61 protein-coding genes (2 of these 61 cut by a window edge) are annotated in these 57,671 nt (G+C 51.1%); all 61 read right to left on the reverse strand.

Going from position 1 to position 57,671, the window contains the following annotated elements:
- Positions 1–537, reverse strand: partial view of a polyribonucleotide nucleotidyltransferase gene (gene pnp, locus E1757_RS11815; RefSeq protein WP_133228022.1) — the 5' portion only. 1,563 nt of this gene lie to the left of the window's left edge; 537 of the gene's 2,100 nt are visible here — the first part of the coding sequence; its start codon is at positions 535–537; its stop codon lies off the left edge, out of view.
- Between the two features lie 339 nt (positions 538–876).
- Positions 877–1,146, reverse strand: coding sequence for a 30S ribosomal protein S15 (gene rpsO / locus E1757_RS11820; protein WP_133228024.1), 270 nt, complete (start codon positions 1,144–1,146; stop codon positions 877–879).
- Positions 1,147–1,301: 155 nt separating this feature from the next.
- Positions 1,302–2,252 (reverse strand): bifunctional riboflavin kinase/FAD synthetase, encoded by a 951-nt coding sequence (locus E1757_RS11825; protein ID WP_133228026.1) that lies wholly within the window; start codon positions 2,250–2,252, stop codon positions 1,302–1,304.
- Between the two features lie 40 nt (positions 2,253–2,292).
- Positions 2,293–3,216, reverse strand: a complete 924-nt coding sequence (truB, locus tag E1757_RS11830; protein WP_133228028.1) for a tRNA pseudouridine(55) synthase TruB — start codon at positions 3,214–3,216, stop codon at positions 2,293–2,295.
- Entirely contained in the window at positions 3,213–4,217 is a 1,005-nt protein-coding gene (locus E1757_RS11835) for a DHH family phosphoesterase (RefSeq protein ID WP_133228030.1), read from the reverse strand. Before E1757_RS11835 ends, truB begins: the two co-directional genes overlap by 4 nt.
- The gene (rbfA, locus tag E1757_RS11840; RefSeq protein ID WP_133228032.1) at positions 4,214–4,570 is read right to left on the reverse strand and encodes a 30S ribosome-binding factor RbfA; all 357 of its coding nucleotides are present in this window, start codon (positions 4,568–4,570) and stop codon (positions 4,214–4,216) included. The genes E1757_RS11835 and rbfA overlap by 4 nt, the downstream gene beginning before the upstream one ends.
- A 5-nt stretch (positions 4,571–4,575) precedes the next feature.
- On the reverse strand, positions 4,576–7,362 hold the full coding sequence (gene infB, locus E1757_RS11845; RefSeq protein WP_133228034.1) for a translation initiation factor IF-2: 2,787 nt from the start codon (positions 7,360–7,362) through the stop codon (positions 4,576–4,578).
- A complete protein-coding gene (locus E1757_RS11850; protein ID WP_133228036.1) occupies positions 7,355–7,684 on the reverse strand; it encodes a YlxQ family RNA-binding protein in 330 nt (109 codons plus the stop codon). The genes infB and E1757_RS11850 overlap by 8 nt, the downstream gene beginning before the upstream one ends.
- The gene (rnpM, locus tag E1757_RS11855; RefSeq protein ID WP_133228038.1) at positions 7,671–7,985 is read right to left on the reverse strand and encodes an RNase P modulator RnpM; all 315 of its coding nucleotides are present in this window, start codon (positions 7,983–7,985) and stop codon (positions 7,671–7,673) included. The genes E1757_RS11850 and rnpM overlap by 14 nt, the downstream gene beginning before the upstream one ends.
- A 75-nt stretch (positions 7,986–8,060) precedes the next feature.
- Positions 8,061–9,158 (reverse strand): transcription termination factor NusA, encoded by a 1,098-nt coding sequence (nusA, locus tag E1757_RS11860; RefSeq protein WP_133228040.1) that lies wholly within the window; start codon positions 9,156–9,158, stop codon positions 8,061–8,063.
- Between the two features lie 48 nt (positions 9,159–9,206).
- Positions 9,207–9,665, reverse strand: a complete 459-nt coding sequence (gene rimP / locus E1757_RS11865; RefSeq protein WP_133228042.1) for a ribosome maturation factor RimP — start codon at positions 9,663–9,665, stop codon at positions 9,207–9,209.
- A gap of 169 nt (positions 9,666–9,834) precedes the next feature.
- Complete coding sequence (locus tag E1757_RS11870) at positions 9,835–14,142, reverse strand: PolC-type DNA polymerase III (protein WP_133228044.1); 4,308 nt, start codon at positions 14,140–14,142, stop codon at positions 9,835–9,837.
- Positions 14,143–14,456: 314 nt separating this feature from the next.
- Positions 14,457–15,905 (reverse strand): proline--tRNA ligase, encoded by a 1,449-nt coding sequence (proS, locus tag E1757_RS11875; protein ID WP_133228046.1) that lies wholly within the window; start codon positions 15,903–15,905, stop codon positions 14,457–14,459.
- Between the two features lie 92 nt (positions 15,906–15,997).
- Positions 15,998–17,251 carry an RIP metalloprotease RseP gene (rseP, locus tag E1757_RS11880; protein ID WP_133228048.1) on the reverse strand — a complete coding sequence of 418 codons (1,254 nt, stop codon included), beginning with the start codon at positions 17,249–17,251 and terminating at the stop codon, positions 15,998–16,000.
- A 325-nt stretch (positions 17,252–17,576) separates the two neighbouring features.
- Complete coding sequence (locus E1757_RS11885; protein WP_133228050.1) at positions 17,577–18,719, reverse strand: 1-deoxy-D-xylulose-5-phosphate reductoisomerase; 1,143 nt, start codon at positions 18,717–18,719, stop codon at positions 17,577–17,579.
- 17 nt (positions 18,720–18,736) lie between these two features.
- Positions 18,737–19,537 carry a phosphatidate cytidylyltransferase gene (locus tag E1757_RS11890; protein WP_133228052.1) on the reverse strand — a complete coding sequence of 267 codons (801 nt, stop codon included), beginning with the start codon at positions 19,535–19,537 and terminating at the stop codon, positions 18,737–18,739.
- A 23-nt stretch (positions 19,538–19,560) separates the two neighbouring features.
- Complete coding sequence (locus E1757_RS11895; RefSeq protein ID WP_133228054.1) at positions 19,561–20,328, reverse strand: undecaprenyl pyrophosphate synthase; 768 nt, start codon at positions 20,326–20,328, stop codon at positions 19,561–19,563.
- Between the two features lie 56 nt (positions 20,329–20,384).
- Positions 20,385–20,939 carry a ribosome recycling factor gene (frr, locus tag E1757_RS11900; RefSeq protein ID WP_133228056.1) on the reverse strand — a complete coding sequence of 185 codons (555 nt, stop codon included), beginning with the start codon at positions 20,937–20,939 and terminating at the stop codon, positions 20,385–20,387.
- Between the two features lie 4 nt (positions 20,940–20,943).
- A complete protein-coding gene (pyrH, locus tag E1757_RS11905) occupies positions 20,944–21,669 on the reverse strand; it encodes a UMP kinase (protein ID WP_133228058.1) in 726 nt (241 codons plus the stop codon).
- Positions 21,670–21,761: 92 nt separating this feature from the next.
- Positions 21,762–22,412, reverse strand: coding sequence for a translation elongation factor Ts (gene tsf / locus E1757_RS11910; RefSeq protein WP_133228060.1), 651 nt, complete (start codon positions 22,410–22,412; stop codon positions 21,762–21,764).
- Positions 22,413–22,505: 93 nt separating this feature from the next.
- A complete protein-coding gene (rpsB, locus tag E1757_RS11915; protein ID WP_133228062.1) occupies positions 22,506–23,204 on the reverse strand; it encodes a 30S ribosomal protein S2 in 699 nt (232 codons plus the stop codon).
- 205 nt (positions 23,205–23,409) lie between these two features.
- Positions 23,410–23,928 (reverse strand): hypothetical protein, encoded by a 519-nt coding sequence (locus E1757_RS11920; protein WP_133228064.1) that lies wholly within the window; start codon positions 23,926–23,928, stop codon positions 23,410–23,412.
- A complete protein-coding gene (locus E1757_RS11925; protein WP_246079156.1) occupies positions 23,918–24,454 on the reverse strand; it encodes a DUF6115 domain-containing protein in 537 nt (178 codons plus the stop codon). The genes E1757_RS11920 and E1757_RS11925 overlap by 11 nt, the downstream gene beginning before the upstream one ends.
- Positions 24,455–24,617: 163 nt before the next feature.
- The gene (locus E1757_RS11930; RefSeq protein ID WP_133228066.1) at positions 24,618–24,944 is read right to left on the reverse strand and encodes a hypothetical protein; all 327 of its coding nucleotides are present in this window, start codon (positions 24,942–24,944) and stop codon (positions 24,618–24,620) included.
- Between the two features lie 32 nt (positions 24,945–24,976).
- A complete protein-coding gene (locus E1757_RS11935) occupies positions 24,977–26,380 on the reverse strand; it encodes a flagellar assembly protein A (RefSeq protein WP_133228068.1) in 1,404 nt (467 codons plus the stop codon).
- A 21-nt stretch (positions 26,381–26,401) separates the two neighbouring features.
- The gene (locus E1757_RS11940; RefSeq protein WP_133228070.1) at positions 26,402–27,184 is read right to left on the reverse strand and encodes a FliA/WhiG family RNA polymerase sigma factor; all 783 of its coding nucleotides are present in this window, start codon (positions 27,182–27,184) and stop codon (positions 26,402–26,404) included.
- An 18-nt stretch (positions 27,185–27,202) separates the two neighbouring features.
- The gene (locus tag E1757_RS11945; RefSeq protein WP_133228072.1) at positions 27,203–27,628 is read right to left on the reverse strand and encodes a hypothetical protein; all 426 of its coding nucleotides are present in this window, start codon (positions 27,626–27,628) and stop codon (positions 27,203–27,205) included.
- A gap of 4 nt (positions 27,629–27,632) precedes the next feature.
- Complete coding sequence (locus E1757_RS11950; protein ID WP_133228074.1) at positions 27,633–28,127, reverse strand: chemotaxis protein CheD; 495 nt, start codon at positions 28,125–28,127, stop codon at positions 27,633–27,635.
- Positions 28,124–28,744, reverse strand: coding sequence for a chemotaxis protein CheC (locus E1757_RS11955; protein WP_133228076.1), 621 nt, complete (start codon positions 28,742–28,744; stop codon positions 28,124–28,126). Before E1757_RS11955 ends, E1757_RS11950 begins: the two co-directional genes overlap by 4 nt.
- A gap of 5 nt (positions 28,745–28,749) precedes the next feature.
- Positions 28,750–29,211, reverse strand: coding sequence for a chemotaxis protein CheW (locus E1757_RS11960; RefSeq protein WP_133228078.1), 462 nt, complete (start codon positions 29,209–29,211; stop codon positions 28,750–28,752).
- A gap of 54 nt (positions 29,212–29,265) precedes the next feature.
- A complete protein-coding gene (locus E1757_RS11965) occupies positions 29,266–31,323 on the reverse strand; it encodes a chemotaxis protein CheA (protein WP_133228080.1) in 2,058 nt (685 codons plus the stop codon).
- A gap of 54 nt (positions 31,324–31,377) precedes the next feature.
- Positions 31,378–32,475 carry a protein-glutamate methylesterase/protein-glutamine glutaminase gene (locus tag E1757_RS11970; protein ID WP_133228082.1) on the reverse strand — a complete coding sequence of 366 codons (1,098 nt, stop codon included), beginning with the start codon at positions 32,473–32,475 and terminating at the stop codon, positions 31,378–31,380.
- A 45-nt stretch (positions 32,476–32,520) separates the two neighbouring features.
- Positions 32,521–33,396: a MinD/ParA family protein gene (locus tag E1757_RS11975; RefSeq protein ID WP_133228084.1), complete on the reverse strand. Its 876-nt coding sequence runs from the start codon at positions 33,394–33,396 to the stop codon at positions 32,521–32,523.
- Positions 33,389–34,801 carry a flagellar biosynthesis GTPase FlhF gene (flhF, locus tag E1757_RS11980; protein WP_133228086.1) on the reverse strand — a complete coding sequence of 471 codons (1,413 nt, stop codon included), beginning with the start codon at positions 34,799–34,801 and terminating at the stop codon, positions 33,389–33,391. Before flhF ends, E1757_RS11975 begins: the two co-directional genes overlap by 8 nt.
- Complete coding sequence (flhA, locus tag E1757_RS11985) at positions 34,798–36,831, reverse strand: flagellar biosynthesis protein FlhA (RefSeq protein ID WP_133228088.1); 2,034 nt, start codon at positions 36,829–36,831, stop codon at positions 34,798–34,800. Before flhA ends, flhF begins: the two co-directional genes overlap by 4 nt.
- A 23-nt stretch (positions 36,832–36,854) precedes the next feature.
- Positions 36,855–37,913: a flagellar biosynthesis protein FlhB gene (gene flhB / locus E1757_RS11990; protein ID WP_181956637.1), complete on the reverse strand. Its 1,059-nt coding sequence runs from the start codon at positions 37,911–37,913 to the stop codon at positions 36,855–36,857.
- Between the two features lie 48 nt (positions 37,914–37,961).
- Positions 37,962–38,741, reverse strand: a complete 780-nt coding sequence (gene fliR, locus E1757_RS11995; protein WP_133228092.1) for a flagellar biosynthetic protein FliR — start codon at positions 38,739–38,741, stop codon at positions 37,962–37,964.
- A gap of 11 nt (positions 38,742–38,752) precedes the next feature.
- On the reverse strand, positions 38,753–39,022 hold the full coding sequence (fliQ, locus tag E1757_RS12000; RefSeq protein ID WP_133228094.1) for a flagellar biosynthesis protein FliQ: 270 nt from the start codon (positions 39,020–39,022) through the stop codon (positions 38,753–38,755).
- Positions 39,023–39,098: 76 nt separating this feature from the next.
- Complete coding sequence (fliP, locus tag E1757_RS12005) at positions 39,099–39,860, reverse strand: flagellar type III secretion system pore protein FliP (RefSeq protein WP_133228096.1); 762 nt, start codon at positions 39,858–39,860, stop codon at positions 39,099–39,101.
- Entirely contained in the window at positions 39,857–40,513 is a 657-nt protein-coding gene (locus tag E1757_RS12010) for a flagellar biosynthetic protein FliO (RefSeq protein ID WP_246079157.1), read from the reverse strand. The genes fliP and E1757_RS12010 overlap by 4 nt, the downstream gene beginning before the upstream one ends.
- Positions 40,514–40,559: 46 nt before the next feature.
- Positions 40,560–40,922 (reverse strand): response regulator, encoded by a 363-nt coding sequence (locus tag E1757_RS12015; RefSeq protein ID WP_133228098.1) that lies wholly within the window; start codon positions 40,920–40,922, stop codon positions 40,560–40,562.
- Between the two features lie 26 nt (positions 40,923–40,948).
- Complete coding sequence (gene fliY, locus E1757_RS12020; protein WP_133228100.1) at positions 40,949–42,202, reverse strand: flagellar motor switch phosphatase FliY; 1,254 nt, start codon at positions 42,200–42,202, stop codon at positions 40,949–40,951.
- Positions 42,192–43,190, reverse strand: a complete 999-nt coding sequence (gene fliM / locus E1757_RS12025; RefSeq protein ID WP_133228102.1) for a flagellar motor switch protein FliM — start codon at positions 43,188–43,190, stop codon at positions 42,192–42,194. The genes fliY and fliM overlap by 11 nt, the downstream gene beginning before the upstream one ends.
- 36 nt (positions 43,191–43,226) lie before the next feature.
- Entirely contained in the window at positions 43,227–43,703 is a 477-nt protein-coding gene (locus E1757_RS12030; protein ID WP_133228104.1) for a flagellar basal body-associated FliL family protein, read from the reverse strand.
- Positions 43,704–43,925, reverse strand: a complete 222-nt coding sequence (locus E1757_RS12035) for a flagellar FlbD family protein (protein WP_133228106.1) — start codon at positions 43,923–43,925, stop codon at positions 43,704–43,706.
- 58 nt (positions 43,926–43,983) lie between these two features.
- On the reverse strand, positions 43,984–44,820 hold the full coding sequence (locus E1757_RS12040) for a flagellar hook-basal body complex protein (protein WP_133228109.1): 837 nt from the start codon (positions 44,818–44,820) through the stop codon (positions 43,984–43,986).
- Between the two features lie 85 nt (positions 44,821–44,905).
- Complete coding sequence (locus tag E1757_RS12045) at positions 44,906–45,283, reverse strand: TIGR02530 family flagellar biosynthesis protein (protein WP_133228111.1); 378 nt, start codon at positions 45,281–45,283, stop codon at positions 44,906–44,908.
- A complete protein-coding gene (locus E1757_RS12050; protein ID WP_133228113.1) occupies positions 45,280–45,786 on the reverse strand; it encodes a flagellar hook capping FlgD N-terminal domain-containing protein in 507 nt (168 codons plus the stop codon). The genes E1757_RS12045 and E1757_RS12050 overlap by 4 nt, the downstream gene beginning before the upstream one ends.
- A gap of 49 nt (positions 45,787–45,835) precedes the next feature.
- Positions 45,836–47,419 (reverse strand): flagellar hook-length control protein FliK, encoded by a 1,584-nt coding sequence (locus E1757_RS12055; RefSeq protein WP_133228115.1) that lies wholly within the window; start codon positions 47,417–47,419, stop codon positions 45,836–45,838.
- Positions 47,420–47,442: 23 nt separating this feature from the next.
- The gene (locus E1757_RS12060; RefSeq protein WP_246079158.1) at positions 47,443–48,366 is read right to left on the reverse strand and encodes a MotE family protein; all 924 of its coding nucleotides are present in this window, start codon (positions 48,364–48,366) and stop codon (positions 47,443–47,445) included.
- Between the two features lie 28 nt (positions 48,367–48,394).
- Positions 48,395–48,835 carry a flagellar export protein FliJ gene (gene fliJ, locus E1757_RS12065; protein ID WP_133228117.1) on the reverse strand — a complete coding sequence of 147 codons (441 nt, stop codon included), beginning with the start codon at positions 48,833–48,835 and terminating at the stop codon, positions 48,395–48,397.
- 9 nt (positions 48,836–48,844) lie between these two features.
- On the reverse strand, positions 48,845–50,167 hold the full coding sequence (fliI, locus tag E1757_RS12070; protein WP_133228120.1) for a flagellar protein export ATPase FliI: 1,323 nt from the start codon (positions 50,165–50,167) through the stop codon (positions 48,845–48,847).
- The gene (locus E1757_RS12075; RefSeq protein WP_133228122.1) at positions 50,168–50,986 is read right to left on the reverse strand and encodes a FliH/SctL family protein; all 819 of its coding nucleotides are present in this window, start codon (positions 50,984–50,986) and stop codon (positions 50,168–50,170) included.
- The gene (gene fliG, locus E1757_RS12080) at positions 50,979–51,995 is read right to left on the reverse strand and encodes a flagellar motor switch protein FliG (RefSeq protein ID WP_133228125.1); all 1,017 of its coding nucleotides are present in this window, start codon (positions 51,993–51,995) and stop codon (positions 50,979–50,981) included. Before fliG ends, E1757_RS12075 begins: the two co-directional genes overlap by 8 nt.
- A 12-nt stretch (positions 51,996–52,007) precedes the next feature.
- Positions 52,008–53,603 (reverse strand): flagellar basal-body MS-ring/collar protein FliF, encoded by a 1,596-nt coding sequence (fliF, locus tag E1757_RS12085; protein WP_133228127.1) that lies wholly within the window; start codon positions 53,601–53,603, stop codon positions 52,008–52,010.
- A gap of 44 nt (positions 53,604–53,647) precedes the next feature.
- The gene (gene fliE / locus E1757_RS12090) at positions 53,648–53,947 is read right to left on the reverse strand and encodes a flagellar hook-basal body complex protein FliE (protein WP_133228129.1); all 300 of its coding nucleotides are present in this window, start codon (positions 53,945–53,947) and stop codon (positions 53,648–53,650) included.
- Positions 53,948–53,972: 25 nt separating this feature from the next.
- A complete protein-coding gene (gene flgC, locus E1757_RS12095) occupies positions 53,973–54,419 on the reverse strand; it encodes a flagellar basal body rod protein FlgC (RefSeq protein WP_133228132.1) in 447 nt (148 codons plus the stop codon).
- Between the two features lie 6 nt (positions 54,420–54,425).
- Positions 54,426–54,824 carry a flagellar basal body rod protein FlgB gene (gene flgB / locus E1757_RS12100; RefSeq protein WP_133228441.1) on the reverse strand — a complete coding sequence of 133 codons (399 nt, stop codon included), beginning with the start codon at positions 54,822–54,824 and terminating at the stop codon, positions 54,426–54,428.
- A 226-nt stretch (positions 54,825–55,050) separates the two neighbouring features.
- Positions 55,051–55,821, reverse strand: a complete 771-nt coding sequence (codY, locus tag E1757_RS12105) for a GTP-sensing pleiotropic transcriptional regulator CodY (RefSeq protein WP_133228134.1) — start codon at positions 55,819–55,821, stop codon at positions 55,051–55,053.
- An 81-nt stretch (positions 55,822–55,902) separates the two neighbouring features.
- Positions 55,903–57,288, reverse strand: a complete 1,386-nt coding sequence (gene hslU / locus E1757_RS12110) for an ATP-dependent protease ATPase subunit HslU (RefSeq protein WP_181956638.1) — start codon at positions 57,286–57,288, stop codon at positions 55,903–55,905.
- Between the two features lie 25 nt (positions 57,289–57,313).
- Positions 57,314–57,671, reverse strand: the 3' portion of a protein-coding gene (gene hslV / locus E1757_RS12115) for an ATP-dependent protease subunit HslV (protein ID WP_133228139.1). It continues 188 nt past the right edge of the window; only the last 358 of its 546 coding nucleotides appear in the window; the start codon falls outside the window, past its right edge; the stop codon is at positions 57,314–57,316.

Here is a 57,671-nt window from a genome sequence, read left to right on the forward strand (position 1 = left end):
CGTACCCGCCACAACAAGATGAATATCGCTCTTATCCGCCTGCTCCAGCGTCGGATTAACTACGAATTGACCGTCTACGCGGCCCACAATAACGCCTCCGACCGGTCCGTTGAACGGTACGTCCGAGATGCTCAGCGCTGCCGAAACTCCGATCATTGCGGCAATCTCCGGCGAGCATTCCTGATCTACGCTCATGACGATCGCGACGACCTGAACATCGTTGCGGAAGCCTTCCGGAAACAATGGGCGAATCGGGCGGTCGGTCAAACGGCTCGCCAAAATCGCTTTTTCGCTGGGACGCCCTTCGCGCTTAATAAAGCCTCCGGGAATTTTCCCTACCGAGTATAGACGCTCTTCATAATTAACGGTCAGCGGAAAGAAATCGAGGTCTTTCGGACCCGGTGATGCGGTTACGGTACATAGCACTACAGTATCGCCGTAGCGGGCAGTGACCGCTCCGTTCGCTTGCTTGGCCAAACGCCCTGTTTCAAGAATAAACGGGCGTCCGCCTAAATCCATCTGAACTCTGTTTTCCATAAAAACCTCCTGATTGTTATCTTTAAGGAACCCTTGTGCTAAGCATTCCTAAAATCAATGTAAGCGAGCAATGATCTACATATCAGTTCTGCATACTGCCTAGTATTTCCTTCTTTATAGGAAATAAATCTCTCGATTCCAGAAACGATGAAATTATACATACCAGGATATACAGGTCCGCCGTCCTTAGAGGACAGGCGCGTTTGTCAAGGTTGTGCGAAGCAAAGTATAGCAACTTATACTTTCTGTACAACCGAAAAAGCAACCGCGTTATGTGCCGTCGAGCCCAGCGGACCCGAACGACAGACAACCATGGTTGCTCTTTTGCAGCTAATCCTATTAACGACGCAGTCCCAGCTTGGCGATCAAGGCGCTGTAACGGCTGACGTCTTTGTTTTTCAAATAAGTTAACAGCTTGCGGCGTTGGCCTACCATTTTCAAAAGACCGCGGCGGGAATGATGATCCTTCTTGTGAGTCTTCAGATGGTCGGTCAGGTTCACGATGTTCTCGGTAAGAATCGCGACTTGCACTTCCGGTGATCCTGTATCGGATTCATGCGTTCTGTGCGTTTGGATCAGTTCTTGTTTACGTTCTTGTGTCAATGCCATTGTAAATCCCTCCATAATAATAAGTTATCCCCAAAAGCCCAGAGATCGTCGGAGCGTCGATTCCCCATGCTTTGGTTCGGATGCCGGCATTTCACCGACAACGTTGTTCAGTATACCATAGTCCGGTAAGAAAAGTAAAATCATAGTACGATAAATTATTTCTGCATTGCTTGCAAAATCGATCGGGCCTCGTCGGCATCGCGGTGAATTTGCGCAACGAGCTCCTGCACGCCGGAAAATTTGCGCTCGGCGCGAAGGTAGCGGATAAATTCCACCGATACGGTTTCGCCGTAAATCGTTTCGGAAAAATCGAACAGATGCGCTTCCAGCGTCGGCTGCTCCAATTCCGTTTCAAAGGTCGGTTTTTTCCCCACATTCATTACACCGTCGTACAGATGGCCCTGAACGGACACCCGTACCGCATACACCCCTATCGCAGGGATTAAGAACGGATCCTGTACATCGATGTTCGCCGTCGGAAATCCGATCGTCTTGCCTCTGCCGTCTCCGGTGACGACAATCCCGTTCAATGAATAAGGACGGCCCAGCAGGGCGTTCGCCTGTTCCAGCTCGCCGGACAGCAGATGATCGCGCACCCGCGTGCTGCTGACTTTGCTGCCGCTTTGGTGGAACGGCCGAATCACTTCGACGGCAAACCGCCCCTGCGCCAATTCGCATAACGTATCCGGGTCTCCCGCTCCGCGGTAGCCGAACCTGAAATCGAAGCCGACGATGACCGTGTTCACCTTCATCGGCACCAGCACGTTTTCGACGAACTCCGCCGGCGTCAGCATCATCAGCTGTTGATTGAATGAGACAATATACGTATTATTAACGCCCAATTCGGCCATCAGCCTTTTTTTCTGCTCGACCGGAGTCAGGAGCTTTATATATTTGCATTGTCCCAGCACTTCCCGCGGATGCGGGTTGAAGGTCATGATCGAAGCGGGGATACCAAGCTCCCCGGCTGTTTGAATTGCCCGCCGGATCACTTCCTGATGGCCCAGATGGACTCCGTCAAAATCCCCGATTGCGATCACTTGAGGCACCATGGCCGAAAGATTCGTTTGCCGGGCGATCGGGTATATTAGCTCTAGCGATTGCATGAATTCTATGTTCACCTACAATTCTTTGGACGACAGCCTGCTAAGAGAACACTTTGACCGGTTGAAGCTCCGAGCGGCTGGGCTCCCATTGAAAAATTCCGATAAATTGATTGCTTGGAGAATACGCAGTGCATAATTGATCATGAATCAGCCGCTTTTGTTCCTCCGATGGCGCAAACGGAAGCTTCTGACCCAGAAGTGCTCTGCGGGCCTGCTCCTCGTTCAAATCGATCGAAGGCAAGTGGGCCAGCGCTCGCTCGGGAGGAACCAGCTTGTCCGCTAACGTCCCCGCCAGCTGCGCTTCTTCAATCTGTTCGAGCGTCAAGCATTGCTCGGGACCGATGCTTCCGGTCGTAGTACGCACCAGCTCCGACATGACGGCGGGAACCCCCAACGATTTGCCGATATCGACGCATAGCGTACGGATATAAGTGCCCTTCGAGCACAGGACGCGGAAGCGGATTTCCGGAAAAGCCAGATCCAGCTCCATGCGGAGGATATCGATTCGGTGAATCGTCACCTTTCTCGCCTTCCGCTCGACCTCAATCCCCTGCCGCGCCAGCTCGTACAAACGTTTGCCTTCGACTTTAACGGCCGAATACATCGGCGGCACCTGCTCGATTTCGCCAACAAAGGAAGATATGGCTTTCTCTACCTGCTCAGGCGTTGGATGAATGTCGTTCACCCGCGCGATTATTTGTCCCCCCGCATCTTCGGTATCCGTGGCGATACCGAGCTGCAGCGTAGCCTCATAAGCTTTGGGGAGCTCCTGAATATATTCCACGAGGCGCGTAGCTCGTCCGAGACATAACGGCAGCACGCCCGTTACTTCCGGATCCAGCGTGCCGGTATGACCGATCCGTTTCATCCGAAGGATGCGCCGCACCTTGGCTACGACATCGTGGGATGTAAAGCCCTTAGGCTTCCAGACAGGGAGAATGCCTTCATACGAATGTTGTGTCATGCCAATGCTTTACCTACTTCCTCGACGACCTGTTGAATCGCCTGCTCCAGCGTGCCGCGCACTGCACAGCCGGCAGCGCGCACATGACCGCCTCCGCCAAAAGCTTGGGCGACTCGCGACACATCCACTTTTCCGGCGGAACGAAGACTGACCTTGACCAAGCCGGCTTCTCTTTGTTTAAACAACAGGCCCACCTCGACGCCTTCAACATTGCGCGGATAATTGACCAGTCCGTCCAAATCGTCGCTTGACGCGCCGCTGGCGGCTAAATCGTCCATCGACACCGACAGCCAGGCGACTTGATTGCGATGCGCAAAAGCGAGCGTGTTCAAGCTGAGCTTTATGATCGAAACCTGCGGATAAGACAGCTTTTCCAGTAAGCGCTCGGCCAGCTCGTGGCCTTTGACCCCGCGCTTCAACAGGTCTGCGGCGATATGCATCACCTTGGCGGATGTATTCGCATAGCGAAAGCCGCCTGTGTCGGTCAGCAAACCGGAGTAAATACAGACGTTCAACTCATGGGTAAAAGGAACGGCCATATGAACGGCCAGATCGTACAGCACTTCCACCGTTGCCGCCGCCTCCGCTACCACCAGATTAGCGTCGCCGAACCTGTCGTTGGTCGCATGATGGTCGATATTGAGCAGTCTGGCCTTTTCGGCAAACAGCTTGTTGACGGCTCCGATTCTGGAAAAATCCGCGCAATCCACACTGATAACGGTGCGGAAGGAAGGCAGGGAATCGGGCATATCCGTATAGTTCAATATAGTAAGCCGACCATCTGCCATATACATATACTTATCCGGCATAGGTCCTTCATTAATCAATGTAAACCGTTTGCCGAGAGCGTTTAGAATCCACGCGGCCGCAAATGTGGACCCGGCGGCGTCCCCATCCGGCTGGATGTGGGACACGACCAGGAAATCATCGTTGTTGCGGATAAACTGAGCCGCTTGCTCAAGCTCGACTGCATAAGCATCGGAATGAGCGGTGAACGTCATAGCTCGGCGTTCTCCCGGTTCACCTGATCCAGCAGGCGTTCGATTTTCGTACCATAGTCGATGGAGGCGTCGAAATGAAATAGCAGCTCCGGCACTTTGCGCAGCCGGATGCGTTTGCCCAACTCCGAGCGGATAAATCCGCTGCCGCGGCCGAGCGCTTTTAGCGTTTCTTCCTTCTGCTCGTCCGTTCCCATCACACTAAGGAAAATTTTCGCCTGCGACAGATCATTCGTAACGTCGACACCGGTAACGGTAATAAATCCGATTCGCGGGTCTTTCAGCTCCGACTGAATAATTTGGCTCAGTTCTTTCTTAATCTGCTCGCCCACTCTACCTACGCGAACTCGCGCCATTCAGATCACCTCTCAACAGTTTCCATAATGAAGGCTTCAATGATGTCGCCCTCTTTAATATCGTTGAATTTATCCAGAGATATACCGCACTCGTAGCCTTGCGCTACTTCCTTCGCGTCATCCTTGAACCGCTTCAGCGAGTCGATATTGCCCTCGAACACAACGATACCTTCGCGGATCAGGCGCATTTGGGCGTTCCGTGCGATTTTCCCGGAGGTAACCATGCATCCGGCGATAACCCCGATTTTGGAAACTTTGAAAATGTTCCGAACCTCCGCCTGACCGATGACTTTCTCTTTGTAAACCGGATCCAGCATCCCTTTCATCGCATGTTCGATTTCCTCGATCACTTTGTAAATGATGCTGTGCAGACGGATGTCCACTTTTTCCTGTTCTGCCGTATTTTTCGCTTGCGGCTCGGGACGGACGTTAAAGCCGATCACGATCGCGTTGGAAGCGGAAGCCAGGATAACGTCGGATTCCGTTATCGCTCCTACGCCGTGATGCAATATTTTAACGCGCACGCCTTCAATGTCAATTTTTTCCAAGGAACCGCGCAGTGCTTCTACCGAACCTTGAACGTCGCCTTTAATGATTACGTTCAAGTCTTTGATTTCCCCGTCTTTGATATGCTTATACAAATCGTCGAGCGTGACGCGCACGTTCGCGCCCATCTCCGATTCGCGCAATGTGACGGCGCGTTTTTCGGCAATCGCTCTGGCCTTGCGCTCATCCTCGAAGCAAATGAACGGATCTCCAGCCTGCGGCACCTCGGTCAAACCGGTAATTTCGACCGGAGTGGAAGGCCCCGCTTCCTTAAGCTTTTTGCCCTTGTCGTTCATCATTGCGCGCACGCGGCCGAAGCATACGCCCGCAACGAAGCTGTCGCCGACCTTCAGCGTACCGTGCTGAATCAGAATACGGGCAACCGGCCCTTTACCTTTGTCCAGCTCGGCCTCGATCACCGTACCTCTGGCGCGTTTATTCGGATTCGCCTTAAATTCCTGTACTTCCGCGACAAGCAGAATCATATCGAGCAGGTTTTCAAGCCCGATCCGCTGTTTGGCGGAAATGTTGCAGAATATCGTATCGCCGCCCCATTCCTCGGGAACCAATTCGTACTCGGTAAGTGCCTGTTTGATTCTGTCCGGATCGGCGCCTTCTTTATCGACCTTGTTCACGGCTACGATAATCGGCACCTTGGCAGCTTTCGCGTGATTGATCGCCTCGACGGTTTGCGGCATAACGCCGTCGTCCGCCGCCACCACGATAATCGTAATATCCGTTACCTGCGCGCCGCGGGCACGCATCGAAGTAAACGCTTCGTGGCCCGGCGTATCCAGGAACGTAATCTTTTTGTTATGCACTTCAACCTGATATGCGCCGATATGCTGGGTAATTCCCCCCGCTTCGCCTTCGGTTACGTTCGTTTTGCGGATTGCGTCCAACAGCGTCGTTTTACCGTGGTCAACGTGACCCATAATGGTAACGACCGGCGGACGTTCCAGCAAATCCTCATCTTCGTCCTTCTCTTCGAACTGCTCGAACTTGTCTTCCTCGACCGGAATTTTCAATTCGACCTCGACATTGTAATCGCCGGCCAACAGCTGGATCGCATCGAGATCGAGCTCCTGGTTGATCGTGGCCATAACACCGAGGAACAGCAGCTTCTTGATTACTTCGGAAGCGTCTTTATGCAGCGCCTTCGCCGTTTCGCCAACGGTCATCGTGCCGCGCACAATAATTTTTTTAGGCGTATTGTCGATTTTTTCTTTTTTAACCGGCTCCTGCTGGTATCGGCCTCTTTGATTGCCTCTGTTGTTGCCTCTGTTGTTGTTTCTATTGTTCTGCATCCCTCTGGATGAGCTGAACTTGTTGTCGTCGAACCGTTTTTCGTTCGGTTTCGTTTTCTTCGTCGTTTTGCCGCTGGCTGCAGCTGCGGTATCTTGATCGTTTTCTGCCGCCGCATTAGGTCTAGGATTCACGCCTACCGACTTATTAAACGTGTTGGAACCGCCGTTGTTTCGTTGCTCGAACGGCTTGCGCTCGAATGAGCCCTGACCTTGCGGACGGCCCGATCTTTGATCGCCGGGACGGCTTCCGCTTCCGCCTTGGCCGCCCCCGCGGTTGGCTTGACCTTGGTTATACCCGCCGGGACGATTTTGTCCGCCGCCCTGATAGCCGCCTTGGCCGCCCTGACCGCTGCGCTGTTGGCCGCCTTGACCTCCTTGGCCGCTGCGCGGCTGCCCGCCTTGGCCTCCTTGGCCGCCTTGACCGCTGCGCTGCTGGTACCCGCCTTGGCCGCCGCCCTGATAGCCGCTTCCGCTGCGCTGCTGCGTGCCTTGACCTTGCGGCCTGCGGAACTGATCCTGCTGCCCGCGGTTGCCTCCGCCTTGACCGCCATGCTGCCGGTCATGACCGGACCTTTGCTGGCCTTGACCGCCGCCGGATGCATGGCTCTGCTGCGAGCCTGCCGGTCTCGGCGCAGCCGCTTGCGCAGGCTTCTCCGCCTCCGGTTTCGCTTGCCCTGCGGCTTCCTTGGCCACCGTGCTTACCGCGCTGTTGGAGCTTCCGCTCTCACTGCCGCTGCGCTTGGCCGCCGCGTTGGCTTTAACATCTTTAAAAAATTTCTCTACACTATCCACCGTATCGTTCTCCATTACGCTCATATGATTGTTAACCGGGATGCCCAGCCTTTTTAATATCGTAATAATCTCTTTGCTGCTCATATTTAAGGACTTCGCGTATTCGTAGACTCTTAGTTTATCTTTACTGTTGTCTTGTTTACTCAATACTGTCCACCTCCGTACGATTTTCCAGACTTTTCTTCAGCATTTTCGCAAACCCCGAATCGGTGACCGCAATCACGACCCTCGATTCCTTGCCGATGCTTGCTCCCAACTGTTCACGGCTGCCGTACTGATGTAGGGGAACCTGATAAGTGCTGCATTTATCTCCTACTTTTTTGCTTGTATTCAACGCAGCGTCAGTCGCCACGATCACCAGCTTCGCCTCGCCTCTGCGCACGGCGTCGATAACGGACTCTTCGCCGGTAATCAGCTTGCCCGCCCGCATAGCCATGCCCAGGTTATTATAAAAATTATTTTTCATCATCCACCGCCGCTTCCTTGCCGGCAATAAATTCATCTTCCACTTTTATAAAATCTTGCTCCAAAGCGTCATAGATGTCCGGGCTTACCGGCTGCTTTAAGGCGCGGTCGAGCGCCTTGCTCTTTTTCGCCAGCCTGAAGCAGGACAGCTTGCCGCACAGATAAGCGCCGCGCCCCGCTTTTTTGCCGGTCAAATCGATCAGCATCTCGTCATTCGGCGTTTTGACGACACGGATCAATTCTCTTTTCGGCATCATTTGCTGGCATGCCACGCATTTACGAAGCGGGATTTTTCTTTGTTTCATCCGTGATCACCTCCGGTGCAACGCAATCGCACAGCGAATAGGTCGTCGCCCACTACCTGCTCAGGCTGCCCGAAGTCAATCGATACTGATCGAATCCTGATGCATTTCTTCGGTATATGTCCTGGGACGGCCGTATTCCTGCTCAGCCTGCGTCTCGCTTTTAATATCGATCTTCCAGCCGGTCAGCTTGGCGGCCAACCGGGCGTTCTGTCCCTTGATTCCAATCGCCAGGGAAAGCTGGTAATCGGGCACGATCACCCGCGCCATTTTCTCGGCTTCAAACACATTTACTTCCAGCACCTTGGAAGGGCTTAGCGCATTCGCCACGTATACGTCGACCTGATCGATCCAGCGCACAATATCGATTTTCTCGCCTTTCAGCTCGCCCACGATCGTTTGCACGCGCATCCCTTTCGGTCCTACGCATGAGCCGACCGGATCGACCTCGGGGTTGCGGGAATAGACGGCAATTTTGGAACGGAAGCCGGCTTCTCTGGCGACGGACCGGATTTCAACGACACCGTCGAAAATTTCCGGCACTTCCAGCTCAAACAGCCGCTTCAGCAAGCCCGGATGCGTACGCGACAAAATAATTTGCGGACCCTTGGTCGTATTTTCCACTTTCGTGATGTACGCCTTGACCCGGTCTCCTTGTTTAAATTTGTCCGTCGGCATCAGCTCGGTCAACGGCAGCGCCGCTTCGATCTTCCCTAAATCGATATAAATGTTGCGCACATCCTGACGCTGAACGATACCGGTCACGATATCTTCTTCCTTGTCGACGAATGCGTTGTAGATTAGTCCGCGCTCCGCTTCGCGAATGCGCTGTGTCACGACCTGCTTCGCCGTTTGCGCCGCGATCCGCCCGAAATCGCGAGGCGTCACTTCAATCTCGACGATATCGTTCAATTGGTAGTTGGCGTTGATTTCGCGCGAAGCGTCCAGCGAAATTTCAAGGCGCGGATCCAATACATCGTCCACCACCGTCTTGCGCGCATAAACCTTGATCAGTCCGGTGTGACGGTTAATGTCGACACGAACGTTCTGAGCCGTGTTGAAATTGCGCTTGTAGCTCGAAATCAGCGCGGCTTCAATCGCATCGATCAACACTTCTTTGGCGATCCCTTTCTCCCTTTCAATTTCCGACAGTGCTTCAATAAAATCCATATTCATTTGAACGGAGTTCCCCCTCTCATAAAATCCACTTTGGTCGTTTGTAAATTAAAAAACGATAGCCAGTCTTGCGCCGGCTACTTTGTTAAATGGAATGGCATGCTTCTTTTTGCCGATCTCGATCCCGACCGTTTCTTCGTCAAACGAAACAAGCCTGCCCTCAAATTCCTTCAGGCCGTCGACCGGCTCGTAGGTGGTGACAAATACGTGCTCGCCCACCGCCTTATAGTAATCCTGCACTTTTTTCAGAGGGCGCTCCGCACCTGGCGATGAAACCTCCAAAAAATAGGCGGTCGGAATCGGGTCCTTCTCATCCAGCCGCTCGCTTAAAAACTCGCTGATATGGCCGCAATCGTCAATATCGATGCCGCCCTCCTTGTCCACATACACACGCAAAAACCAGTTGCTGCCTTCTTTCACATACTCCACATCGACAAGCTCAAATCCGTTTTCATCCAAGTAAGGCTGAAGCAGTGACTCGACTACGGATTTTATTTGCGCACTCAACCCGATTTATCCTCCTATCTTCAATGAAAGCCAGTGCTTTCATGTCTATATACAAAATGTAAAGAGTGGGTTTCCCCACTCTCTAAGATCGGTACCTATTACATTGTTACCAATGAAGATTATACCATAAGACTTATGCGTATGCAATATGATGAGTGCGGACACCAGGCTAGAACAGCGATAATTGGTTCGTTTCCGGAAGCCCCCGGAAGCAGCCAATCGAGCCAAGCAGCTCGACAATCGTTTTGGACGCTTTGCTGCGCGTTTGAAAATCTTCGATGGAAAGAAACGGGCCGTCATTTTTGGCAGCCGCAATATTGACGGCGGCATTTCCCCCGATCCCTGCCATCGCGGAGAACGGCGGAATGAGCGAATCGCCGTCGATCAAAAACTTCGTCGCATCCGATGTATACAGATCGATCGGCTTGAAGGAAAATCCGCGCGCCGTCATCTCGAGCGCCATCTCCAAAATCGAAACCATGCTTTTTTCCTTCGGCGTCGCCTGGAAGCCTTTATCCTCAATTTCAATCAGCTTGCGCAAAATCGCATCGTAGCCTTGACACAGCAGCTCCAGATCGAAATCGTCGGCACGGACGGTAAAATAAGTGGCATAGTAAGCGATCGGATAATACAGCTTGAAGTAAGCCGTCCGGACTGCGGAAATAACGTAAGCGGCGGCGTGGGCTTTCGGGAACATGTATTCGATTCGTTCGCACGATTCGATATACCAGGCCGGCACCTTATGCTTCTTCATGTCTTCCTTCCATTCCGGCGTCAAGCCTTTACCTTTCCGCACGCTCTCGGTAATTTTGAAGGCGAGACCGGCGTCCATGCCCGCCTTGTAAATCAAGTACAGCATAATATCGTCGCGGCAGCCGATAACCGTCTTAATGTTGCAGGTCCCTTTCTTGATCAGCTCCTGCGCATTGCCGAGCCATACGCCCGTCCCGTGGGACAGCCCGGAAATTTGCAGCAGGTCGGCGAAAGAGGACGGCTGCGTCTCCTGCAGCATTTGCCGGACGAACTTGGTGCCCATCTCCGGCACGCCGTAGGTGGCGACCGGTGTGCGAATCTGCTCGGGAGTCACATTCAGCGCCTCCGTCGAATTGAAAATGCTCATCACCTTCGGATCGTTCATCGGAATAGTGGTCGGGTCGACGCCGGTCAAGTCCTGCAGCATCCGCATCATCGTCGGATCGTCGTGGCCGAGGATGTCGAGCTTCAGCAAGTTGGCATCGAATGCGTGATAATCAAAATGCGTCGTCTTCCATTCGGAGCTCGTATCGTCGGCCGGATACTGCACCGGCGTAATATCGTCGACGTCGATATAATCCGGCACGACGACAATGCCGCCCGGATGCTGGCCCGTACTCCGCTTAACGCCGGTGAAGCCTTGCGCCAGCCGGTTCACTTCGGCCCCGCGCCATTTTTTGCCCTGCTCCTCCTCGAACTTTTTCACGTAGCCGAACGCCGTCTTCTCGGCGATGGTGCCGATCGTGCCGGCCCGGAACACACTTTTCTCGCCAAACAACACTTTCGTATAATTATGCGCAACCGGCTGGTACTCGCCGGAGAAATTCAAGTCGATATCAGGCACTTTGTCGCCTTTAAAGCCGAGGAACGTCTCGAACGGAATGTCCTGCCCTTCGCCCTTCAGCTTGGCGCCGCAGTTCGGGCAATCTTTATCCGGCAGGTCGAAGCCGCTCGGAATGCTGCCGTCGAGAATCCAATCGCTGTGCCGGCAGGAGGCGCATATGTAATGTGGCGGCAGCGGGTTTACCTCCGAGATGCCCAAGAACGTCGCGACGACCGACGAACCGACAGAGCCCCGCGAGCCGACCAAATAACCGTCTTCGTTCGATTTTTTCACAAGCCTTTCGGAGATCAGGTAGTTCGCCGAGAAACCGTATTTAATAATCGGCACCAGCTCTTTCTCGAGCCGCGCCGTCACAACCTCCGGAATCGGCTCGCCGTACAGCCGTTTGGCTGTATCGTAGCAGGTGCTGCGGATTTCGTCGTCCGCCCCTTCGATAATCGGCGTAAACAGTTTGGTCGGGAACAGCTCCAGCTCCTCGATCCGGTCGGCCAGCTCGTTGGTGTTGGCAACAACGACTTCATATGCCGTATCTTTGCCCAGGTATTCGAACTCGGCCAGCATCTCCTTCGTTGTGCGGAAATGGACGTCCGGCTTGCGCATATCCTTTAGCGGACTGAAGCCGGTAATCCCGTTGATCGTTATATCGCGGCAAATTTTGTCGCGCGGATGCAGGTAATGTACGTTGCCTGTCGCGATCACCGGCTTGCCGAGCTTGCGCCCGATTTGCAGTACGCGGCGGTTGGCGTCCTCCAGCTGTTCTTTGCTGCCGACCAATCCTTTTTCCACCAAATGCATATTGACGCAGGTTGGCTGGATTTCCAATACATCGTAAAACTCGGCGACCTGCTCGGCTTCCTCCTCGGATTTGTTCAGGACGGTTTCGAAAAACTCGCCTTTTTCGCAGCCGGAGACGATGATCAAGCCTTCCCGCAGCTCGGTCAGCTTACTTTTCGGAATGCAGGCGACACGGTGAAAATATTCGGTATGCGACAGCGAAACGAGTGTGAACAAGTTTTTTTTGCCGACCGCGTTTTGGGCGTAGATGCAGCAATGAAACGGGCGCGTATTTTTCAAATCTTTCCCGACATTGTCGTTCAGCCTCGCCAAATCGGTCATCCCGCGCTCAGCCGATTCTTTAATGAGATTAAATAATATATGGCCCAGCGCGACGGAGTCGTCTACCGCGCGGTGATGGTTGTCCAAACTGATTTTGAATTTATCGGCCAATGTATTCAACCGGTGATTTTTCATCGACGGGAACAGCAGTCTCGCCAGTTCCAACGTATCCAGAGAAGGATTCGGCAGCTCCGGCATGCCGAGCTTCTTGCAGTTCGCCTGAATGAAGCCCATATCGAACCGCGCGTTATGAGCGACCAAAATGCTGCCGCCGACAAACTCGACAAACTTCGGCAGCACGTCGTCAAGCTCCGGCGCGTCGCGAACCATATCGTCGTTAATGTTGGTCAGCTGTTGAATGTTGTAAGGTATCCGTTCGTGCGGATTCACAAAGGAAGCAAAACGGTCGATTTCTTTCCCGTCCTTCATCCGCACCCCGGCGATTTCAATGATTTTATTGCTGACTACGGAAAGCCCTGTCGTCTCGATATCGAAAATGACGTATTCCGCTTCGCGCAAATCTTCCGACCGGGCATGCATGACAATCGGAACGCCGTCGTCGACCACGTTCGCTTCCAGCCCGTAAATCATTTTGATGCCGTGCTTTTGGGCGTATTTATTGGCGTCCGGGTAGCACTGAATCCCGCTGTGATCCGTTACAGCTATCGCCTTATGTCCCCATTTGGCCGCTGTCTTTATGTATTGGTCGATGGAAGTGATGCCGTCCATCGTGCTCATGGTCGTATGCAGATGAAATTCCACGCGCTTTTCCTCGGCATCGTCCTTGCGGTCGGGCGGCGCCGATACTTCGTTGATGTCATTAGGCATCATGACCAGCTCAGGCGTTTGCATGAACCGGTCGTATTCGACTTTGCCTCGCACCTTCAGCCATGTGCCGTTTTGGATCAAGCCGTATATTTTGACGTCTTCCTTCGTCTTCGCAAACGCCTTTACCATGATTGAATCTGTAAAGTCGGTCATATTGAACGTAAACAAAGTCATGCCGTTCTTGAGTTCCTTCGAATCGAGCCCGAACACGGCTCCCTGCACCGTTACTTTCTTTTCTTCGTCCTGCACCATTTGGATCGGGACCGGAGCGTCTTTAATATCGTAACCGACCATCAGCTTGATTTCCGCGTCGGCCAGCGCATCGGCTCCCTGCTCGGCTTCGATCGAGATCATCATCTCTTGGGTAACGACTTTGCCCTCTTCGGCTATTTGCTGGGCAAACTTCTCGTATTCCTCTTCGCGCGCCTCGTTCATCGCATAACGAACCTGCAGCTCTACTCCAAAAAAATCGGCAAAATACGTTTGAACCCATTGTCCGATATTTTTTTTCTTCGCCAGCTCCAGACCGATCGAATCGAGCATGATCAACGTCAGCTGATTCCCCTGAACGTCAATTTTCGCCTTGTTCATCCAGCCGTTAACCGACGTTGCCTCGCGCTGCACCCATTCCACGAACATGCTCCAATATTCTTGCGCCACCGTCTCCGGCGAAACGCCGTCCGTATATCTCAGCATGAAACGAATCGCCGCGATATGCGAAAATTTGTCACGGATCATTTTGCAAAACGAACGGTATACGTCGTGTGGAACGATGCTGTTTTTGACGATAAAAAAAGTCCACTCCCGGTTCATTCGGCTCGTTTCGACTTTGTCGATATATCCGTCCTGAAAAAAGGAGGTTACCACCTCATCAGGCACCCGTGCCTGCGCCATCAGCATTTCAAACCGTTCCCTTTTCACTGCTGTGCTGCTCATGCTCGCCCTCCCCTAAATCCCGAAAAAAATAAGGGCAAAAAGGATATGACGCTGTCCGTTTTTGCCCAATATGGTCCCCCTAAAGTGACGTGTAGCTCCGGAGTAAATTCCGAATACTTTTGGGGGAGCCCAACTATAAAGTCCCCCAACAGTAACGTGTAGCTCCGGAGCCGAATCCGAGTACTTTTGGGGGAGCACCCGATTATCCACAATAAATAGCTGCGCATCGATTCCTAAAGCGCATCACTTCGCCCACGCATCCGGCCTGCCGGCGAATCCCTCTTCGCAATCGGCAGTTCGGCATTCCCCCGAGCCTAGTAAGCTCTGCCGAATACGACGGTATGTTCGGCCGCTTCGCCGCATACGAGACAAGAAGACTTGCGCTCGCTTGGCTCAAACGGAATATTGCGGCTTGTTGCGCCTGTTTCTTCCTTGACCTGAGCCTCGCAAGCGTCCGATCCGCACCAGCCCGCCAGAGCGAAGCCGCGCTTTTGATCCAGAAACGCTTTAAATTCGTCCAGGCTGTCCACGGAAGTAAAATGGTCGTCACGGAACTGCTTAGCTCTATCATACATTTGTTGATGAATTTCCGCCAGCATGTTTTTTACTTCTTCGACAAAATTTTCCTGTTTGACGATTCGTTTTTCACCGGAAATTCGGGAAACAAGGACGACTTGTCCGTTTTCCATATCGCGCGGACCGAGCTCGACGCGGACCGGAATACCGCGCATTTCATACTCGTTGAACTTCCAGCCCGGACTTTGATCCGGACGGTCATCCACTTTAACGCGAATGCCCGCCTGCTTCAGCTCGCCGTACAGCTCGTCGACACGAGCGACGACCTGCTCCCTTGACTTCGGAGGGCCGATCGGAATCATGATGACCTGGGTAGGAGCAACCTTCGGCGGCAGTGCAAGTCCGCGGTCATCGCCATGAACCATAATCAAAGCGCCGATCAGCCGCGTACTCACGCCCCAGGAGGTCGTATGGCAAAATTGATGCTGGTTTTCACGATCCAAATATTTGATATCGAACGCGACAGCGAAATTCGTACCCAAATAATGGGATGTTCCGGCTTGAACGGCCTTGCCGTCCTTCATCATCGCTTCGATGGAGTATGTATCGACTGCGCCTGCGAATTTCTCGGAAGGCGTTTTTTGCCCGATGATGACAGGAATCGCTAAAAAATTTTCGGCAAAGTCGCGGTACGTTTCCAGCATTTGCATCGTCTCGCGGCGCGCATCCGCCTCATCCTCGTGAGCCGTGTGCCCCTCCTGCCACAAAAACTCGCTCGTCCGCAAAAACGGCTGCGTCCGTTTCTCCCAGCGCACCACGTTAGCCCATTGATTGATAAGCAGCGGCAAATCGCGGTAAGAGTTAATCCACTCGGCGTACATATGCCCGATCATCGTTTCGGAGGTCGGACGGATCGCCAGGCGCTCCTCCAGCTTCTCGCCGCCGGCTTCCGTTACCCACGGCAGCTCGGGATTAAAGCCTTCGACATGCTCCTTCTCCTTCTGGAAAAAGCTTTCGGGAATAAAGATCGGGAAATAGGCGTTGCGGTGTCCGGTCTCCTTGAATCGGCTGTCCAGCTCCTTTTGGATGTTTTCCCAAATTTCGTAGCTGTCCGGCTTAAAGACGATACAACCGCGGACCGGAGAGTAGCTCATCAAATCCGCTTTTTTAATTACATCAATATACCATCTGGAGAAATCTTCGCCCTGCGGCGTAATCTCCTTTACAAACTGCTTATCATTCGACATGGTTTGGCGTTCCTCCCAAAAAACTAAACGTAAATAAACAAATTATTTTATGATTGCTTCAGGCGCCCGTTTCGGCGCCCGTCAGCTCATCGTTACCCTTTTATCAATCTTAATATATCGTTATATGTGACTGCGATCATCAGCAGCATCAGCATCGCAAATCCGACAAAATGCACCATGCTTTCCCGGCTCGGATCGACCGGCTTGCCGCGCAGCGCCTCGAATCCCAGAAACACAAGCCGGCTTCCGTCCAGGGCGGGAAACGGCAGCAGATTAAACAAGCCTAGGTACAAGCTCATTAATGCCGCCCAAAACGTATACTGCGCCAAGCCGGCGCTGGCCTGCTCGCTTGTAAATTCGACAATCCGTACCGGACCGCCGAGATCATCCATTTTAAACTGCAGCGTCACCAGCTTGCCGAAGCTGTCGAGGATCGATACGGTTGCCGTGGCCATACTTTTCCAGCCGTTAACGATGCCGTCCGTAAAGCTCGCGCTGCGGTTTTCAGCCATCAGCGTTACGCCGACAAGCCCTCCGTCCTTATCTTCGGGTGTAACTTCCTTGCGCAGCTGCTCGCCATTTCGGTCTATAATCCATATCATTTTTTTATTAGCCGATTGTTTGATCAAATTGCGCAGCTTGGCGCCGTCCGCGCCGATCGGCTCATTGTTGACGACCAGCACGATGTCGTTGGCCTGCAATCCGCCTTTTTCAGCCGGCGAGCCCTGTTCGGTGCCGCGAATTTTCACCTTGTCCGGAACGCCTGCCATAAATACGACGCCGATGAACAGCACGAAAGCCAATATAAAATTCATTAATGGCCCTGCAAAAATAGATAACGACCGCTGTCCGACGGTTTTGCTGCCGAATTGACGGTTCCAGGGAGCGATCTGGGTCTCCTTCTCCTTGCTGACCATCATCGCTTGCGGATGAACCTTGAATGTTTTCATTTCTCCATCCACATCCAGCTTGATCATCAGCCGGCGCTCCAGATCAATCTCTTCGACGACGCCAACCAGGCTGTCCGCTCTTTTATCGAAGTCGTTCAAATAAATGTGGGTAACCTCGTCACCCAGTATCGCAAGCGCAACCCTTTGGCCGGGGTTAATCTGAACGATTTCCGGGTCTTCTCCCGCCATTCGAACAAACCCGCCGATCGGCAAAAGGCGCAGCGTATACCGGGTTTCGCCCTTTTTAAAGGACAGCAGCTTGGGACCGAAGCCGATCGCAAATTCTCTGACCAGTATACCGGCGCGTTTGGCGAAATAATAGTGGCCCCACTCATGGATGGTCACCAACACAAAAAATAAAAGTATGATTTGGAATACATTTTGCAACGTAGACAAATCGCAACGTCCTCCCTTAAGCATCGTATAGTCAAGTAGGTGCCATGGGGTAAACCCATTCTTTATAGAGGTTGTCTAAAAAGTGCTCATGCATAACCGGGCAGACGCTGCCTTTTTCAGTTGTATGGAGATAAGTTTTTATACTTTGCTTCGCACAACCTTGACAAACGCGCATGTCCACAATGGACGTCGCAGCACTTTATCCATGACTCGCACTATAATTAAGATTAACATTATTCCCAATAGGAATACAAGCAAGCACCATGTTATGAACATATTACCTTGCTACCGAATTCATGCTAAAGGATAACGGCAAGGCGGCGGTTCAATTACATTTTTGCGCGATTTGCCGGGCCCAGACATCCGCTTCCATAATTTGTTCGAGATCCGGATTGACGATTCGTTCATGCCGTTCCAACACGGACGCAATGATGGTTTCGATCTGCAGGAACGTAATTTCGCCATTTAAAAAACGCGCCACCGCCGCTTCATTGGCCGCGTTAAATACGGTGGGCGCCGTTCCTCCGGCCAGGCCGCTGTCGTAAGCCATTTTCAGGCAGGGAAAACGTTCAAAGTCCATCTCGCGAAAATGCAGCTTGCCCACTTGAGCCAGGTTCAACGAAGGCGTCGGCGTCTGGAGACGATCCGGATACGTAAGCGCATACTGAATGGGAACTCTCATGTCGGGATTGCCGAGCTGAGCAATGATGCTGCAGTCTGCAAACTCGACGAAGGAATGTATGATGCTTTCCGGATGAACGAGTACTTCAATCCGGGAATAAGGCAGATCAAACAGCCAGTGTGCCTCAATAACTTCAAGTCCCTTGTTGACCATCGTCGCCGAATCGATCGTAATTTTGGCGCCCATGGACCAATTCGGATGCTGCAGCGCCTGCTCAACCGTCACATGCAGCAGCTCTTCGCGGGTGTGGTCGCGGAACGAGCCTCCCGACGCTGTCAGCGTAATTTTATGTACATCTTTCATCGATTCGCCGTTCAGACATTGAAAAATCGCCGAATGCTCGCTGTCGATCGGCAGCAGCTTGATGCCGCGGCGCTTGACCCGCTCGGTGACGATATGGCCGGCGCTCACCAGCGTTTCTTTGTTAGCCAGGCCGATATGCTTGCCCGCTTCAATCGCTTCCAGCGTCGGCCGCAAACCCTGGCTTCCGACCAATGCGCTGACCATATAGTCGGCATCGGTGCCGGCCGCAATTTCAAGCAAGCCTTCGTCTCCGTAATAAACGCGGGTGCCCGGCGGAACCGCAAGCTGCAATTGCTCGGCTAAATCGCGGGTAGCTACGGACACCTTCTTCGGTTTGAACCGTTTGACCTGCTCCGCCAGCAATGCCAGATTATGACCGCCCGCAAGTCCCTCTACAATAAAACGATCCGGATAATGGGAGATCACATCCAAGGTTTGTGTTCCAATCGATCCCGTGGATCCGAGAATGGCAATCCGTTTCATACTTCACCTCAACGTAATTAGGCATGTGGAATCAGAGAGAGCAAATGCACGGCCGGGAACACGATCAGCCAGCTGTCCACCCGGTCCAGCACGCCGCCATGCCCGGGCAGCAGCGTGCCCGTATCTTTAATTCCCTTCACTCTTTTATAAGCGGACTGGATCAAATCGCCCATCTGTCCGACAATCGCAATGACGAAACCAAGCAGCAGCGCCTGCTTCCATGAGAGCATATCCGGCCGAATCAAAGCGAAAATAACCGCTACCGCTATCGAGATCACGATGCCGCCGATCGCGCCTTCGATCGACTTTTTCGGACTGATCGTCGGCCATAGCGGATGCTTGCCCATAACGGAACCGGTAAAATACGCGCCCGAGTCGGTCGCCCATATACAAAAAAAGACAAGCAGCGTCCAGAACAGACCGCCGTGCTCGATCATGCGCGTCTCGATCATATAGTGGAACCCGATGCCTATGTAGACCATCCCGACGAATGACATGGCGATATCGTCGATAGTTACTTTATTTTTGGAAGTTACCGTAATGCAGAGGACGATAAACAATAACAACCAAATCAAATGATCCGGCGCTATGATCGAATTCACATCCGCCGCTTTCCATGGAATGGCCAAGGCGGCCGTACCCAAATAACCGATCCATGTGGTTATCCTATGTTTCTTGAGATCGTTCATCCGGACAAACTCATCATAGCCGATTACGGTCAATAACAGGATTAACCCGGCAAACCAATAAGAACCCAACAACAACATAATGAAAAATCCGAGGCCTGCAATAACCCCTGTCACGATTCGCTGCTTCAATTCAATTCCTCCATCTGGCTACACTACAACCCGCCATATCTGCGCGCACGGCGTTGGTACTCCTGCACAGCCTCGTAGAAATGCTGTTCGGTGAATTCGGGCCAGCATAATTCAGTGAACCACAGCTCGGAATATGCCAGCTGCCACAGCATAAAATTACTGATGCGGAGCTCACCGCTGGTGCGAATCAATAGATCGGGGTCGGGAAGCGGATGTGTCAATAAATAGCGGGAAAAAACGGCGTCGTCTACGGCATCGGCCGTTACGATTCCATCGGCTATATCCCGCGCCAACTGCTGGACGCCTGACAGCATCTCTTTGCGGCTGCCGTAATTCAATGCAAAATTAAGTATTAGTCCGCTGTTATGCTTTGTCTGATCAATCGCGTCCTGAATCGCTTTAAGGGTATAATCCGGCAGCCCTTCCTGCCAGCCGGTCATACGGATCTGGACATTATTCGCAATCAGCTCGTCAATTTCTTTTGGAAAAAACTCAAGCGGAAGCTTCATCAAATATTCGACTTCCTCTTTGGGCCGTTTCCAATTTTCCGTTGAAAAAGCATACATCGTCAATATGTTTATACCGATCGCATCGGCGGCCATTGTAATTTTTTTGACATTTTTCATCCCTGAATGGTGACCGGCTACGCGCGGAAGTCCCCGCTTTTGCGCCCAACGGCCGTTGCCGTCCATGATGACCGCGACATGGTTCGGAATATTATCCGTATCCAACCGCGAGATAAGTTCCTCACTGTTCAGCTTACTTCCAAACCATTTTTTGAAAGGTAACATTTCATTGCCTCCAATAAGGAAAGACTAAAAGCCCCCTCTAGAGGGGGTCTTTTATATTATACTTCCATAATCTCTTTTTCTTTGGCTGCCAAAACCTTCTCGACTTCGCCGATGTATTTATCGGTTGATTTCTGAATATCTTCTTGATGCTTGCGGGATTCATCTTCAGAAATTCCGTTTTTCTCCAGCTTTTTGATCTCGTCGTTTGCATCGCGGCGCACGTTGCGGATCGCTACTTTGGCTTCTTCCCCGAACTTGCGGGTCATTTTCACCAATTCCGCTCTCCGTTCTTCGGTTAATGCCGGGATGACGATGCGAATCACCGATCCGTCATTGGATGGGGTCAAGCCCAAATCCGACTTCATGATCGCTTTCTCGATAGCGGATAAAGAGCTTTTATCCCATGGCTGTATCATTAATGTACGGGAATCCGGGGTATTGATATTCGCTAACTGGTTGACCGGAGTCATGGCGCCGTAGTATTCCACTTGTACGCGGTCCAGCAGAGCCGGAGTCGCTCTTCCCGCACGCAGGCTGGAAAGCTCTCTTTTCAATGATCCGATCGCTTTATCCATGCGGTCTTCCGCATTTTTCTTAATCGACTGTGGCATATCGTTAAACACTCCCTTTTACAATCGTACCTATTTTCTCGCCGAGCACGACACGCTTAATATTGCCGCTCTCGGTAATGGAGAAGACGATCAACGGAATATTGTTATCCATACAAAGCGATGAAGCGGTTGAATCCATGACACCCAGGTTTTTGTTCAACACTTCCAGATAAGTAAGGGTATCGAACTTTTCTGCCGTAGGATCTTTGAACGGATCGGCCGAGTACACGCCGTCGACTTTGTTTTTGGCCATTAAAATAACTTCCGCCTCGATCTCCGCGGCTCTTAATGCAGCCGTTGTATCTGTCGAGAAATAAGGATTTCCAGTACCAGCCGCAAAAATAACGACTCTTCCCTTTTCCAGATGACGAATCGCTCTTCGCCGGATATAAGGCTCGGCCACCTGCTGCATGGTGATTGAAGTTTGCACCCGGGTCGGCACATCGATCGTTTCCAATGCATCCTGAAGCGCCAAGGAGTTCATTACGGTAGCCAGCATTCCCATGTAGTCGGCCGTTGCCCGGTCGATCCCTTTTTCGCTGCCCGCGATGCCTCTCCATATGTTCCCGCCGCCGACAACAATGGCTACCTCGACATTCAGTTCGACAACATCCTTCACCTGCTGGGCGATAGACGTTATAATTTCCGAATCGATTCCGTAACCGAGCTGTCCTGCCAATGCCTCACCGCTCAGCTTCAAAATTACACGTTTAAAGATAGGACGTTCCAAGCATTATACCCCCGTTCAAAAAAAGCGGCTGTTTATTTATGTTTAAAAAAGAAGGAACACGAAGTGTTCCCACATTTTTTATGCCTTATTTATTACTTCTTGACTTGCGCCATTACTTCTTCGGCGAAGTTTTCTTGTTTTTTCTCCAGCCCTTCGCCCAATTCGAAGCGTACGAAACGGCGAATCGTGATGTTCTCGCCGATGGTCGCCACTTTCTCATTCAGCAGCTGGCTCACTTTTTTATCCGGATCTTTAATGAAGGACTGCTCCATCAAGCAAAACTCTTCATAGTATTTGCTAAGGCGGCCTTCGACCATTTTCTCAACGATATTAGCCGGTTTGCCTTCGTTCAACGCCTGGTTTTTCAAAATTTCGCGTTCTTTCTCAATCGCTTCCTGCGGTACTTCTTCGCGGCGCACATACAACGGGCTGGCCGCTGCGATCTGCATCGCAATATCTCTCGCAAATTCACGGAATTGATCGGTTTTTCCGACGAAGTCCGTTTCACAGTTGATTTCTACCAATACGCCGATCCGTCCGCCGGCATGAATGTAGGATTCGACAACGCCTTCAGTCGCGATCCGTCCCGCTTTGTTGGCTGCCGCCGACAATCCTTTTTCGCGAAGAATTTCAGCCGCTTTTGTCAAATCGCCATTCGCTTCTTCCAACGCTTTTTTGCAATCGAGCATTCCCGCTCCTGTTTTTTCACGCAATTCTTTTACTGATGCCGCATTTACCGCCATGATTTGGCCTCCTTGTAAGATAGACTATACAACTCTAAAAAAAGGGCGGTGAAAGGATTTTGCACCTTTGAACCACCCTTTCCTATTCAGCCCTTAAGCTGTTGTTTGTTCACCTTGGCGTGCTTCGATCACTGCATCGGCGATTTTCGCCGTCAACAGCTTCACGGCACGAATCGCGTCGTCATTACCTGGAATGACGTAGTCGATTTCATCCGGATCGCAGTTAGTATCAACGATACCGACGATTGGGATACCCAATTTGCGGGCTTCTGCAACCGCGATACGCTCTTTGCGAGGATCGATGACGAACAATGCGCTAGGAAGGCCTCTCATGTTCTTGATACCGCCCAAGAACTTCTCCAAACGCTCTTGCTCTTTGCGGAGAATGATAACTTCTTTCTTAGGAAGCACGTCGAACGTGCCGTCTTGTTCCCATCTTTCCAGCTCTTTCAAGCGGTCGATACGCTTTTGAATCGTTTGGAAGTTCGTTAACGTACCGCCCAACCAGCGTTGGTTGATGTAGTACATGCCGCAGCGCTCCGCTTCTTCCGCAACGGAATCTTGAGCCTGCTTCTTCGTGCCTACGAACAAAATCGTGCCGTTTTCTTCGGCAACCGATTTGACGAAGTTGTAAGCTTCTTCCACTTTCTTGACCGTCTTTTGCAGGTCGATAATGTAAATGCCGTTTCTTTCAGTGAAGATGTAACGATCCATTTTCGGGTTCCAACGACGGGTCTGATGACCGAAGTGCACCCCAGCTTCCAAAAGCTGTTTCATGGAGATTACTGCCATCTTCACGCACCTCCTCTAAGTTTGGTTTTGGGTCTCCTCCGCTTGGATCGCATCTTCGACATAAAACTTCCCTCCGGGAAGCACCCTTATGCGAATTGATCAGCGTGCGTTTTAACACCGTCAATAAATATACCATAACTGAAAATGCTATGCAACACTTGTTGTCGTTAGAACTTGAACCGTATTTTTCATGCCCGGAAGCCTGTTAGCGGGTTGTCAAAATCGACGCAACTTGACTTAAATCCGGCTGTCCCTTAAACGCATGTACCCCGGCAATAATCTTGTCATTTAACTGCTGCTTGGCCATCAGCTCTTCAAATGCCGTCCGGTCGGTGATGACTCCACTCTTCAACAGCATATCGGCGACTACGCCAGCACTTTGCCCGTTATATACGTAAATATACACTTCCTTCACCGTTTCTTTCACGGGTTCTTTGACCGGCTGGGCCGCGGCAGGAGGCTGCTTTTCCTTTTCCTCCTTCAGCTTCTGCTGCACGATCGTATCGAGCTGCGCCTGACTGAACAGCTTCTGGTCATTTTCGAATACTTGAAAATATTTGGCCGCCGCGTCCTTCAGCTGCTGCTTATCCAACGAGCTCGGAGAGGCGTTGGCCGTACCGGGCTGCTTATTGGCGGGAGACGCCACATTCATCAGCTCAAGCAGCAGAGCGCCGGCGATGAGGCCGGTCCCCAAGCCGTACAACCATGATTTGTTAGTGCGCATGCAGACGTTCCTCCTGCTTCGCCAATTGTATGATCAGGCTGACTTCGCCTTTATTCATGCTCAGCTTCCTGGCGATATAATCCGTCGATTTCCCTTGGTCGTACAGCGCAAACAGCTCCGAATAACGCGCTTTCATATTCATCGGCGCGGTATGGCTCACAAGCTCCTCCTCCGGTTCGCCGGCGGAAGCCGCTTCCGGTTGAGCCGCCGGCAAAACCGCTTCCGGTACCGGCTCCGCTGCCGCGGCAGCCGTCTCTCGCAGCTTTGCGGATTGCTTCTGCAGCTCTTCCGCGGCGGCGCTCAGCTTTATGATCTCCTGCACCGATTGACCCGACTGCTTCTCAAGCAGCTCGATCCGGGCGGCAAGCCTGGCCGTCTGCAGCTCGTAATCGCGCTTCGTCTCGGCGAGCAGCTGAATCAACGCCTGGTTTTGCTCTTCCAGCTCGGCGGTAAAGTGCTCCATCGTTTCTTCGATTTCATGCAGAGCGGGGCTTGACTGTCCTTTGGTTTCATTCTTCTTTGGCATTATTTTCGCGTAAACAAGCAACACTAAGCCGCATAAAACGATATACACCCACGGTTGGTCCAATCCGATCACCTTTTTCCAATCATTAAACCAGGATAAACGGCTTCGCCGTCCTTAGGGAACGAGCGTGTTTATCAAGGTTGTGCGAAGCAAAATATGCAACTTACAAAGACAAATCGATATGCTTTCCTTTAAAAGGATGATCATGGCGGCTCGCCTGCTGTTCGGCTTCATTGGCGCCGGATCCCTTTTTGCTTCCGGCCTTGCCGTTTCTGCGGCCCTTCGCATCCTTCTCCCGATCATGCACCGACGCTTGAAGCACATCGTCCGCCCTCACGGTCCTTTGCCTGTCCATTTCCATCTGCTTCGCATGGGCGTCGGCAAGCTGCGCCTGATCCTGCCCGGGCTTATGGTTCAGCTGGTTTTGCAGGTGGCCCGCTTCATCGTTTTTATGCAATGCAAACTGGAGCTCAACCGGTCTCATGTTCATGAACATTCCTCCTTCGGTTCATCAACGGACAGTTACAGAGGCACTAGCGCAATATCGCCTTCCGCTAACCGAAATTTCACATGGCTGATCGGGTCCTTGATAAATTTTGTATATCTTCCGATTACGATCTTCGTCCCGCTATATATAGTAGAAGATACTTCAACCTTCGCCCTCTCCGAATCCTCTAGCGACTTCTCGATTTCGAAGATGCGGTCCTTGATGGCGGCCTGTTCTTCGGAAATTTGTTTCTTGGTATGGTTGAGCTTGATCCGCATCGCGACTTTATCCGGTCCGAGCTGTCCGGCAGCCGCCAATTGATCCAGCAGGATCAGCGCTTTGTCGGTCTTGTCCACATTATCGTTGACGGACCTCAGCTGTGTCCTTAATTGCAGCAGCTCATTGCGCAGCTCGGGCAATACGCCGACCTCGATCACCGTTACCGTCGACATCGAATTTCCGATCGTACGGGCGGAGACAAGCTCACCGGCTTGAACAATTCCGCCGACAATAAGCCCTTTTGTCCCTTTGCAAATAACATCTTTGCTGGCGCGGACCGCGGAATGCATGATACTTTGCGTGACCAAGACCTCCTCAGCGACTACCGTGGCGTCTTGAATAAAGGAGCTGCGTACCCGCTTTCCCGCACGAATTACCCCTTTATTGTGGCCTAGTATGCCGGCGCTGATTTCGATAGAGCCTTCGGCATCCAAATCTGCGCTCTCCACGCTGCCGGTAATCCGGATATCGCCTGCCGCTTTTATTTTAAATCCGGTCAAGACGTTGCCGCGGATGACGACGGACCCGACGAAATCGATGTTGCCGATATTGTAATCGACATCGCCATTCACTTCAAAAATCGGAAAAACATTAATCCGGTCGCGCTCGGTCAACGAAATCATGCCGTCGATCGCTGAATACATGGCCGTCTGCTCGGCATCCGCGACGACGTTCTTCCCCAGCTTGAACCTTGCTTCCTTACCGTCCTTCGCCGGCAGCGGCTCGCCGGTCACCGCTTTGCCCGGCGTTCCCGGGGTAGCGGCGATCCGCTGTGCAAGCAGCTGTCCTTTGCGAACATTATGGATCGTCGTTACTTCCTTGTAATCGACTTTTCCGTCTTCAAGCTCCACCGGCTTTTTGGAACCGTCATTGTAATCAAATTGCAGCAAAATCGATCCGTCCTGCCCGTTGATCGGTGGCGTACCTGTCGCTATCAATGTTTTACTCGCGAATACGGCCTTAGGGTTCTTCACAATTTCCGCCAATTTTCCCCGATCGATTCCATGAACGATATAATAGGTTTTCAATAATTCCTCTAACTGCTCCAGGCTGAATGTCAATTTGTCGTCGTTGGTTTTAAACTGCAGGAAGGCGTTAAGCTTATCGTCAGATAAAGCAATTTCCATAAAAAAACTTAGTGGAATAGCCTGCTCAGCCATTATTTCCCCTCTTTCCCATCGTTAGGAGTCTTGAAACAATTGATCCTGATAGCGGCCCAGCGAGCCGCGCAGCCTTAATATCGCTTTGGAGTGAAGCTGAGAAATGCGCGATGGCGACAAATTCATCACTTCCGCAATTTCGCTTAAGGACAGCTCCTCGTAATACAGCAGCGAGACGACGGTACGTTCCTTTTCCGTCAGCCGTTCGATTGCCTTGGCCAACGTTTCTTTTAAATAAAACTCATTTACTTTATATTCAGGATTTTTGGCTCTCTCGTCAATAAGCAAGGAAAGCCTTGTCTCCGAATCTTCTTCGCGTATAGGGTCATCAATCGAACAAACGGTTGTAACGGCGATTTCCTGCACCATTTGCCGAAATTCATGCTCGCTCACCTGCAAATAGGCGCTCATTTCGAGATCGGTCACCGAACGCAAATAGTGCTGTTCCAGTTTTTGGTAAGCGTCCTCGATCTTTTTCGATTTTTCGCGCACGGATCTTGGCACCCAGTCTCCCTGACGCAGACCGTCAATAATTGCGCCGCGAATACGCCAGGAAGCATAGGTTTCAAATTGCAGGCCGCGCAGGTAATCAAATTTTTCAATGGCATCGATGAGCCCCATCACACCAAAGCTGGCAAGGTCATCTTTCGCCACATTTTTCGGCAGACCGACGGACAATCGGTTCGAGACATAGTCCACCAACGGCAAATATGTCTCGATAAGCGACTGCTTGGCCTCAAGGATGCCGAATTCCTTCCACTGCTTCCAGATATCGATATTGGATAAATGCGACTTTTGAATCATGAACGGTTGTCACCACCCTTATTGTTCCGTCATGTGACGTACAGCCTGAGCCAGCTCACCTGCATCCAAGTTTGACTTACTGGACAGCTTTGGCGGATTTAACGGGGCAAAGCCCGTACCTCCGGCGGACTCCTTCCCATCCTGCGAGTTCCTGAGCATCTGGTGCAGATCCGCTTCTTCATCCGGCGTCGACAGGTCCAGCGTATTCCCTTTATGTTCTTCCGCAGATTCGTCGTGAAGCGTCTCGGCCCCGGCCGGCTTATTAAATCCCGCTAACGTTCCGAGCGCCCATCGGCAGGCGAAGACGACCAGGAATAAAATGATAAAGCTGTAAACGCTTCGCAATAAGGTCGTCAGCCAAATATTGTTGACTATAGATACACAGAACGTGAGTGCAAACGATAATCCGCCAACCAGAAAGTTCCAACGAATCGATCCTATCATAGGTTTAAAGCTCCTTTATTCCTTGCAGCACGCTTCGGATTAACAGGACGCCGGTCTCGCAATTGAATTCAATCGTTCTCCCATAGTTGCCGCCAGTGTCTTCCGCCTTAATCGGTATGGCATATTGCTTCAGCATGTGCTTGCAGGATTCAACGTTTCTCGGGCCGATGCGCATCGTATCAGAGCTGCTGGAAAATGCGAACATTTGTGCCCCTCCGGCCATTTTGGCTTCCAATCTTTTGATATCGGCCCCCATTGCCTGCATTTTGGCAATCATCTCGGGAATTGCCGTATCGGCGTATTTTGCGATATTGAGCTTGCCTTCCCTGGCAATTTCCGAATCCGGAAGCATCACATGCGCCATCCCTGCAATATGCGCTTTGGAATCGTACAAAGTCAGTCCGACGCAAGAGCCTAAACCCGTTGTTTTCAATACCCCGGTCAAATGGGCAACATTCAGATCGGCCATGCCTACCTTAATGAAATTGTCCTGGATCATGGAGTCTGCACTCCTAATGCGACGAAAATTTTGTCGAACGATTCGGGGTCGGGGATAAGAAAAAAATGCCCTTCGACCTCATCGCTGCCGTCCAAAAATTTCGTGTCGATCAGCAGTGCGGAATCTCCCATTTGACCGAATTGGAGAAGTCCGTAGCTTAATATGGCGCCCGCCATATCTATAGCCAAAGCGGGTACGGTCGGCGACAGATCCAGCTGTGTCAGATCGGCCAGCGACGATAAATAGGAGCCTGCCAAAATATTGCCGATCTCGCATAAGGCCGAGAGCTCCATATCGGAGTAATGCTCGTCATCGACAACATCGAGGCCGACCAGATTGCGCAGCAGCCGCTTGGCCGACTCCAGCGTCAGGATGAAAAACAAATTGCCCGGCGTCGCACCTTCAACCCTCAGAAAGATGGCAATAACCACCTGCTCGGTACCGCCGACACTCTCCGCGATTTCTTCGAAAGGAACGATGCGTACTTTAGGCACCAGCATATCAACCGGCTTGTCCAGCAGCTGGGACAGCGCCGTAGCCGCATGCCCCGCTCCGATATTCCCGACTTCCTTCAGCACATCCATCTGAAATTCGGCGAATCGACCAAAAAGTTCCACTCAGGTTACTCCTCTAGATTTTCTAATTGAACGATTTCGCTTTTGTTTAATACTTCTTCCAGATTTAAAAGGATGAGCAGCCGCGTGTCGCTCACTTTGGCGATACCTCGCAAATATTTGGCTTTGATGCCGCCAACAACTTCCGGCGGATCGTCGATGCAATCCGTATCGACATCGATTACATCGTTGGCCGCATCGACAATCAGACCGACCTCGATATCGTTGACCGCTACAATGATGATCCGGCTGTTATCGGTATATTCGCTTTCCTCGAAGCCGAAACGGCCGCGCAGATCGATCACCGGGGTGACGACGCCGCGCAGATTAATGACGCCTTTTACAAATTCCGGGGTTTTGGGTACGCGGGTCATCGGCTGCATACGCTCGATCGTCCGCACCCTCTCGACCTCAACGCCATATTCTTCGTGCGCCAAAGCGAATACGATTACTTTGATTTCTTCTCCCATCTTGCCGTGCCTCCTCAAAAGTTATCGTTAACGTATGTCATAAGCTGGCTGTGCCTACTTGATCAGCGAGTTCGTATCGATGATTAATGCGACTTGTCCGTCGCCCAAAATGGTTGCGCCGGAGACGGCAAACAAATTCGTCAAATATTTGCCTAACGACTTCAACACGATTTCCTGCTGGCCGATAAACTCATCGACGACAAGGGCCGCGATCCGTTCTCCTTTGCGGATAACGACAATCTGCGTCTCTCCTTCAAAATCCCGTGCAGCGCCGGGAACGTCGAACAAGGAGGCAAGCGGTACGAGCGGAATGACGCTGTTGCGGTAATCGACCATTCGGTTGCCGTGTACGACCCGGATTTGCTCCTGCTTGACGGCCGCCGTCTCGACGATCGAGGAGAGCGGAATCGCATACTTCTCGTTCCCCAGCCGAATCAGCATTGCGGAAATGATCGACAAGGTCAGCGGCAGCTGCACCGTGAACTTGGTGCCGGTGCCAAGCTTGGAGCTGATAAGCACCTTGCCACCCAGGCTCTCGATTTTCGTTTTAACGACGTCCAGTCCAACACCCCGGCCCGAAAGATCCGATATTTTATCGGCTGTGCTGAAGCCGGAGGCAAAGAGCAGCATGTACACGTCCTCATCCGATAACCGGGAAGACTGGTCCTGCGTGACGACGCCCTTTTTAATTGCCGTTCTTAATACGTTGTCGCGGTTAATGCCGCGGCCGTCATCCTCGATCTCAATAAAGACGTGGTTGCCGCTATGGTAGGCGCGCAGGTGGATCGTACTCATTTCCGATTTGCCCACCGCAATGCGATCCGCGGTAGGCTCGACCCCGTGATCCACCGCATTACGCAGCAAGTGAACGAGCGGATCGCCAATTTCGTCGACGACTGTACGGTCCAGCTCCGTGTCGGCGCCGGTTATGATCAGATCGACCTTTTTATCCAAAGTTTTCGCCACGTCGCGAATCATCCGCGGAAACCGGTTAAACACCGTGTCGACCGGAACCATTCTAAGCTTCAGCACGATACCTTGCAGGTCGCTGCTGACTCTCGTCATATGCTCGACCGTTTCCGTCAGCTCGCTCCTTTTAATTTCGCTTGCCAGCTGTTCCAGACGTACGCGGTCGATCAATAATTCGCTGAACAGATTCATCAGCGCGTCCAGCCGCTCGATATCGACGCGGATCGTCCGGTTGGCCACCGGAGCGCCGCCCTGCGCGCCGGCCGGCTTCTTCACTTCCGCCTTATCCGCCGCTGCCGGCGCCGCCGGCGCTGCTGCCGCCGCAATTTCCTGCCGTGCGGCTACCGCTGCGGCCGGAGGCTTCATCAGCTCCTCCAGCTTGGCGGAATCAAGCGCGGATACGGCCGCTTTCTCGATTTCCGACACGCTGGCGATCTGCTTCTCCAGGCTGTCTTTATCCGTCGTCGAGATGAAAAAGACCGAAAACTGCCGGTCGAATCGTTCCTGCTCGATATCCTCTACGGATGGATTGGACTTGATGACCTCCCCGTGCTGTTCCAATATATTGAACACCATATACGCGCGGGCGGCCTTCAGAACGCAGTCCTCGCGTATGCCGACCTCGATATAGAAGACGCTGATGCCCGCCTCGATGGACTGCTGAATAATCGAAAGCTGGAACTCATCCAATACTTCCGCGGACGAAGCCGCTTCGCTGCCCGCCGCTGCGCTGGCTGCGGATGCCGCGCCGCTTTTCAGGTAATCCCCGGATACAATCGATTTCAGTGCTGCGACAATTTCGCTGACATCCGCTTGACCCGTCCCTCCCTGAATAACATCGTCGACCATGGCCTCCAAGGAATCCAGACTTTTAAAGATACAGTCAAAAATGAACGGATCCATCGACAGCTTGCCGTTTCTTACCAGGTCCAGCACATTTTCCATTTCATGCGTCAATGAAGCCAGATCTTCAAAGCCCATCGTCGCCGACATGCCCTTGAGCGTATGCGCAGAACGGAATATGTTATGTACGATACTTACATCCTCCGGGCTGCTTTCAAGACTCATCAGATTATCGTTCAATGCCTGCAAATGCTCCCGGGATTCGTCAATAAACATGGATAAATATTGATTCATCTCCATAACCCCACACCTTTCGCAATGTAGTTCATCCCTAATGCTGTTCCCTGCATGTGATTAAGTAATGACTGACTGTGCTAGTTTCAGGGCGATTTGCTGCTGCGGCAGCACATGCATCACGCAATTCAGCTCGATAGCCGCTCTTGGCATCCCGTATACGATACACGTTTCCTCCGACTCCGCAATCGTCGTCACGGCGCCGGCCTGCCTTAGTGCCTGCATGCCTTTGGCGCCGTCGGCGCCCATCCCTGTCATTAAGACGACATGGCGTTTTAACTCCTTCAGAGGAAGCATCGATTCGAACAAAATGTCGACCGAAGGCCGGTGGCCGCCCCTAGGTTGTTCCAGACTCAAATGAATTTTGTAATTGCCGGGACCATTTCTGGCCACCATCATATGAAAACCCCCGGGCGCTATGTAAACAGTGCCATTTTGGAGGAGCATTCCGTTTTCAGCTTCCACTACGCTCAGTTCGGATACCGAATCGAGACGCTGGGCCAGCGATTTCGTGAAATTAGGCGGCATATGCTGCACAACGACGATCGGCGCCGGCAAATGTCCGGGAATATGCGATATGACATGATGCAGCGCCCTCGGTCCACCCGTCGATGTACCGATAGCCACCAGCTGGCTCACTTGCGCAGCCAGCTGCTGCCGTATTTCCGCCTTAAGCGGGCGCCGCGCTTTTTCAGGAGCGGGAGCCGGTTTGGCGGCCCTTGCCGAAAGCAGCGGATTGCCGTGAAGCCTGCTTACATTCGCTTTTACGGCGATCCGAAGCTTCTCCTGAATGACCGCCTTCATTTTATGAATGTCCAATGAGATCGAGCCGGAAGGCTTGCCGACGAAATCGACCGCGCCTCTTTCAAGCGCCGCAATCGTTTCCATTGCTCCCTCCTGCGTCAAGCTGCTCAGCATCAGCACCGGCGTAGGCTGCTCCGCCATGATCTGCTTCAACGCATCCAGGCCGTTCATCTCCGGCATTTCGATGTCCATGGTTACGGCATGGGGCTTCAGTTTTTTGACCAGCTCAACGGCTTCCTTGCCGTTTTTGGCAGTTGCTACGACATGGAAATGCGGATCCTCTGAAATGATGTCCGAAATCATCTTTCGCATAAATACGGAATCATCCACCACAAGTACTCCGTAAGGCTGCATAACCTTATCACCTCCAGGTTGTCTATTATATTTGGCAAGAGGCTGCTATTGCTTAAGAAGCTTGATCATCCTCGACAAAAATCCTTTGACTGCCCCGGCTTCGTTATCCGTCGGTGTTTGTCTGGCAATAAAATCATCCGTCAGCTTGTCTATCGCTTGGGAAGCTGCGCAGGACGGATATTCGATTGTAAAGGGAACCTGTTTCTTTACCGCTTTCGAAACGCTGCCGTCGTCGGCAACGTAGCCTAATGTCGGAATGTCCAGCTGCAGAAACTGTTTGGCCACCATACTGATTTTATCGGCCGTCTGCTTGCCTTCCTTCCAATCCGTCGCCCGGTTGACGACGAGCCGGAACCTCACCTGCTTATCCATTGAGCTGACCATCTTGATAATGGCGTACGCATCCGTAATCGATGTCGGTTCCGGTGTCGTGACGACAATCGTTTCTTCCGCGGCCAGAATGAATTTTAACGTCTCTTTGGACAGCCCGGCGCCCGTATCGAAAATGATAAAATCGACGGAACCGTTTAATTGGCTGACCTGTTCGGCGAAATCGTCCAACTGCTCCTCCGTCAACCGGATCAAATCCTGAAAACCCGAGCCTCCCGCAATAAATTTCAGCTCGTTGTACCCGGTTTGCACAATTTCCCAGATGGTCTTCTCTTTTTTGAGCAGATGATACAAATTGTATTTGGCCGTGATGCCCATCAGCACGTCAATATTGGCCAAGCCGATATCCGCGTCGAACACGAGCACCTTATACCCTTTTTTTTGCAGCGTGAGCGCAAAATTCAAGGTAAAATTGGATTTGCCCACGCCGCCTTTGCCGCTAGTTACCGTAATAATGCGCGTCGCTTTGGACGGCGGCTGGCTTTGCTGGTTCGAAACAAGATCGCGAAGTCCTTGCGCCTGATCATTCATCTTTGCGGGCCCCCAATATCAGGTCGATGATGTGGTGCTCAGCCAATTCGGTAATGTCATCCGGCACGCTTTGCCCGTTGGTCACATAAGAAAGCTGAAGCTTAAAATCATGGACCAGATTGACAATCGGGCCAAGCGATTCGGTTTCATCCATTTTCGTAAATAACACCTTGTCCAGCTTAAATTTGGAAAAGTTTTCGGTAATCGCCTTCATATCCTTATATTTGGTTGTCAGGCTCATGACCAGAAACGTTTCGCTCTTGCCCTGCGAGTTCAGCAGCGCGTTCAGCTCCGAGACATACATCTCATTGCGGTAATTGCGGCCTGCCGTATCCATGAAGATCAAATCCCGGTCCTTCAGCTGCTCGTAGGCTTTGGATAAATCCTGCGGCGAAAACACTACCTCGAGCGGCACGTTCAAAATCGTCGCGTACGTTTTCAGCTGTTCCACTGCCGCAATCCGGTACGTGTCCGAAGTGATGAAGCCGACCTTGCGGTTATACTTGAGCACCTGCTCGGCGGCCAGCTTGGCGATCGTCGTCGTTTTCCCGACACCGGTAGGCCCGACAAAATGCACGACTCTTGTATCGGGTGACATTTGTTTCGATTCGCCGATGGTGAACAGGTCCAGCAGTCGCGAACGGATCGATGCCCGGGCGGATTCCTCCGTCAATTCGGTCCCTTCCGCCTTGGCTTCCTCCGCCACCCCGGCAACAATATCCTGCACCAGCAGCGGATCGAGCTCCTGCTCGAGCAGCCGCTGCTGCAGCTCCGCCAATACCGGAGCGACAGGAGATTGCTGCAGCGTTTGGGCCGACAGCTTGTGCATAAGCTCCTTCATCTGTTTAATTTCATCCAGCAGCACATCTTCCTTAGGGTTCGCCCTATCCGAAGCTGTCCCGGCCGCAGCCGGTTCAGCCTTGACGGACGCGGCCGGAGGCACAAACGCGGATGCGGCCGCAACCTCCGGAATCACGACATCGGGCACCTCCGGGAAAGACAGCGCCGCAGCCGATGTCCCCGGATCAGGATGCTTGGGTGTCACAGCAGCGGCCATGACGGGCCGGGCATACGCTTGCTGCGCAACTTGCAGCGACCCGTAGGCCGCTTTCGGCAGTTCGCGCTGCTGCGGTTCGGCCCGCTTATGCGCCAGCGGCTGAACATGGGCGGCAGCTTGCGGCATAGCCGGCTGAAGCTTGGTCTGAACCGGGCCCGGCTGGCCCGCAGGGGCTGCAGATTGATCGGTAGCTGCGATCACTTCGATCTTCTTTTTTGAAAACATGCCCAGAAAGCCGCCGGAGCGTATTTCCTTCGTATTTAAAATAACGGCATCCTTGCCCAAATCCGTTCTGATCTTTTGCAAAGCATCCGGCATCGAGTCGACCACATAGCGCTTCACTCTCATAAATTAACAACCCCCATGCTTTGAATTTCAACGTTGGGTTCGAGCTCGCTGTAGGAAAGTACCGGAATATCCTGCATTGTGCGCTCCAGCAGCTGTCTTAAGTACATCCGGATCGTCGGAGACGTTAACACGATCGGCTGCTGGCCGGCTTGGACCAGCTTCGTTACCTGATCCGTAATTCGCTGATAGATCGCCTGCGTCGAGCCCGGATCGAGCGCAAGGTAGCTGCCTTGCTCCGATTGCTGCACCGACTCGGCAATTTTTTTCTCCAACGTCGGACCGACCGTAATGACCTTCAACGATTCTCCGTGCCCCGCAAACTGCTGCGTAATTTGTCTCGATAGGGCTTGCCGCACATATTCGGTCAAAATTTCAGGGTCCTTCGTATAGGTTCCGTAATCGGCCAATGTTTCCAAAATGGTCACTAAATCGCGAACCGATATTTTTTCTTTCAACAGCTTGACGAGCACCTTCTGCACATCACCTGTAGACAGCACGTTCGGGATCAAATCGTCGACCAGTACAGGGTAGCTTTCCTTGACATTTTCGACCAACGCTCTTGTTTCCTGACGGCCCAACAGCTCATGGGCATGCTTCTTGATAATTTCCGTCAGATGGGTCGCCACGACCGAAGGCGGGTCGACCACGGTGTATCCGGACAGCTCGGCCCGTTCTTTCATAACCTCGTCGATCCACAGTGCCGGAAGACCGAAGGCCGGCTCCAGCGTATCAATTCCCGTGATGGAATCGTCGTCGATCCCCGGGCTCATCGCCAAGTAATGATTCAATATAAGCTCGCCGCGCGCAACGGTGTTGCCTTTAATTTTAATCACATATTCATTCGGCTTCAGCTGAATGTTATCGCGGATTCGGATAACCGGAACGACAATCCCGAGCTCCAGCGCGCATTGTCGACGGATGAGAATAATCCGGTCCAGTAAATCCCCGCCCTGTTGTACGTCCGCCAGCGGAATCAAACCGTACCCGAACTCGAATTCGATCGGATCGATCTGCAGCAGGCTGATGACGCTTTCGGGGCTGCGCACCTCTTCAATCTGCTGCTCTTCTTCCAGTTGTTCGTCCTGCGCCTGCCGCTTAACCAGGTTTTTCTGCATTTTCATGGCGGCAAATGTAAGCACGGCGGCGATCGGCAATGTCGTGATCAGGTGAATCGGAGTGAAGATGCCGAGCAAAGTAATCGTACCGGCTACAATATAAAGCAGCTTCGGATAGGACAGCAGCTGACGGGTCAAATCATGCGCCAGATTTCCTTCCGAGGAAGCCCGGGTTACGATCAAGCCGGCGGCAGTCGAAATGAGCAGAGCCGGAATTTGGCTGACCAGCCCGTCGCCGATCGTCATAATGGAATATAAATTGCCGGCTTCCTGGATCGACATCCCTTTCATCGTCATTCCGATAATCAGGCCGCCCAAAATGTTAATGATCAAAATAATAATGCCGGCGATGGCGTCCCCTTTTACGAATTTACTGGCGCCATCCATCGCTCCATAAAAGTCGGCTTCATTGGAAATTTTTTCACGGCGTTGTCTCGCCTGCTGCTCATTGATCAAGCCTGCGTTCAAATCGGCGTCGATCGCCATCTGCTTGCCGGGCATCGCATCCAGCGTAAAGCGGGCGGCAACTTCGGCAACGCGCTCAGAACCTTTGGTAATAACGATAAATTGTACGATAACCAGGATAATAAATACGACAAAACCGACTACGATGTTCCCCTGGGCAACAAAAGAACCAAAGGTTTTGACCACATTACCGGCATCGGCGTTAGCCAAAATGTTTCGGGTTGTCGACACGTTCAAGGCAAGCCTGAACAAGGTCGTGATCAGCAGCAGGGATGGAAATATGGAAAATTGCAGCGCCTCCTGCGTATTCATCGCCACCAAAATGATGATTAGCGCTACAGATATATTAATAATCAACAGGACGTCGATCAGCCAGAGCGGTATCGGAACGACCATCATCAGAACGATGCCGATCACGCCGATCAGTACGACCAGATCCTTTACTCTCATTGCAGGTATCCTCCTTTCCCGGTTTAATTCGCTTTTCCTTTCACCTTATACACATAAGCGAGCACTTCGGCGACGGCTTGGAACAGATCGGCCGGGATCGCTTCGCCGATATCCACCTTGGCATATAACGCCCGGGCCAGCGGCTTGTTCTCCATCGTAATAATCCGGTTTTCTTTGGCGATTTGCTTGATCTTCAGCGCGATATAATCGGTTCCTTTGGCCAGCACGGTTGGCGCCTGCATGTTTTGGGCGTCGTACCGAAGAGCTACGGCATAGTGAGTCGGGTTGGTAATGACCACATCCGCCTTCGGCACTTCCTGCATCATACGCTGCATGGCCATCCGGCGCTGCTTTTCGCGAATCTTCGATTTGATTAACGGGTCGCCCTCCGTCTTTTTATACTCGTCCTTAATATCCTGCTTGGACATGCGGAGCTTCTTCTCGAACTCGTACTTTTGATACATATAATCGAACAGGGCAAGTACGATGAGAATGAGACCTATTTTGACGCCCAGCTTGAGCGATACGGACGAGGCGAAGACGAATATGCTGTCGAGCGGAAGTCTGGCCAAGTCCATCAGGTGGCTCTTCTCCGCCCAAAGGGTCGAATATACCACATAGCCGATAATCGACATTTTGAGCACCGACTTCAAAAAATCGGCAACCGTCCGCATCGAAAAAATATTTTTCGCGCCCTGAATCGGGTTCAGCTTGCTGAACTTCATTTTCAACGGATCGCCTGTCATAAGGAAACCGATCTGCAAATAGTTGCCGAATATGGCCGTTATGACCGTAATCAATAGAATCGGCGCCAACAACAGGAGGCTCTGCAGCAGCAGCTGATTGAACAGCGACCCGACATTTTCCATCGACAAATTCATCAGCAAGTAATCGTTAAAAATGGAACGAAACAGCTGCATCAAATGTTCTTTAAAATAGCCGCCGAACAAGTAGAACGACAAAAATGCGAAAAACAGGATAAAGGCAGCCGGCAGCTCCATGCTCTTGGCCACTTCTCCCTTTTCTCTTGATTCCTGCCGTTTTTTGGGAGTAGCCGGTTCTGTTTTCTCACCTGCGAACATTTGTAAATCCAGCTGCAATCGAATACGTTCCACACCCAGTCCTCCCGGTTAGCTTGCAAATAAAGCGAAAAACTTTTGCAGATGGTCAAGCATTGTAACAAAAGCATCTTTAAACACATCATGATAAGCCGGGAATAACAAAATGAGCAGCATAAACCCGATTAACATTTTAAGCGGGACGCCTATAACGAAAATGTTGAACTGCGGCGCGACCCGGGCCAGCAAGCCAAGTCCGAGATCCGTTAAAAACAGCGCTGCTATGATGGGCGATGCCATTTGAAAGCTGACCGCAAATACGGTTGAAAACGACTTCAGCAAAAACTCGGAAATTTGGCCGCTGTACATGCGTGCAAACATATCGTTGGACAGCGGAATCCATTGATAGCTTTCCATAATCGCTTTTAACAGTAAATGATGTCCGTTTAACGAAATAAACAGCAGCATCGCAATCATATATTTCAGATTCCCGATAATGGGGCTTGAGGCCCCCGTCATCGGATCAATCACGTTGGCGATTCCGAAGCCGACCTGAATGTCGATGAATGAACCGGCAATCTGTACGATCGTAAAAAACATATAAGCTACGAAGCCCAGGCAGATCCCCACGAGAATTTCCCGAATGATGGATAACACATAAAGCGAATCGAAAGATACCGGCATCGAAACGCCCATAACGGTATAAGCCATCAAGGTAACAAAAAATGCGATCCCGATTTTAAAGTGAGCCGGGACGTTTTTAGCCGAAAAGACCGGAACGACAACAAAAAACGAGGCAATCCGACAAAAGAAAAGCATGAAGCCGGGTAAAAACTGACTTATCCAATCCATTCACCCACAACCTAGCCGATAAATTTGTGAAGATTATTCAACAGGTTATAAGTAAAATCAACCAATGTCGTCAGTATCCAGGGTCCGAAAGCCAATACCGTTAACAGCACGGCAACAATTTTCGGGACGAAAGCGAGCGTCTGCTCCTGGATCTGAGTCGTTGCCTGAAATATACTGATGATCAAGCCGACCGCCAAAGCGAGCACCAGCATAGGCGCGCTGGCTTTAAGGACCGTGTACACGGCCTCGCCGGCCAAATGAATGACGAACTCGGAACTCACGTGCTATTCTCCTCCTGCATCGGTCGGCGTACCTGATTGTTTAGTCGAGGTAAAACCGACTTCGTAAGTATCGGTCTCACGTATTGAAGCTGAGCAGTAAGGATCTCACGACAAGGTACCATCCGTCGACCAAAATGAACAGCAATATTTTAAAAGGAAGCGAGATCATGACGGGCGGCAGCATCATCATGCCCATTGCCATAAGCGTGCTCGATACGATCATATCGATGACCAGGAACGGGATAAATATCATAAATCCCATCTGAAAAGCCGTTTTAAGTTCACTGATTGCATAGGCCGGAACCATTGCGGTCAGCGGTGTATCCTCGACTCCTGTGGGAGGGTTCGCTTTGGAATAATCGAGAAACAGCTTCAGATCTTTTTGACGCGTATGCTCAAACATAAACTTTTTCATCGTAAGAGAAGCTTTCTCCAGCGCTGCCGTCTGCGTCAATTCGCCTTTCAGATAAGGCTGCAAGGCGGACTGATTTAATTCGCCCAACGTCGGCGCCATAATGAAAAAGGTCAGGAACAAGGCCAATCCGATCAACACCTGGTTAGGCGGCATTTGCTGGGTGCCCAATGAGGTCCGGACAAATCCGAGCACAATGATGATCCTCGTAAAGCTGGTCATTAAAATCAATATGGCCGGCGCGATGCTTAATATGGTAATCAGCAAAATGATATTAATCGTAGCGGAGGCTCCTCCCGCATTGCCGGAAGAACCGATATCAATATTAATTCCGGGAATCGGATCGGCCGCAAAAGCATGGGAGCCGAACAGCAGCATGACAGCGAACAAAGAGGCGGTGGTGATGGCGGTTGTCTTCCATTTCATGTCTTATCACTCGTCCGATCCTGGTTCTTGTCATCCACCAGCAATTGTTCCATCATCTTCTTGCGGTCGGACAAATGCTGCATTTTATTATGGAATACTTGCTGAAAAGTTGCCGTCACATCGGATTCCTCGATTTGGATGTCGTCCTGTTCCCGCTTGTTCTTCCGTTTGCCCAACCACCCGCTTAACGTTTCGAAGCTGACCGTATTCATCGAGCTTGAGTTCGTCAGCATCTCGGTTATATAAGCGACTTCCTCGGCATCCTCGACTTTTTCAAGCAGCTGCACATTGTCGCCGACCCCGACGATATAGAGCGATCGGCCGATTTCGACCACTTGTATCGACTTGTTCGGCCCGAGCGGCAAGCCGCCCAGCGAACGTAAAGAGCGCCCAAATAAAAATTTATTTTTTTGCGAAAGAAACTTAACAATTACGAAAAATATTCCGATAATAAGAATAAGAAAGAAAATGACTTTGACGACCATCCACATTGTATCGGCCGTGCTGCCCCCGGGATAACCGAACTCCGGTTTATCCGCAGGAAGCGGCTCCGCCGAGGCGCCGGATTCCCCGAAGCATATCATCGAGAAACCGGCCGCTTGTATGACCCCCATAACGATCAGCGAACAAAGTCTGGTTATGAGTCTATTCAAGTTTCACATTCCTTTCGGTTTATGTCAGACTCTCCCCTCATCCGTACTATCCCAACGTTTTCTTAATGGCTTCGATTACGCGATCGGCCTGGAACGGCTTGACGATGAAATCTTTGGCGCCGGCTTGAATGGCATCGATAACCATCGCCTGCTGCCCCATTGCGGAACACATAATAACTTTGGCGCCCGGGTCCAGCTTCTTAATTTCTTTCAAGGCTGCAATGCCGTCCATTTCGGGCATCGTGATGTCCATTGTAATCAAATCGGGACGCACTTCTTTAAACTTCTCGATCGCTTGAGCGCCATCGTTGGCCTCGCCGCAAACTTCGTATCCATTCTTGGTTAAAATATCGCGGATCATCATTCTCATAAAAGCAGCATCATCTACGATCAAAATTCGGTTTGCCATGGGTAAACAGTCCTCCTAGGGGTTGATTAGTATTGTAATTTTTGAATTCGATCCCACTGATTCACTATGTCTGTAACACGTACCCCAAAGTTTTCGTCAATTACGACAACCTCGCCTTTGGCGATCAGCTTGTTGTTGACCAAAATATCGACAGGTTCGCCCGCCAGCTTGTCCAGCTCGATAATGGAGCCTTGCGACAGCTCAAGAATATCTTTGATCACCTTATGCGTCCTGCCTAATTCGACAGTGACTTTAAGCGGAATATCCAGCAGCAAGTTCAGGTTCGTATCCTCGGCCGGCGTTAAGGAAGCAGGGGTAAAGCCTGCAAATTGAGCCGGCTGTACGTTGACATTTCGGATCGGGCCTGTTCCATAGGTTGCCGGTGCCGGAGGCTGCGGCGGCGGGTACATCGGCTGCTGGTACATCGGTTGTTGGTACATGGGCTGCTGCGGCTGCTGATACATCGGCTGCGCATACGGATCCTGCATCGGCGGAGCTGCCGGAGGCTGCTGAGCCGGTGCCGGCGCTGCCGGAGGCTGCGTTGGCGCGGCTGCCGGAGCGGTTGCCGCTGCAGCTTCGTCCATCAGGTCCCCTCCGCCCATAAGCGTCGAGACCATATCTTTGGCAAAAGGAACCGGAAGCAGCTGCATGATGGTGGAATCAATCAAATCACCTATCGTTAGCCGGAACGATATTTTAATGAACACTTCTTCTGCCGGAAGCGCGTTGGTCCCTTCGCCCTCGGATAAATTAAGGATATCGATCCCCGGCGGAGAAATATTGACGAACCGGTTGAAAATGGTCGACATCGAAGTTGCCGACGATCCCATCATTTGATTCATCGCTTCCTGCACGGCGCTTATATGAATCTCGGACAGCTCCGTGTTCTGGCCTGTTCCGTCACCGCCCATCATCAAATCGGCGATGACCTGCGCATCTCGGGTTTTAATGACCAGCAGGTTGGTGCCATGAAATCCGTCAACATAATTGACATGGACCGCCACATGAGGCTTCGGAAATTCCAAAACCAGTTCCTCTCTAGGAATGACGGATACTTTCGGCGTCGTAATATCCACCTTTTTGCCAAGCAATGTAGATAAAGCCGTTGCCGCACTGCCGAATGTAATATTACCGATCTCGCCAAGCGCGTCCTGTTCCAGTGAAGACAGGAAGTCCTCCACATTTATTTCTCCGCTTATAGCGGCAGAGCTCTCGCCGGAAGATTGCCTTAACAGTGCATCGATTTCCTCTTGGGACAAATAATCTCGGTTATTCGTCATGTTCATCCGCTCCTTCGTTGACAATCTCCGTAATCTGTACCGCTAATTTTCCTCGACTCGTTCCCGGATTTCCGATAAATTTCAATCTTTCACCGATACGAATATGTAATAATTCCTCAACAGGCTTATTCAGAGCTATCACATCCCCGGTATTCAAGCTAAGAAACTCGCGGACCGAAATTTGCGATTCGCCCAATTCCGCAATGATCGGAAGCTTGGCCTTGTGTAATCGGGACTGCAATGCCAATACCTCTTCAGGAGCGCTTGTTTTTTTCTGTGAAACGAACCAATGGTGGACCGACAATCGCGGCATGATCGGTTCAATAACAACGTGAGGGATACATAAATTGATCATGCCCGTCGTGTCACCGATCTTGGTGCTTAAAGAGATCAATGCAATCGTTTCATTCGGCGAAACAATCTGCATGAATTGCGGATTCGTTTCCAACGCTTCCAGGCGCGGGGAAAGATCTATAACCGTTTTCCACGCTTCCTGAAGGCTTTCAAACGCCCTGCTGAAAATTCGCTCCATGACGATGGTTTCAATCTCCGTCAACGCGTTGATCTTCGTAGGCGAGCTTCCCGCCCCGCCAAGCAGACGATCCAGCATAGCGAACGCTACGTTGGGATGTACCTCAAGCACCATTCTTCCTTCCAAAGGCTCCGCTTCGAAAATGTTTAGAACTGTCATTTTTGGAATAGAGCGGATAAATTCATCATACGGCAATTGTTCGACTTGTACCACATTTATTTGCACAAACGTGCGCAATTGGGCGGAAAAATATGTCGTTAAATAGCGGGCGAAATTTTCATGTATTCGTGTCAAGCTTCGAATGTGGTCCTTGGAAAAGCGAACCGCCCGTTTAAAATCATAAGCTCTTACTTTTTTCTGGGTGTCTTCCTTTTTAAGCTCTTCAGCATCCATCTCACCGGAGGATAACGCGGCCAACAAAGCGTCTATCTCATTCTGCGAAAGTACATCAACCATTACGTCACCTCCCTCACACAAATTGTTTTTTTACAATTATTGAAGCACGCTGTCCGTAATCCAAATTTGTTTAATTTTTCCCGCGGACAACAATGAGTTCATTTTATTCATAAGGGCCGAAGTCAGATTATCCAAGCCTTTGCTGCCTTGTACCTGCTCTGGCGTCATATCGGAGAGCGTCTGTACGATAATGGCTTTCATTTTGAAATCCAGCTTTTCAAATTCATCCTTGGCCTTCGGATTTTCCAATTCAATGGCGAAGCTTGCCTTAATAAATCTGTTATTGGTAGCAAGATTCGTCAAAATATCTTTTAAAATAACGGTGTTGGCCTTAGTCTCATCGGGTGAAAGCTTCTTAGCCTGCTTGACTTCCTTGGCCGAGTTTTGCGCCAGCTCCTGTGGACTCGAGCTTGCTTTATCCATATAATTCCACAATACGAATGCCGCTGTTAATATTAAGGTTATAGCTATAAGAATCGCAACCACTAACAAAAAAATTTTACTTTTTAACAACTACAACCCCTCCGAATCCAAACTCTTTATTGTTCCGGCAACCGCACCGATGGATATCATATATTCCGTAATTAGCCGGACTACTTCTTTTTCTGGCTCCAGCACGGTAATTTTTTTGCTTGTGACCAACGTGATCATCGTGTCGGGCGTTTCTTCGATAGATTCAACGAGCAGCGCATTAACGGTAATGCCCTTCCCATTGAGGCGGGTCAGTCGAATCATGAATAGCCTCCATTTTGGAAAATTAGGGGAGCTGCGACCCTCCCCCGTCTATTCTAAACTACTGCTTCAAATTAACGACTTCCTGCAAAATTTGGTCGGACGTGGTGATGATCCGCGAGTTGGCCTGGAATGCGCGCTGGGCGATGATCATCTCCGTAAATTCGGCCGTCAAATCAACGTTCGACATTTCCAACTGTCCGGCAACAATCGCACCTGTACCTGCAGCAGGATCGTTAGCGAACCGAATCTCTCCGGAAACCGGCGCGCCGGCGTCATTGGAGTTGGGAGTTTGACGGTACAAGTTTCCCCCCACCTTTTCCAAACCGGACGGATTCGCCACTTTGCCGATCCCTATGAAAACGCCCGAATTGGTTGTGTTCCCTACATCGTCGACAGTAATAATCTCACCCGCATTTGAAATGGAATAGGCTGTAACATTGCCGATGTTATCCAAATCGATTATCGCGTTATCTTGACTGAGTACATACAATCCGTCCGAGGTTACCAGCTGATTGTTCGCATCAAACGAGAAATTACCCGCACGTGTCAAGAACGGCTCCCCGGTACCGGGGGTCGGCGAAACGAGGAAAAATCCGTCGCCGTCAATCCGCAAATCCGTAGGAACGTTCGTCGTCATCGCGCTGCCCGGCGTATGTATCGTGTCGATCGCGCTGACCGATACGCCCAAACCGATTTGCTTGGCATTTACCCCGCCTTTGGTCCCGTCTATAGAAGGCGTTACGCCGGCGACCGTTTGGCTCAAAATATCTTTGAACATGACGCGTCCGCCCTTGAATCCGACCGTGTTCACGTTAGCGATATTGTTGCCGATTACGTCCAGTTTCGTCTGAAACCCTCTCATACCGGATACGCCGGAATATAGAGATCTAAGCATAAACAATTGCCTCCCACTAAGTAATTAGTCTTGGTTGCTTCAGTCGTTCCGCAACCACGGGCTTCCTTATTCAGGTCCGGCCCCGCTACGAAATAATAACTGCGCTGTCAATTTGCGTGAACAAGTTGTCCTTCATGGACGCTTCATCCAGGGCAGTAACGACGGTTCTGTTCTTAATATTGACAATGAGCGCGGTGTTGTTGATCAGCATCAGCGAATCTTTCGCCCCTTTGGAAGCGGCTTTATCGATAGCCGACTCAATTTTGGCCAGCTGCTCGGGCATAAACTCAATACCGCGTTGACGCAGCCTTTGCTCGGCATGATGACTGAAGCGTACCAGCTCATTTTGCAGTACTTGTTGAAACGATCCTTCCTTTTTGGGAGCCGAAGCATCGTTTCGAATTAACGGCTGGTTCCTTATCGCGCCAGGATACAGCTGTCCGACAGAAATCCGCTCGGTCATGGCTTAGCCTCCGGACTCGGATTCGGGGTTGTATCCGGGCTCGGGTTCGCCGCCGGCGTCGGATTCGTAATCGCCGAAATGCGATCCAGTCCGATCTGTTCCCCTTTGACGACCGCATATTGTCCGTCCGATTTTACGATAATCGATTCGACGACGCCGTTTTTCACGATTGGATTATTGCTGTCGCTCGATACCGTCGTCCATGAGATTTCTTTGCCGATCAAACCTGAGGCGAACCCTAGCGTTTGGCGGAGCTGCTTCATTTCCGTGTTTAAATTCGTCAGCTGCTCGACCGATGTAAACTGTGCCATTTGAGCGATAAATTCTTTATCCTGCAGCGGCTCCATCGGGTCCTGATTTCTGAGCTGCGCCATTAAAATTTTTAAAAACTCATCCTTGCCCAGCTTGCCGGCATCTTCCTTTTTGACCGCACCGGCATTCTCGATGTTTTTCTTCGCGTAATACGGGTATACGTTTTTGGTGCTGATTGGTGAATCAGACATTTGTTCACCTCCTGCTCATGTTACACGGCCGAACCGTCTTCATCCTGCATTAAACCGTCGTATCGATGGAAGCTTGTCCGGAACGAATCGTAACCGGCGATGTTCTGGCCGCCTCTTGCGCGATAGCTTCTTCCAGGGTCAAGCTTTTCTCGGCTCCGTTTCCTTTGGACTGCTTGCCCGGCTGCTGCGATTGCTGCTGCCGCTGTTCCTGAAACAGACCGGATTGGAACGATTGGGATTGGGTAACTTCAATTTTTTCCACCTGGATGCCTTGGTTTTGCAGCGTGCTCCGCAGCTGCGACAATTGGCTTTCCAGCATTTCTTTGCCCAATGTGCTTTCGGCCATAAATTGGGCGATCAGTTGGCCATGATGAATCGTTAGCCTTACGTCAACCTGCCCCAGGTGCTGCGGGTACAAGGAAAGCCTTGCTTCCGTAACGCCGTCTGGGTGGGCATCCAGCGTGAACGACTTGACCACGAACTGAGTCATATCGTCAGCAAACGTAGGCGCATGCATGATTAATACCGGCGGTTTAACCAGCTGATCAACGGATTGAACATGTTTTAGAAATTCATGCATTGGCATAACGTTATTATCCGATGTCATATCAGCGATGTTTTCCTGCAACGGCTCGAATAACGGCGTATCCGCAATGATCTTGTCTACCTTAACGATAGGCGGCAATGCCTTGGCGGCCAAAAACTCCAGCTTTGGACTTACGGCTGCTATATTCAATTGAACGGGGACGTCCGCAGCTTTTTTGCCCTCGTTCGCCGACGCCGCCATACTGCCGGAAGGACGGCCGGTAACAGTCAACGGCACAGCAGGTACAATGACAGTGCGGTCGGCCGCGGATTGTTTGGGAACGACCGCTTGCTCCTGAGCTGAAATCAACGGAGCCAGTACTTGCGGAAGCTCTGCCGCGACTTTTTGTATGGTCTTTCCGTTGATCGGGTCCGCAACTTGCGCCGTGTCGCCGTTTTTCAGAAGCTGTCTGAATGCATCCAGCAGTTCACGGGCTTCTGCGCCGGAAATCTGCTTTAAGTCGGTTGCGGGAATATCTGATGCTTCAGAGGCCGCTGCGTTGTTTAGCGGAACGAATAGCTGCGGGTTCAACCGGCTGCCGCTTGCCAGGTGCTCTTCATCTGCTGCCTGAACCGGTACCAAGCTTCCGCTATTTTCCGAATCTTCGGACGCGGAATCCGCCGCTTCATTAACCGGTTGAGCTTGAAGCTGCAGCAGAGCTTGAATTTGCATCAGCCAAGCCTGCATATCCGGGCTGTTCAATACATCGTCGGCTTCTTTCGCATCGGCATCGAGCAGGTTGGTTAAAGCGTCCAGCTGCTTCAAAGTATCGTCCATACTCGGCTCCGAGCTCGCCGTCGTATCGATTTTCAAGGCCGCCATTAACTGAACTAAAGCGTTTAGGCCGTTAAGCGATAATGCGGAACCTGTCTGGCTTCCATCCACCGTACCAACCAACAGCCCGTTCAATGTCGTTGAAAAGCCAGGAGTCGGTTGACCGGTCAAAGCGTTCGCAGCAGCCGCTGCAGCTCCGTTCCCATTGGCGCCGCCTGTCGAGCCGGACGTTGTTACAGATGCGATGACGGGAGACTGTACTTGAATATCCATGTTTTTTCACCTCCTTTCATAAATTATTGAGCCAGGCGGGCAGAAATTAATGCTGCCGTTTCCTTGGATTGGTCGGCGATAGCGGTAATTATTTTAGAACGTCCCGCATTGTCCATCGAGCTTAAAATGGAAATTACTTTTTCCGGATTCGTATTCTGCATTTCCATCAGGACGGTGGCCGCGCTTTTCGGCGTCATGTTGGCAAAGGTCGTGCCCAAATCGTCTTTGCTCAGCTTCTGGGTATTCGAATTCGGCGCCGCCTGCTGCTTCAACCTCTCCTGAAGGGCGGCAATCTGCTGATCCTTCGCGGTAGTTAAATCCTTCAGAGCGATCGAAGCTTCAGCCGCTTTTTTCGGATCCATCTTTTCCAAAATTTTGACCCGCTCATCCGTCTTCATCATATTAAGAACGAGCACCATCTCGCCATTCGTCAAGTTTTCCATAATCGGCGCCGCTTTGGACGGAGACATTTTTGCATACAACGATGCCAGCTGTTGAATTTTTGTCGTATATTCGTCATCCGTTTGCTGCTTCGATTTCATCTGCTCTTCCAGCGTACTGTTTTTAAGCTGAAGCTCTTTGATCGTTTGATCTCTTTGCTGGATGATCGAATCCGATTTAGCCAACTCCTGTTCCTTTTGATCCGGCTTTGCGCCCGGCGTCTGATTCGTTTCCGCAGCATTCGCGGCGGAAGCCGGGGCATCGGGCTGAGCGGATTTATCCGGGTTTTTGGACTCCTCCGCTTTCAATTTGGGATCAGGTATAACCTTATTGATCACCGGTACTTTTTGGGCCGCCCGAAGAACGTTATTCATGACGTCATAGTCGAAAATCGTCAGCAGCACCCCCAGCAGTACAGCTGTAAACACAAATGGGATGAGAAACCATATAAGAAACCGTTCCATTGCGCCATACGAGGGGTTATCTTCAACTTCCATATCTGCCATTACCGTCACCTCCCTGTATCGTCAGGCTTTATGACAATCTCCGAAACCGGTTCGTCGCCATTTCGTCCAGCTGCTCCTGCTCTTTCTTCAAGGCGTTGGCCGTATACCGCTGCTGCGCTCTATCCTTCGCCTTGCTCCATATTTGCTCTTCCATCATTTTGCCGGCCAGCACATCCTGTTTGGTAACTACTACCTGCTGCGCGTGTTCCAAATCTTTGTTTTTCACCACGATTTGATGATCGATATGATCCACGAACCGCTGCATCATCAAAAGCTGCGAAATGGTCGCCTTGCTGGAGGAAGCTTCCATCATCTGCTCCTGTAAACCGTCTTTGGCCGTATGCAGCTCCGATAAAGAAGATTGTTCCACCCTTACCCTGCCGATCGCTTCGGACAGCATCCACTCCGCCTGCGTCTTTTCATTGGCTTTGAGATCGACAATTTTTTGGAAAGCGTAACGGAATTTCATTTCTTAATCTCATCCTTTGTGGAATTGTTGGATTAGACTTTCCTGTGCATCGTCAAAATTCAGTTTATCGTTCACCCGCTGCTTCGTATAATCCCAAATGTTCTGAATGTACTGCATCGAAAGATCGATTTCTGCATTGGAGCCTTGCTGATACGCCCCGATATTGATAAGATCCTCCGAATCTTTATAAATAGATAGCAACCGTTTCAAATTTTCCGCCGCCAGCAAATGCTCGGCAGGCACAATTTCTTTCATAACCCGGCTCACGCTTGATAAAACATCGATGGCCGGATAATGTCCACGATTTGCGATATTCCGGTCCAATACAATGTGTCCGTCCAAAATACCGCGCACCGCATCGGCAATCGGCTCGTTCATATCATCTCCATCGACGAGAACCGTATAAAATGCGGTAATGGAGCCTTTCGGGCCGGTCCCGGACCGTTCGAGCAGCTTCGGCAGCATCGCAAAAACCGATGGGGTATAGCCTCGGGTTGCCGGCGGCTCGCCAACGGCAAGCCCGACTTCCCGCTGGGCCATTGCAAAGCGCGTAACGGAGTCCATCATCATCATGACGTTAAGACCGCGATCCCGGAAATATTCGGCAATGCTCGTGGCAATCAGCGCGCCTTTAATTCGGATCAACGCCGGCTGATCGGACGTTGCTACGATGACAACCGATCTGGCGAGTCCTTCCGGCCCCAAATCGCGTTCGATAAAATCGAGTACCTCGCGTCCGCGCTCGCCGATAAGCGCAATGACATTGACATCGGCGGACGTGTTTCTCGCGATCATGCCCATGAGCGTACTTTTACCGACGCCGGAACCTGCGAAAATCCCGACCCGTTGTCCTTTGCCGATCGTCAGCAAACCGTCGATACAGCGGACGCCTACGCTGATCGGTTCCAGAACGCGGGGGCGCTTAAGCGGATTGCCCGGTGCGTTGTTCGTCGAATACTGCGTCATGCGGGAGGGAAGAAACGTACCGTCCAGCGGCTGTCCCAGTCCGTCTAACACTTTGCCGAGCAGCTCATGCCCGACTTGAACGGTTAAAGGCTTTCCCGTCCCGACGACATCGCAGCCTGGCCCGATCGCATGCAGCTCGCCTAGAGGCATGAGCAGCACCTTATTATTTTTAAAGCCTACCACCTCCGCTTTAAGCGGCTGATTCGACTTCAGCGGATAAATATAACAAACATCGCCGATGCTTGCGTCCGGACCTTCGGATTCCACCGTTAGCCCGATAACCTGGGTCACTTTACCGTTTACCCGAATCGGATCGATTTGCCTTAAATGCTCAATGTATTTGGCCGCATTGGGCGCGAGGCTCATCTAGAGCACCTCGTTTCGAAGGGCAAGATGCTGCAGCGCGGCTTTGATTTCCTTCAGCTGCGTATCGATTCTGGCGTCAATGCTTCCGAAAGAGGAACGGACGACACAGCCGTAATCATGAACGGACGGATCCGGAATGATCTGAAGCTCGGCCTGAGAGTCAATATGCAGCAGCAGCTCTTCCCTTGCGTCCTGAATATTGGAAAAGAAAGCGGGTGCTACGCAAAGAGTAATAATCCCTTTTTCTCTTCTTCTGGCCAGTATGTTTTGAATGAGCTCAATGACCCAACCCGGTTCAACGGTCAGCTGCCGCTCAACGACTTTTTCCGCTATGGAGCAGCTTAATTCAATTAAAAACGGCTCCGATTCCTGAATGATTTGCTGCTTCAATATAAAAGCTTGATCCAATATTTGCGAGGCTTCCTGCAGCATCCCGTCATACTTTTGACGAAGCTCCGTTTCCGCCTGCAGCAAGCCTTCCTGATAGCCTTGTCGAAAGCCTTCTTCTCTCAGTTCGGTTTGCAGCTGTTCGTCCTGCAGCCTTTGATCGTTCCACCACTGCTCGATTTCCGCCTGCGCCTGCTGGCGAACTGCGGCAGCTTCATCCATAGCTGCTCTAACCTGCTCTTCGGCAAACGTTTCGGCATCCTGCAGCATTTGATCCTTTAAGAGCGCAGCCTCGTTCAGCATTTCCATTTCGGCGGTCGATAGGCCGCCTGCCGCCTCCGAAGAATTGTCGACGTTAAATCTGGTTGCAGCTGCGACAACGATCGTATCGTCTAAAGAGACGTACTGGGAAGCTTTGAAGACATTAGACAATAATATCATCTCCTCCGCCGCGGGCGATGATGATTTCACCGGCTTCTTCTAAGCGGCGAATCGTAGCGACGATCCGCGTCTGCGCTTCTTCAACATCCCGCAGACGGACAGGCCCCATAAATTCCATTTCTTCGCGGAACGTTTCGGCCATCCGCTTCGACATATTTTTGAAGATGGCTTCGCGGACTTCTTCGCTCGCCACTTTAAGCGCCAATTGCAAATCCGCATTTTCGATATCGCGAATAATACGCTGGATGGAACGGTTGTCGATGTTGACAATGTCCTCGAACACGAACATCCGCTTCTTGATTTCCTCCGCCAGCTCCGGATCTTGAATTTCCAACGAATCGAGAATCGTCCGTTCCGTCCCGCGGTCTACGCCATTCAAAATTTGTACGATGGCGGCTATCCCGCCTGCATTCGTATAGTCCTGCGTAACCGTAGCCGAAAGCTTCTGCTCCAGAACGCGTTCGACCTGGCTGATTACATCCGGCGAAGTACTGTCCATCAGGGCGATCCGTTTGGCAACGTCCGCCTGCTTCTCCTGCGGCAGCGAGGAAAGAATAATGGATGATTGCTCGGGCTGCAAATAGGACAATACCAAAGCGATCGTTTGCGAATTCTCGTTCTGAATGAAGTTAAGAATTTGCGCCGGGTCCGCTTTTCTTGCAAAGTCAAACGGTCGAACCTGCAAAGTCGCCGTCAGCCGATTGATGATGTCCAGTGCCTTTTGGGTGCCAAGCGCTTTTTCCAAAATATCTTTGGCATAGGCAATGCCGCCTTGGGAAATAAACTCCTGGGCCACGCAAATTTGATGAAATTCGGCCAGAATCGCTTCCTTTTCGATGTTATCGACTTTTCTCACATTGGCGATTTCCAATGTCAGCTGTTCGATTTCTTCATCACGAAGATGCTTGAATATTTGCGCTGAAACCTCCGGACCGAGACTAATCAGCAAGATAGCCGCTTTTTGACGCCCTGTTAATCCTTGTTGCTGAACTTTAGCCAACAAAGTACACCTCTATTCATCTACTAGCCAAGTTCGGAGCAGGTTGACAAATTCCTCTGGCTTGCGCTTTGCCAATGTTTCCAGCTGCTTCCTTATTTGGTTATCATTAGTTACATTGTCGATATCGATAGTCGGAAACTCAACCTTAGCCGGTTCGGAAGCGGCCAGTTCTTCCTCAGCCTCCTGTTGAGCTCTCCGTCTGCGCAGAAGAAGGTAGCCGCCGCCTGCGAGCAGAGCGAGTGCAAGTCCTCCTAATCCGCCGTAAAGCAGCATTGCATTAGCGCTGGCGCCTTGGCTCGATTGCGGTCTGGCGAAGGAATGTGCGAACACCGTCACCTTCTTGTTCAAGTCGTCATCCGTCAACACCTGCTTGTTATCCGCAAGCGCCGCCCGGACAACGTTGACCAAAATTCGCTGTACGGCATCTTTCGTTTCCTGCGTCAACGAATTGGGATCATCGGCTACAGGTGGTTCAATACCTACGTTTATGGTTAAATCTTTAACAACATAAGGTGTAGCGACAATATCGTTTGTGATACGATTCACTTCGTAATTCACGGTTTTCTGCAGCTCTTCGGATTGAGCCTTACCGCTGTTGGTGCTGCCCGGATATCCGGGCACATCGGTTTGTCCCGTGCCTGGAACTCCTGCTGCAGCCGCGCCGCCATCGCTGTTGTAATTTTTTTGAATTTCTTGAACGGATATTTCCAACCCTTTTTGATCGACTGTGTTCGGAGCCGTCACCAGCTGCTGCTTCGTATTCGTCTGATCGAAGTTCATCGTCGAGAACACCTGGACGATAACCTTGTCTTTCCCGAGAATCGCACCCAGCATTTGCTGAACATTTTTTTGAATATCATTTTTAAACTGATTGTTGATTTCAAAATTTTGCGTAGCCAGGTTGGCGTTCGTCAGCTTTCCCTTGCCTTTGGAATATTCGAGCAGCTCGCCGTTTTGATCGGATATCGTAATATTTTCAATCGGCAATCCGTTCACGCTGTGGGAAACCAGATTGTACATCGTGTCCACCTTGGCTTGATCCAGCGTGTAGCCCTGCTTCAAATTCAATACGACCGATGCGGAAGCCTTCGGCTTATCCGCAGCTTTGGCCAGAAACACGCTTTCTTCCGGCAAATTGATCAGCACTTTCGAGCTGCTGATCGCGCTGTTCGAGTTGATCAGCTGTTGAAGCTCTCCTTGTACGGCGTTCACATATTTAATATTGAATTCTTTATCCGTCGTACCAAAGGTGCTGCTCTGACTAAACGCTCCATACCCGATGTTGCCGGATTTGTTCAGCCCCTGCGACTCAACCGCCAGCTTGACGCTCGCCACTTCGCTTCTGGGTACCCCTATGCTTTTGCCGTCCTCGCTTAGCTGATAAGGAATTTTCGCCCCGTCGAGGTAACCTTTGATCGATGCCGCATCGCTTGGCTGCAAATTCGTGTAAGCCAGTGCATATTCGGTTTTTGAAAAATTATAGGCAATTATACCTATTGTCAGCATGACAAGCGCGAATGTCGAAATGATCGTGATTTTTTGAGCTTTACTAAATTGATTCCAATATTGCTTCATTCGGTTCCAATATTGGACGATATTCTCGTTCACAATTCCACCCCATCCAAAGACCGTAGCTATGCTTCACAGCTCTTTTACACTTGCATTCTCATAATTTCTTGATATGCATCGATGACTTTGTTTCGAACCTGAACCGTTAGCTGTAAGCCTAAGGACGATTTCTCAGTTGCGATGATAAGCTGATGAACATCAGAAATTTCACCTTTCGCAAATTGGTCGTTAAGCTTGTCTACTTCCTGCTGCTGCTGGTTTAATTTGCCCATCGCATCCGTTAAAAAATGGCCGAACTGCTCGGATACTTCGGAGGCGCTCAAACTTTTGGGAGCTGTTTGTTGGAGAACTTGCAGCGGTTGCAGCCCCAGCTTCTCTACCATAATGAAATCCCCTTTTTAAATGTTGTTATTTACCGATTTCCAATGCTTTGGTGATGAGCGATTTCGATGCGTTCAAAGCGGTTACGTTAGCTTCATAGGAACGGGTGGCCGATATCATATCGACCATTTCTTTAAGCACGTCAACATTCGGCATCATCACATACCCGTTTTCGTCGGCATCGGGGTGCGTAGGATTGTAAACCTGCTTAAAGGGAGAAGTATCTTCCGTAATTCTCGTTACTCTAACCCCTTCTCCGGCCGTCTCCGCCTGCGCGTTTTTGAGCGCTTGCTCGAAGGTAGGCTGCTTCGCTTCAACGCTGATCAATTTTCTTTGATATGGAACCCATTTGCCATTGACCATCCGGGCTCTCGTTGAATCGGCGTTCGCAATGTTCGATGAAATGACGTCCATCCGAAATCGTTGAGCGGTTAATGCGGAAGAGCTAATGTCAAAACCGTTTGTAAGCTTCATTCACGTCTACCTCCCATCAATAGCTGTCCTGACCTTCCTGATCTCGCTTCCGACCTGCTGAGCCAACACGTTGTACCGCAATTGATTCTTGGCCATTAAAGACATTTCATAGTCCATATCCACATTGTTTAAATTGTTGTTGATCGTGGATAAATTCTCTTTCACAATTTGAGGGTCCGGCTGTGAAGGTCGTCCGATAACAAAATGGCGCGGATCCGTTCTGAATCCCTGAATCGACGAACCGTTCATTTCGTTTTGCAGCAGTTCCTCGAAGCGTACCTCGGATCTTTTGAAATACGGCGTGTCCGCGTTTGCGATATTATCCGCAATCACGCGCTGCCGCGTGCTCGCGGCATTCAAGGAACGCTCCATCTGATGAAACGCCGGCTTGTTAAGAATATCCATGTCAATTCCTGCCTTTACGCTGTCATTTGATGTACTATTCAACAAATAACCTCCATTTTCCTCCTTTGTTCGACAAATTCGTCGAAAAAATATTGCTTCCTATGGAAAATGATGAGTTATTTTGTAGCTTGTCCGAACTATATCTATATTGAAGAAAGTAGGAAATTTTTACAATAAGAAAAAAGCCCTATATTTGACAATATAGGGCATATAACATAAAAAATTATTATTTTATACTTTGAATGCCTTGTACTAATTGATCGTTCAGTATGCGAATATACGTTCCCTTCATGCCGAGCGACCGGGTTTCGATGACGCCTGCGCTTTCCAGCTTCCGCATCGCATTGACGATCACAGACCTCGTAATCCCGACACGATCGGCGATTTTGCTCGCGACCAGCAAGCCTTCCGAGCCTTCCAGCTGCTCGAAAATATGCTCGACCGCTTCGAGCTCGCTGAATGACAAAGAGCCGACCGCGACCTGAACAACCGCTTTGCTTCTCGCTTCGATTTCGATTTGCTCCGCCTTTTCCCGCAAAATTTCCATCGCGACGACGGTCGACCCATACTCGGCAAGAATCAAATCATCATCGATAAATGCGCCGCTGCGTCTCGTTAAAATCAAGGTGCCCAGACGTTCGCCCCCGCCAATTACCGGAACAATCGTAATATAAATAGGTTCTTTCGGCATATTGCCGACCAATTGATGAAATTCGCTGTCCGCATCCAAATTGGAAGATGTTTCCTCAACCTTTAGCAGCAGCTGGTTGTATTCCGTCGGAAAGCGGTTCTCCTCCAATATTGTCTCCAGCACGGTCGAATGCTGGCCTTCTCCGGAAACGGCTCTGCCGAGCACTTTGCCTTTGCGGCTGGCCACAAAAATATCGGCCCGCAATATATCGTTTAATACTTCAGCCATATTCTTGAAGCTGACCGCATTGCCGGCTTCTTTCTGCAATAATTTATTCAACCTTCGAGTCTTTGCCAATAATGTCATGGTAATGCCTCCCAATACGCACCACAATATATAAACTTGCTAGTCAAGTTGTTCGTACATCCGTAATTTATACATTCGATATTACAAAATATATTGGCTTAGATCGCGGTTCTTTACGATATCCGAAAGCTTCTCTCTCACATATTCGGGAGTAATGACAATCTGCTCCAAAGTAATTTCGGGCGCTTCAAAGGACAAATCTTCAAGCAGCTTCTCCAAAATCGTATGGAGGCGTCTCGCGCCGATATTATCGGTATTTTGATTGACATCGGCGGCAATTTTGGCAATTTCCTCGATCGCCTCATCGGAAAATTGCACCTCAATCCCCTCGGTTTCCAATAATGCCGTGTACTGCTTGGTCAACGCATGCTTCGGCTCTTTTAAAATGAGCATAAAATCCTGCTGCGTGAGGCTGCTTAACTCGACACGAATCGGAAATCTCCCCTGCAGCTCCGGAATTAAATCGGACGGCTTCGCAATATGGAACGCACCCGCTGCGATAAACAATATGTAATCGGTCTGTACCGGACCGTACTTCGTCATCACGGTCGAGCCTTCGACGATCGGCAAAATATCGCGCTGCACGCCTTCACGGGAAACATCGGGTCCCCCGCCGCGGCCGGAGCTGCAAATTTTATCGATCTCATCGATGAAAATAATGCCCAGCTGCTCCGCACGAAGCACCGCCTCCTGGATAACTTCGTCCATATCCAGCAGCTTCTGGGCTTCCTCCTGAACGAGCACCTTGCGCGCTTCCTTGATTTGCAGCTTTCGTTTTTTCATCTTTTTCGGCATCAGACTGCCGAACAGCTCCTGCATGTTCATGCCGGCCTGCTCATTGCCTTGACCGGACAGCATATCGAACATGCTCGGGGTGCTGTCTTCTACCTCAATTTCGATCGTTTGCTGCTCCAGCTCCCCTTTATCCAACTGTTCTTTTACATCTTTCCGCTTGGACATCAAATACGGGTCCGTTTCCTGCTCCTGCGGCTCATTGCCGGTATTGTTGCCAAACAGCATTTCGAGCGGATTTCGCTGCGATTTTTGCTTGGAAGGCCCCGGAACAAGAATAGCAACGATCCGCTCGTCAGCCATCTCGGCCGCTTTATCCTTCAGCTTCTCCGTCCGCTCCGCTTTCACCATACGGATCGAGGTTTCCACCAAATCGCGGACCATCGCTTCCACATCGCGGCCGACATAGCCGACCTCCGTAAACTTCGTTGCCTCCACCTTGACAAAAGGGGCGTTGACCAGCTTTGCCAGGCGCCGGGCGATTTCCGTTTTCCCCACGCCGGTCGGACCGATCATCAGTATGTTTTTGGGAACAATCTCGTCACGGATCGATTCGTCCAGCTGACTGCGCCGGAAACGGTTTCGGAGTGCGACGGCTACCGATTTTTTGGCGTTTTTTTGACCAATAATATACTTATCCAGCTGGGTGACAATCTCTCTGGGTGTTAGCGCCATATGCTTCAAGAGAGTCCCTCCTCATTCACTCGATTTCTTCTACTATTATATTGTGGTTCGTAAATACGCAAATTTCCGCCGCCATCGTTAACGCTGCCTGCGCAATCTCCCTGGCGCTCATTTGAGGCGCGTACCGATGCAGCGCCCTGCCTGCGGCCAAGGCAAAGCTGCCTCCGGACCCGATCGCCAAAATGCCGTCATCAGGCTCGATGATCTCGCCGTTGCCTGATATCAATAAAACATTGCTCGTGTCCATCACGATCATCATCGCTTCCAGTCTCCGCAGTACGCGGTCCGACCGCCAATCCTTGGCCAGCTCTACGGCAGCGCGCTGCAGGTTGCCTTGGTGCTCCTCCAGCTTCGCTTCAAATTTCTCAAACAAC

It is taken from the genome of Paenibacillus piri, from assembly GCF_004354045.1.
Classification (GTDB): domain Bacteria; phylum Bacillota; class Bacilli; order Paenibacillales; family NBRC-103111; genus Paenibacillus_S; species Paenibacillus_S piri.

Excerpts from the sequence above, each read along its gene's own strand:
- fliY (WP_133228100.1), bottom strand. The coding sequence starts at position 42,202 with ATGACGAATAACCGAGATTATTTGTCCCAAGAGGAAATCGATGCACTG.
- E1757_RS12055 (WP_133228115.1), bottom strand. The coding sequence starts at position 47,419 with ATGGATATTCAAGTACAGTCTCCCGTCATCGCATCTGTAACAACGTCC.
- flgB (WP_133228441.1), bottom strand. The coding sequence starts at position 54,824 with ATGGATATTCTTAACAAGCCGGCGTTTCATCAGATGGAGCGTTCCTTG.
- fliP (WP_133228096.1), bottom strand. The coding sequence starts at position 39,860 with ATGAAATGGAAGACAACCGCCATCACCACCGCCTCTTTGTTCGCTGTC.
- E1757_RS11935 (WP_133228068.1), bottom strand. The coding sequence starts at position 26,380 with ATGGCTGAGCAGGCTATTCCACTAAGTTTTTTTATGGAAATTGCTTTA.
- E1757_RS12035 (WP_133228106.1), bottom strand. The coding sequence starts at position 43,925 with ATGATTCGACTGACCCGCCTCAATGGGAAGGGCATTACCGTTAATGCG.
- E1757_RS11835 (WP_133228030.1), bottom strand. The coding sequence starts at position 4,217 with ATGACGTTCACCGCTCATTCCGATGCTTATGCAGTCGAGCTTGAGCAA.
- frr (WP_133228056.1), bottom strand. The coding sequence starts at position 20,939 with ATGCCACAGTCGATTAAGAAAAATGCGGAAGACCGCATGGATAAAGCG.
- E1757_RS11850 (WP_133228036.1), bottom strand. The coding sequence starts at position 7,684 with ATGATGAAAAATAATTTTTATAATAACCTGGGCATGGCTATGCGGGCG.
- E1757_RS12060 (WP_246079158.1), bottom strand. The coding sequence starts at position 48,366 with ATGGCAGATATGGAAGTTGAAGATAACCCCTCGTATGGCGCAATGGAA.
- tsf (WP_133228060.1), bottom strand. The coding sequence starts at position 22,412 with ATGGCGGTAAATGCGGCATCAGTAAAAGAATTGCGTGAAAAAACAGGA.
- E1757_RS11925 (WP_246079156.1), bottom strand. The coding sequence starts at position 24,454 with ATGCCAAAGAAGAATGAAACCAAAGGACAGTCAAGCCCCGCTCTGCAT.
- rnpM (WP_133228038.1), bottom strand. The coding sequence starts at position 7,985 with ATGAAACAAAGAAAAATCCCGCTTCGTAAATGCGTGGCATGCCAGCAA.
- hslU (WP_181956638.1), bottom strand. The coding sequence starts at position 57,288 with ATGGCGCTAACACCCAGAGAGATTGTCACCCAGCTGGATAAGTATATT.
- fliM (WP_133228102.1), bottom strand. The coding sequence starts at position 43,190 with ATGGTTGATGTACTTTCGCAGAATGAGATAGACGCTTTGTTGGCCGCG.
- E1757_RS11975 (WP_133228084.1), bottom strand. The coding sequence starts at position 33,396 with ATGAATGATCAGGCGCAAGGACTTCGCGATCTTGTTTCGAACCAGCAA.
- E1757_RS11885 (WP_133228050.1), bottom strand. The coding sequence starts at position 18,719 with ATGAAACGGATTGCCATTCTCGGATCCACGGGATCGATTGGAACACAA.
- E1757_RS11870 (WP_133228044.1), bottom strand. The coding sequence starts at position 14,142 with ATGAGCAGCACAGCAGTGAAAAGGGAACGGTTTGAAATGCTGATGGCG.
- fliE (WP_133228129.1), bottom strand. The coding sequence starts at position 53,947 with ATGGTAGAGAAGCTGGGGCTGCAACCGCTGCAAGTTCTCCAACAAACA.
- rpsB (WP_133228062.1), bottom strand. The coding sequence starts at position 23,204 with ATGGCAGTAATCTCCATGAAACAGCTTTTGGAAGCTGGGGTGCACTTC.
- rpsO (WP_133228024.1), bottom strand. The coding sequence starts at position 1,146 with ATGGCATTGACACAAGAACGTAAACAAGAACTGATCCAAACGCACAGA.
- E1757_RS11895 (WP_133228054.1), bottom strand. The coding sequence starts at position 20,328 with ATGTTACCTTTCAAAAAATGGTTTGGAAGTAAGCTGAACAGTGAGGAA.
- proS (WP_133228046.1), bottom strand. The coding sequence starts at position 15,905 with ATGTCGAATGATAAGCAGTTTGTAAAGGAGATTACGCCGCAGGGCGAA.
- flhF (WP_133228086.1), bottom strand. The coding sequence starts at position 34,801 with ATGAGAGTGAAGCGCTATGTGGTCGACTCGATGCCGGATGCTTTGCAA.
- nusA (WP_133228040.1), bottom strand. The coding sequence starts at position 9,158 with ATGAATATGGATTTTATTGAAGCACTGTCGGAAATTGAAAGGGAGAAA.
- E1757_RS11825 (WP_133228026.1), bottom strand. The coding sequence starts at position 2,252 with ATGCAATCGCTAGAGCTAATATACCCGATCGCCCGGCAAACGAATCTT.
- rbfA (WP_133228032.1), bottom strand. The coding sequence starts at position 4,570 with ATGGCGCGAGTTCGCGTAGGTAGAGTGGGCGAGCAGATTAAGAAAGAA.
- flhA (WP_133228088.1), bottom strand. The coding sequence starts at position 36,831 with ATGAGAGTAAAGGATCTGGTCGTACTGATCGGCGTGATCGGCATCGTT.
- E1757_RS11920 (WP_133228064.1), bottom strand. The coding sequence starts at position 23,928 with ATGCGCACTAACAAATCATGGTTGTACGGCTTGGGGACCGGCCTCATC.
- fliR (WP_133228092.1), bottom strand. The coding sequence starts at position 38,741 with ATGGATTGGATAAGTCAGTTTTTACCCGGCTTCATGCTTTTCTTTTGT.
- E1757_RS11965 (WP_133228080.1), bottom strand. The coding sequence starts at position 31,323 with ATGGAGATGAATCAATATTTATCCATGTTTATTGACGAATCCCGGGAG.
- flgC (WP_133228132.1), bottom strand. The coding sequence starts at position 54,419 with ATGAAGCTTACAAACGGTTTTGACATTAGCTCTTCCGCATTAACCGCT.
- E1757_RS11945 (WP_133228072.1), bottom strand. The coding sequence starts at position 27,628 with ATGATAGGATCGATTCGTTGGAACTTTCTGGTTGGCGGATTATCGTTT.
- E1757_RS11960 (WP_133228078.1), bottom strand. The coding sequence starts at position 29,211 with ATGGGAGAAGAAATCAAAGTAATCGTATTCGCTTTGGCGCACGAAGAA.
- E1757_RS11940 (WP_133228070.1), bottom strand. The coding sequence starts at position 27,184 with ATGATTCAAAAGTCGCATTTATCCAATATCGATATCTGGAAGCAGTGG.
- flhB (WP_181956637.1), bottom strand. The coding sequence starts at position 37,913 with ATGTTCGCAGGTGAGAAAACAGAACCGGCTACTCCCAAAAAACGGCAG.
- fliJ (WP_133228117.1), bottom strand. The coding sequence starts at position 48,835 with ATGAAATTCCGTTACGCTTTCCAAAAAATTGTCGATCTCAAAGCCAAT.
- E1757_RS11950 (WP_133228074.1), bottom strand. The coding sequence starts at position 28,127 with ATGATCCAGGACAATTTCATTAAGGTAGGCATGGCCGATCTGAATGTT.
- E1757_RS11970 (WP_133228082.1), bottom strand. The coding sequence starts at position 32,475 with ATGCAGCCTTACGGAGTACTTGTGGTGGATGATTCCGTATTTATGCGA.
- codY (WP_133228134.1), bottom strand. The coding sequence starts at position 55,821 with ATGACATTATTGGCAAAGACTCGAAGGTTGAATAAATTATTGCAGAAA.
- E1757_RS11930 (WP_133228066.1), bottom strand. The coding sequence starts at position 24,944 with ATGAACATGAGACCGGTTGAGCTCCAGTTTGCATTGCATAAAAACGAT.
- truB (WP_133228028.1), bottom strand. The coding sequence starts at position 3,216 with ATGACACAACATTCGTATGAAGGCATTCTCCCTGTCTGGAAGCCTAAG.
- E1757_RS12045 (WP_133228111.1), bottom strand. The coding sequence starts at position 45,283 with ATGACCGAGCGGATTTCTGTCGGACAGCTGTATCCTGGCGCGATAAGG.
- E1757_RS12040 (WP_133228109.1), bottom strand. The coding sequence starts at position 44,820 with ATGCTTAGATCTCTATATTCCGGCGTATCCGGTATGAGAGGGTTTCAG.
- E1757_RS12050 (WP_133228113.1), bottom strand. The coding sequence starts at position 45,786 with ATGTCTGATTCACCAATCAGCACCAAAAACGTATACCCGTATTACGCG.
- fliI (WP_133228120.1), bottom strand. The coding sequence starts at position 50,167 with ATGAGCCTCGCGCCCAATGCGGCCAAATACATTGAGCATTTAAGGCAA.
- E1757_RS12015 (WP_133228098.1), bottom strand. The coding sequence starts at position 40,922 with ATGGCAAACCGAATTTTGATCGTAGATGATGCTGCTTTTATGAGAATG.